Genomic DNA, 57671 nt, shown 5'->3' on the forward strand with positions numbered 1-57671 from the left:
TGCGGCGTTGCAGGATGCCGGGCTCGCCGTGCAGTCCCTGGCTTGCCTGCTGGCGGCTGAAACGGAGATGGCCGATTCGTCATTGCACGAAGCGGCGTTGGAGCTGGGCGTGCCATTGCGCTTCGCCGATCTGGCGCCTCAGGCGGACATCGCGATCACGGTGGCCGAGGCTCCTCTGGACCCGTCCCTGATCGGTCGTCCCCGTGGCCGCCTCGCGGTGATCGGTCTGGGCCCCGGCGCTGCCGAACTGATGGTACCGGCAGTAAAAGCCGAGCTGGCCCGCTGCACCGACGTGCTGGGTTACGAAACCTATGTGCGCATGGCCGGGCCGTTCCGCGCGGACCAGATCCAGCATTGCACCGACAATCGCGAAGAGATGCAGCGCGCGCGTCATGCCTTTGAGCTGGCGGCGCAGGGGCGTTCGGTGGTGGTGGTGTCTTCGGGTGACCCCGGTGTATTTGCCATGGCCGCTGCGGTGATCGAAGCCTTGCACGAGTCCGGCGACCCGGCCTGGCATCAGGTCGACCTGGAGATTTTGCCGGGCGTGTCGGCATCCCTCGCCACGGCGGCCCAGGCAGGTGCACCGCTGGGGCATGACTTCTGTGTGATGTCACTGTCGGACAACCTCAAACCCTGGTCGATCATCGAGAAGCGCCTGGACCTGGCGTCCCAGGCCGACCTGGCGCTGGCGTTCTATAACCCGATTTCCCGTGCGCGGCCCTGGCAGTTGGGACGCGCCCTGGAAATCGTCGCGCAGCACCGCACGCCTGAAACACCGGTGGTATTGGGCCGTGACATCGGTCGCCCGGGCCAGACCCTGCGAGTCACCACCCTGGGGCAACTGACGCCGGAGCAGGTGGACATGCGCACCATGGTGCTGATCGGTTCGTCCACCACCTGCGTCTTTGCGCGGGCAGGTGGTGGCGAGTGGGTCTACACGCCACGTTGGTACGGCGAGAAACCCGCCTCCTGAAAACAACGGCGGCCCCGCCATGGGGCCGCCTTGAAACGTCAGTCATTGATGCCGGAAAGGTCTGCTTGCCGAGGTTTTTTTGCATCGGCTCAAGTCATACCTTTCTCTACGGCTTGAAGAAAAGCACGGCGCTTTTGTGTGCCGCCGCCTCATCCCCAGCGTTTACTCAGCTGCGCCGCCTGCAGTGATTTTTCCTGCGGGTCGTGGCGCGTCCCGTGGTCAATTTCCAGCAGCTCAAAATCCCCGGCAAGTCGACTAGTGTTGGCGTTGAGCCCCATGTTGGGGGTTATGGAGAAATGGCTATGGAGCGAAACAACAAACGGATCAACAGCGCAAAAAGGAGGAAGCTGATTGCCGCTTACCGGCTTCCGGGCGCGCCCGGCCTGGCGTCGGGGTTGAGCGCGCCGGTGAAGCCCGAGGCGGATGATGAGCTGGACGCGGCGGTGGTGAACAACAGCGTCATGTCGTTTGTGCAAGGCATGACCAGCCTCAACAAGGAGTACACCCGCAAAAGCTATTTGCTGGCGAGCAGCTACGTCAGCGATGTGCTGCGGGTCGCCCGGGGCACAGAGGCCTGGTACAACGAATTCATCAAGGTCATGAGCAGCCTCGGCTGGATGCCGGTCAGGAGCAGTTTCGAGCGGGTGTACACCTCTCGCAAGGGGCTGTCGGTACAGCTGGCGGCGCTGAACCTGATGGCGGCCACCGTGGCCTCGACGTTTCTGTCGGGGCCGCTGATCAGTGTATTGCCCAAACGGGTGGCGGAGGCGGTTGAAGCCTTGAAGCAGCTCCCGGCCTCATTTGAGTTATTCAAGCGAAATACCACCACGCGTGACGGTGGCGATTTCGGCTTGGCGTCCTGCTCGGAAATCGCCGGGGAAGTTTCGATGGTGCTGGTGACGTACAGCTCCCACGGCGTCAGCAAGCAACTGGGCATACCGTTTCTGGAGTGGGACAGTGCATCCGTCGAGGCCTTCAGTGGCCGCACGTGCCTGGTGCTGAACAGCTCGGTGGTCAACGAAGACACGATTCAACTGCTGCGGGACAGCGCAGGGGACAAGGTCCGCCTGGCTATCGCCAACTACAGGATTTGATCTACGGCACCAGGTAACCGCGTACACCGGTGAAGATGATTTGTGCGGCCAGGGCGCACACGAACAGCCCCATCAACCGGCTGACAATCTGCAAGCCCTGGTCGCCGAGGATGCGTTCGATACGGTTGGACAGGTACAGCACCACGCCCACCGTCAGGCTGGCCAGGGCGATACTGAGGATCGCGGTAATCTTGTCGTCCCAGTGCGGCTGGCTGACGCCCATCACCAGCAGCGCACCGATGGTGCCGGGGCCGACGGTCAGGGGAATGGTCAGCGGCACGATGGTCACGTCCTGCTGCACGTTGTCGGTCTGCACCGCTGACTTGCCCTGGGCCATGCCCAGGGCCGAGATGAACAGCACACTGCCGGCGCCGATGCGGAAGGCGTCGACGGTGATGCCGAACACACTGAAAATCACCCGGCCGAACAGGTAGAGCAACACGCTCGATACCAGGGTGGCGAGGGCCACTTTCCAGGCCAGGCGCCGCCGCTCCTTGCTGGAGTAACCGCGAGTCAGGCTGATAAAGCAGGAGAGCACGAAGAAGGGGCTGTAGAGCACCAGCATCTTCAGGTAAACGCTGAATAGCACATGGAGCATGGGCGCGGCTCGCGGCGGGGACGAGTGGGGAGTCTATCAGGCGCCACGGAACAAATGTGGGAGCTGGCTTGCCTGCGATAGCGGTGTATCAGCCAAAAAATCAGGTGTCTGATGCACCGCTATCGCAGGCAAGCCAGCTCCCACAGGGAGAGCGTATTTCAGGTCAGGTAGGTGCGTGCTCTGGCCGCTGTTGGCGCTGTGCCACCCAGTACTCCACCAGCTCGCGCAATTGCGACAACTCCACCGGCTTGGCCATGTGCCCGTCCATCCCGGCCTGGCGTGCACGCTCTTTATGTTCCGAAAGAATGTGCGCGGTGAGTGCCACGATTGGCGTACGAATCCGCTGGTTGCTGACCTCCCATGCCCGCAGTTGCTGGGTCGCGGAGAAGCCGTCGAGGATCGGCATTTCACAGTCCATCAACACCAGGTCGTAGCGCTGGGCCTTCATTGCCTGCAGGGCTTCTTCGCCGTTGCTGGCGGTGTCCGGCTGCAGGTTGAGCTTGCCGAGCATGCCGCGAATCACCTTGGTGGAGATGCTGTTGTCCTCCGCCACCAGGATCCGGAAGTCACTCGGCACGGTCACCGGGGCCGGCGCGCTGATCGCCGGCTGGCGTGGTTGCACGGAGCCCTTGCTGCGCTGGGTCAATTCATCGGCAAGGGTGGTCTTGAGGGTATAGCCGGCCACGGGTTTGGCGAGGATGCGCTTGATCCCGCAGTTGCGCGCGATGATCTTGCTCGGCGCATTGCTGATGCCGGTGAGCATGATCAGCAGGATGTCGTGGTTCAGGCTCGGGTCTTCCTTGATCTTCGCCGCCAGTTGCATGCCGGTCATGCCGGGCATGTTCTGGTCCAGCAGCACCACGTCGAAATAGTCCCGCAGGTGCGCCTTGGTGCGCAGCAGCGCCAGGGCTTCCTTGCCCGAAGGCACGGCGCTCACGTTCAGGCCCCAGGCCGTGCATTGCTGCACCAGCACTTTGCGGCAGGTGTCGTTGTCGTCCACCACCAGCACGCGCGCGCCCTTGAGCGGGCCGTCGAGGTCGGAGGTCGGGTGCTCCAGGCGTTCCGGGTCCAGCGGCAAGGTCAGCCACAGGGTGCTGCCTTGCTGGCTGCCACTCTTGATGCCGAATTCGCCGTTCATCAACAGGATCAGCTGGCGGGCAATGACCAGGCCCAGATGGCCGCTCAGGCGGGTGGCAGAGAGGAAGTTCTTGCTGTGCAACTCGCTGTGCAGCAGGGCGTCGCGCTCGGCGGGTTCCATCGGCAGGCCGCTGTCTTGCACGGCAATGCGCAGGCGCGGTTTGCTGCTGCGCTCGTCCAGTGCGACGACGATCAGTACTTCGCCTTCATCGGTTTTTTGCAGGGCATTTTCCAGCAGGCTCAACAGTGCCTGGCGCAGCCGCGTCGGGTCGCCGCTGATCACCCGGGGTACCTGGGGCTGGATAAAGCTGATCAGCTCGACGTTCTGCTGCTCGGCCTTGGCGCGGAAAATACTCAGGCAGTCTTCGATCAGCGCGTTGAGGTCGAACTGCACATCGTCCAATTCGATCTGCCCGGATTCCAGCTTGGAGATGTCGAGAATCTCGTTGATCAGGGTGAGCAGTTCGTTGCCGGCGCTGTGGATGGTTTGCACGTAGTCGCGTTGCTTGACTGAAAGCGGGGTGCCCAGCAGCAGTTCGGTCATGCCCAGCACGCCGTTCATGGGGGTGCGGATTTCGTGGCTGATCTTCGCCAGGAATTCGGCCTTGGCGGCGATTTCGGCGTTGCTGGCCGCCAGGTCGCGGCTGAGGCTGAAGTTGTCTTCGGTGATGGCGCGCTGGCGTTCGCCCAGGGCCAGGCTCATCAACAGGCCACTGAGGCAGATAAAGCCGAGCAGGGTGATGATCAAGCCTTGTGGCGGCACCAGCGTCAGGCCCAGCAAGGCCGGGAGAATAATCAGCGTGCCGATGTTGAAGATCACCATCGCCAGCATGAACAGGCGCGCCGGGCGGTAGCCCTTTTGCCAGTGATAGGCCGAGACGAACAACATGCTCAGGCCGGCCAGCGCCACCAGGGCGTAGGTGATGATGTTCAGGGGCAAGGTGTTGACGAACAGCAGCAACAGGCCGGTCAGGACGATCAGCAGGATATCGGCCATCAACAGCTTGTTCAGCGGATGCGGGCCCAGTGGCGCAAAGAAGCGGTAGGCAAACATCAGCCCGCACGGCGCGGTCAGCAGCAGGGCGAGGTAGGCACCGGGGGTTTGTACCGCGTGCCAGTTCGGCAACCACGGGCCCAGCACGTTGAGCAGCAGCGCAAGGCTCAGCAGCAACAGCAATTCGCAGGCGGCGAGCCACAGGCTGCTGCGGGAGCGATGGTAGGCGTAGCGGGTGAGGTTGTGCAGGATCAGCATCACCAGGCAACCGAACAGCAGCCCGTAGATCAGCGTCTGGTTCTGGTTGGCCGCAGCCAGCACGGCCGGCTCAAGGGTGATGTAGGGGCGCAGCTCGTGTTCCGAGACCATGCGCAGGTACACGTCCAGCGGCTTCTGGCTTTGCGGCATCGGCAGCATGAAGTCGCTGCTGGGCAGCGGGCGCTCGGCCTGGGGCTGGCGGGTGCCGGTAGCTTCCTGCTCCACCAGGGTGTCGCCGTCGAGTACATACAGGTTCAGGTGTGACAGGTCAGGGGCGAATACCCGCAGCACTTGCTCGTGTTTGCCGGGTTGCAGCCTGAAGCGTACCCACAACGCACCGTCCGGTTGCGCGGCGGTAATCCGGTCCAGTTCGATGGGGCTGAATTGATTGATGTAGCGGGGCGAGCGGATGTCGCTCAGTTGCAGATCGGCCTGTTCATCAAGCAATACTGCCCAGCCACTGCCTTGTGCGGCGGCCTGGGCCGGGAGCAAGCAGAGCAAGGTCAGCAGACTGACAGTGAAACCTATGGCGATCCTGAGCCAGCGCACGGCGAAATCCCTTCGTAGGTTGATGCATGGGTATAACTATGCGCGGGGCCACAAGCGTAGGGCAAGGGCCGGAGGCCCCTGCCTAACCGAACGGATAGCTGTTTACTGACTTTCGCCACGCTCACGGGCAATGGCGCGGTAGCCAATGTCGGTGCGGTAGAAGCAGCCTTTCCAGTCGATCTTCGCCGCCAGCTTGTAAGCCTGTTGCTGGGCGGCATCTACGCTGCTGCCCATGGCGGTTGCGCACAGTACGCGACCACCGGCGGTGACGACCTTGCCATCCTTGAGCGCGGTGCCCGCGTGGAACACCTTGCCTTCCAGCGTAGCAGCCGCGTCCAGACCTTCAATCACATCGCCCTTGGCGTAGTCGGCCGGGTAGCCGCCGGCGGCCAGCACGATGCCGACGCTCGGGCGCGGGTCCCACTGGGCTTCGACCTTGTCCAGGGCCTGGGCCAGCGCAGCTTCAACCAACAGCACCAGGCTCGATTGCAGGCGCAGCATCACCGGTTGGGTTTCCGGGTCGCCGAAGCGGCAGTTGAACTCGATGACTTTCGGATTGCCGGCCTTGTCGATCATCAAGCCGGCGTACAGGAAACCGGTGTACACATTGCCTTCGTCGGCCATGCCGCGCACGGTTGGCCAGATGACCAGGTCCATCACGCGCTTGTGCACTTCGGCAGTCACTACCGGAGCAGGGGAGTAAGCGCCCATGCCGCCCGTGTTCGGGCCGCTGTCGCCGTCACCCACACGTTTGTGGTCCTGGCTGGTGGCCATCGGCAGTACGTTCTTGCCGTCGACCATCACGATGAAGCTGGCTTCTTCGCCGTCGAGGAACTCTTCGATCACCACGCGCGAACCGGCTTCACCGAAAGCGTTGCCGGCGAGCATGTCGCGCACGGCGTCTTCGGCTTCAGCCAGGGTCATTGCGACGATCACGCCTTTACCGGCGGCCAGGCCGTCGGCCTTGATCACGATCGGTGCACCGACTTCACGCAGGTAGGCCAGGGCCGGCTCGATCTCGGTGAAGTTCTGGTAGTCGGCGGTCGGGATCTTGTGGCGCGCCAGGAAATCCTTGGTGAAGGCTTTCGAGCCTTCCAGCTGGGCAGCGCCGGCGGTTGGGCCGAAGCAGTCCAGGCCGCGGCTGCGGAACAGGTCCACAACGCCAGCTACCAAGGGCACTTCCGGGCCGACGATGGTCAGGGAAACGTTTTTCTCGGCAAAGTCCGCCAGTTGCTCAAGGGCCAACACGTCGATGGCGACGTTTTCGCACTTGGCTTCAATGGCGGTACCGGCGTTGCCGGGGGCGACGAAAACTTTCTGGACACGTGGGTCCTGGGCAACTTTCCAGGCCAGGGCGTGTTCACGGCCACCGCTGCCAATGATCAAAACATTCATTTCAAAAACCTCGGATGACGCTGAATTCTGACCGTTCCCACGCTCTGCGTGGGAATGCCTCTTGTGACGCTCTGCGTCAAGCTTTGGGACGCGGAGCGTCCCGGGCTGCATTCCCACGCAGAGCGTGGGAACGAGCAATCAGTGACGGAAGTGGCGCATGCCGGTGAAGACCATGGCAATGCCGGCTTCATCAGCCGCTGCAATCACTTCTGCGTCACGCATCGAGCCGCCCGGTTGGATCACGGCGGTAACACCGGCTTTCGCGGCGTTGTCCAGGCCATCACGGAACGGGAAGAATGCGTCGGACGCCATCACCGAACCGGCGACCTGCAAGCCGGCATGTTCTGCCTTGATCGCAGCGATGCGTGCCGAATTCACGCGGCTCATCTGGCCCGCGCCGACACCGATGGTCTGGCGGTTCTTGGCGTAGACGATGGCGTTGGATTTAACGTACTTGGCGACTTTCCAGGCGAAGATCAGGTCGTTGATTTCCTGTTCGGTCGGGGCGCGCTTGGTCACCACTTTCAGATCGGCGCTGCCGATCATGCCGATGTCGCGGCTCTGTACCAGCAAGCCGCCGTTGACGCGCTTGTAGTCCCAGGCAGCGGCACGCTCGGCCGACCACTCGCCGCACGCCAGCAGGCGCACATTGGCCTTGGCGGCAACGATGGCGCGAGCCTCTTCACTGACGGATGGCGCGATGATCACTTCAACGAACTGACGCTCGACGATCGCCTTGGCGGTCTCGGCGTCCAGCTCACGGTTGAAGGCGATGATGCCGCCGAAGGCCGACTCGGTGTCGGTGGCGTAGGCCAGTTCGTAGGCCTGGCGGATACCGCCTTCAGCGTCCGGGCTCACGGCCACGCCGCACGGGTTGGCGTGCTTGACGATCACGCAGGCTGGCTTGACGAAGCTCTTCACACATTCCAGCGCGGCGTCGGTGTCGGCCACGTTGTTGTACGACAGCTCTTTGCCTTGCAGTTGGGTCGCGGTGGCGATGCCGACTTCAGCAGGCTTGGCCTCAACGTAGAACGCCGCGCTCTGGTGCGGGTTCTCGCCGTAGCGCATTTCCTGGGCCTTGATGAACTGGCTGTTGAAGGTGCGCGGGAACTGGCTGCGACCTTCTGTGCTCAGGGTTTCAGCGGCCTGGTTCACGGTGCCCATGTAGTTGGCGATCATGCCGTCGTAGGCAGCGGTGTGTTCGAAGGCCTTGAGCATCAGGTCGAAGCGCTGGGCGTAGGTCAGGCCGCCGGCTTTCAGGCTTTCCAGTACGTTGGCGTAGTCGCTGGCGTTCACCACGATGGCCACGTCTTTGTGATTCTTGGCTGCCGAGCGAACCATGGTCGGGCCGCCGATATCGATGTTTTCGATGGCGGTCGGCAGGTCGCAGCCTGGCTTGTTGATGGTGGCTTCGAACGGGTACAGGTTAACGGCCACCAGGTCGATCGGCTTGATGCCGTGCTCGCTCATGATGGCGTCGTCGATACCGCGACGACCGAGGATCCCGCCGTGGATTTTCGGGTGCAGGGTCTTGACCCGACCGTCCATCATTTCTGCGAAACCGGTGTAGTCCGCCACTTCCACTGCGGCCACGCCGTTGTCCAGCAGCAGTTTGAAGGTCCCGCCGGTGGAGAGAATCTCCACGCCCAGGGCTTCCAGCTCCCGGGCAAATTCGAGGATCCCGGTCTTGTCGGAGACACTGATCAAGGCACGGCGGATCGGCAGGCGGGTAGTCTGGTCGGTCATTTCAATTTCCATCAAAAGCAAAGGAGTCAGCAAAAAAGGCGTCCGTTTTTACGCGGGCGCCTTTCTGGTTTGATTGAATGCTTACAGCAAATCGTACTGCTTGAGTTTCTTGCGCAGCGTGCCACGGTTCAGACCGAGCAGCTCACTGGCCTTGGTCTGGTTGCCCTTGACGTAGTTCATCACGCTTTCGAGCAACGGCGCTTCGACTTCGGAGAGCACCAGGTTGTACACGTCCGTGACGGCAGCGCCCTCAAGGTGGGCGAAATAATTGTGCAGCGCCTTCTCGACACTCCCGCGAAGGGTCTGGCCTTCTTCGCTCGGCGTGTTGAGGTGCTGTTTCAAATTGACGTTGTCGCTCACGGGTGTTGTTCCACTCACTAAAGTCTCGGTCATCATCGTCATGCGGCCACCCCTTCTCCGTCCCCTGTCACCAGGCTCTTGTAACGCTCGGAGAAGAACTCACGAACGTTGGCGCACTGTGCTTCCGTATCATCCAAACGATTGAAGTGGGCGCGAAACTCCCTGGCGCCCGGCAAGGTTGCGAGATACCAGCCCACATGCTTGCGAGCAATGCGTACTCCCATCACGTCTCCGTAGAAGGCGTGCAGGGCGGCCAGATGCTCTAGCAGAATACGTTCCACCTCGATCAGCTCCGGTGCCGGCAAGGTTTCGCCGGTACGCAGAAAATGCTCGATCTCACGAAAAATCCACGGCCGCCCCTGGGCAGCCCGGCCAATCAACAGGCCATCGGCGCCGGTCGCGTGCAGCACGCGCCGGGCTTTCTCGGCTGAGTCGATGTCGCCGTTGGCAAAGACGGGAATCGACACCGCCTGCTTGATCGCGGCAATGGTGTCGTACTCGGCTTCACCGGTGTAAAGGTCGGCGCGGGTGCGGCCATGCACCGCCAGCGCTGTAATGCCCGCCTGCTCGGCGATCTTCGCCACCGTCAGGCCATTCTTGTTGTCCCGGTCCCAACCGGTGCGGATCTTCAGGGTGACCGGCACATCCACTGCAGCGACAACGGCATGCAGGATCTCGCTCACCAACTGCTCATCCTTCAACAGGGCAGAACCTGCGGCCTTGTTGCAGACCTTCTTGGCCGGGCAACCCATGTTGATATCAATAATCTGCGCCCCCAACTCCACGTTGGCCCGGGCCGCATCCGCCAGCATCTGCGCATCACCGCCGGCGATCTGTACCGAGCGGGGCTCGGGATCACCTTCGTGGATCATGCGCATCCGCGATTTGCGGGTGTTCCACAGGCTCATGTCGCTGGTGACCATTTCCGAGACTACAAGCCCTGCGCCCAAACGCTTGCAAAGCTGACGAAAGGGCTGGTCGGTGACGCCCGCCATCGGGGCGAGGATCAAGCCGTTGTGCAATGTGTATGGGCCGATGCGTACCGCCGACATAGGACTTCCCTGTTGTGGGGCCGGATCATTAGAGTTCGAAAAAGGGTTGGCATGATACCCGCTCTCGATGACTGGATAAAGGCTGAATTGGATAAAATCTGAGCAGTTATTTTCTTATCGCCGCAGGTTTGGTCAAAGGCGATGCAGTCAATAATCTGCCGTCAAGCACCGGCCAGGCAGCCGTTTCACTCGGGGGAGTGGAAGCTCAGGCTGTAATTCACCGCTTTGTTGCCCGGGTCGAGGATGTCCAGGGCAATGTGGATCGGCGTCTGGGAGGGCATCTCGGTCACGCCAGCCAACTCGCCGCTGAGGTATTCGGCGGGTTTGAAGCGACGACTGGCGATCATATTCCCGTTCATGTCGGCAAAGCGTAGCTCCAGCAGCGGGAACGGTTGGGAGAATGTCGCGCGGTTATAGATGATCGCGTCCACCACCAGGGCACCGGCAAACTCCGGGTGGCTGCGCACCACCAGGTTGCTGCTCTTGATGTGGGCGATATCGACCCGGGATGGCACGGTGCAGCCCAGTTTCGGGCACAGTTCCTGGAACCATGGGCGGTAGGCGTCCTGGCGTGCCAGGTCGTCGAATTGGTAGGCGACGTATTGTCCCGCCAGGCCGGCGGCGGCCAGCAGCACCAGCAAGCCCCAGAACAGGCGGCGGCCCCAGCCGGAGGAACGCTTCCGGGAATACAGGTGCAGCGGGTCGTCTTCCAGGTCCGAAAGCAGGTCGTCGTGGGCGCCAGCCTCGGGGCGAGGGCGCTTGCGTTTGGGCTGCGGGCGTTCCGGTTGTTCGGGTTCCGGCTCGTCTGCTACGGCGGTTACCGGTGGGTCGAGTTCGTCATCGGTGGTGCTTGTGTGTAGCGGTGGTTCGTCGTCCGGCTCGACCGCTTCAAACGACATCGACGGTTCGGTGCGCTTGGGTTTGCCTGGGCTTGCCTTGGCCGGTTGCGGTTCCTCGTCGGCCGTTTGCGGGGCTTGGGCCCGTTCATCCCGGGGTTCGCTGAACAGGCTGGAGGCCCATTGCTCTTCCTCGGCCTTGGCCGTATCACGGCTGGCGCTGAGGGCATCTTCCTTTTGCCGACGATCGGCGCCGGGCTGGCGACGGTCGGCACCCACGGGTTGGGTGTGCTGGATCTCGCGGCGTTCCAGCTTGGCCAGTTCTACGTCGAGGTCCAGGTTATCCAGGTCCAGCTCTTCGGCGGTCCATTGCTTCTGGCTGATGGCTCGCGGCGCTTGGGGTGGCGGTTCTACGGCTGCCGGCGGCTCTGCCGCAGGTGGTGCCTGGGGCGCGGGCGCATTGGCGCGCTGCTCCAGCAGTTGGCGAGCGGCATTGAACACTTGCAGGCACGACCCACAGCGCACCACGCCACGGGCCACGCTCAATTGAGCGTGGTTGACGCGAAAGCGTGCTTGGCAGTGTGGGCACTGGGTGACGAAACTGTCGGTCATGCGGCCATCCGATTCATGCAGGCGCTCATTCTAGCGCCGACGACCACTGATGCGTACCCAGCCATCGCGGTTGGCGATCGGATCCAGCTCAAAATCCTGGGCGTAGGCGGCGGCAACGTCTTCGCCCTGTTCGGCGAGGATGCCCGACAGCGCCAGGCGGCCGCCCGGCTTGACCAGGCTCGACAGCTGCGGCGCCAGGGAAACCAGTGGCCCGGCGAGGATATTGGCCACCAGCACGTCGGCCTGCACCTGGGGCAATTGCTCCGGCAGGTACAGCGGGAATTTCTCTTCAGCGATGTTATTGCGCCCGGCGTTATCGCGGGAGGCTTCCAGGGCTTGCACGTCGATATCGGTACCGACCGCTTCCTTGGCGCCCAGCAGCAGGGCAGCGATCGCCAGGATCCCCGAGCCACAGCCGAAGTCCAGCACGTTGCAGTCTTTCAGGTCCTGGCCATCGAGCCATTCCAGGCACAGCGCGGTGGTGGGGTGGGTGCCGGTGCCGAACGCCAGGCCCGGGTCCAGCAGCAGGTTCACGGCGTCTGGCTCGGGGGCGGCATGCCAGCTCGGCACGATCCACAGGCGCTGGCCAAAACGCATTGGTTGGAAGTTGTCCATCCAGCTGCGTTCCCAGTCCTGGTCTTCGATGATTTCGCTGTGATGCTCCGGCAGCGGGCCGCCGGTGAGCAGTTCCATGTGGGCCAGGACGCTGGCGGCATCGGTGCCGTCTTCGAACAGGGCCAGCAGATGGGTGTGGGACCACAGCGGGGTGGTGTTGAGCTCGGGTTCGAAGATCGGCTGGTCTTCGGCGTCCATGAAGGTCACCGACACGGCGCCCACTTCGAGGAACGCGTCTTCGTAGGTTTCGGCTTGTTCTGGGCTGATGGCGAGACGGACTTGCAGCCAAGGCATGGCGGGCACCTTTGAAAAAATGAGTGTGCAGCGGGGTAGGGCTGCGAAAGACGCGCAAGTTTACGCGAGCGAACAGCAGAAGACGACTGTACTGCTGGTGTACACAGAACAAAATGTGGGAGCGGGCTTGCTCGCGAATGCGGTGTGTCAGTAATGGATGTGTTGACTGGCACACCGCATTCGCGAGCAAGCCCGCTCCCACAAGGGGAATGTATCCATCCAGAAAAATCGGGTGGGCAGAAACAACAAAACCGCCCGAAGGCGGCTTTGTTGGGTGGAGCACTTCGCTTACTGATTAGCCAGCTTGTGTTCCAGGTAGTGAATGTTCACACCACCTTCGCAGAAGCCTTCATCGCGAACCAGGTCCCGATGCAGCGGGATGTTGGTCTTGATGCCGTCTACCACGATTTCGTCCAGGGCATTACGCATACGGGCCATGGCCTCGTCGCGGGTGGCGCCCCAGGTGATCAGCTTGCCGATCAGCGAGTCGTAGTTGGACGGAACCTTGTAGCCGCTGTACAGGTGCGAATCCACACGTACGCCGTTGCCGCCGGGCGCGTGGAAATGCTTGACCAGGCCAGGGCTTGGGATAAAGGTTTTCGGGTCTTCGGCGTTGATCCGGCACTCCAGGGAGTGGCCGTGGATCTTCACATCATCCTGGGTAAACGACAGCTTGTTGCCAGCGGCGATGCTCAGCATCTCCTTGACGATGTCGATACCGGTGACCATCTCCGAAACCGGATGCTCTACCTGCACACGAGTGTTCATCTCGATGAAGTAGAAACGGCCGTTCTCGTACAGGAACTCGAAAGTGCCCGCGCCACGGTAGTTGATGTCGATGCACGCCTTGACGCAGCGAGCCAGTACTTCCTGGCGAGCTGTTTCGTCCAGGCCCGGTGCCGGCGCCTCTTCCAGTACCTTCTGGTGACGGCGTTGCAGCGAGCAATCGCGGTCGCCCAGATGGATGGCGTGGCCCTGGCCGTCGGACAGTACCTGTACTTCCACGTGACGTGGGTTGGTCAGGTACTTTTCCAGGTAGACCATCGGGTTGCCGAACCAGGCGGCAGCTTCCGAGCGAGTCTGCTTGGCGGCTTCGATCAGTTCTTCTTCCTTGTGCACCACGCGCATGCCGCGACCACCACCGCCACCGGCGGCCTTGATGATCACCGGGTAACCGACTTCGCGACCAATGCGCAGGGCGGTTGCCTCGTCTTCAGGCAGCGGGCCGTCGGAACCTGGAACGGTAGGTACGCCGGCCGCGATCATGGCGTCCTTGGCCGATACCTTGTCGCCCATCAGGCGAATGGTTTCGGCTTTCGGGCCGATGAAGGCAAACCCGGATTTCTCCACCTGTTCGGCGAAATCGGCGTTTTCCGCGAGGAAGCCGTAGCCGGGGTGGATGCCATCAGCGCCGGTCACTTCAGCGGCGGCGATGATGTTCGAGACTTTCAGGTACGAGTTCGTGGCCAGTGGTGGGCCGATGCAGATGCTTTCGTCCGCCAGTTTCACGTGCATCAATTCGGTATCGGCCGTCGAGTAAACAGCGACGGTCTTGATGCCCTCTTCCTTACAGGCGCGCAGGATACGCAGCGCGATCTCGCCGCGGTTGGCGATCAGGACTTTTTGCAGTTTCTTCGCAGGTTTCAACATCGAAGGCGCTCCGCGGTTCAAACGATGGTGAACAGCGGCTGGTCGTACTCAACCGGCTGACCGTTTTCTACCAGGATGGATTCGATGACGCCGGCTTTTTCAGCCGTGATGTGGTTCATCATCTTCATCGCTTCAACGATGCAGATGGTGTCGCCCACTTTCACGGTTGCGCCGACTTCAACGAAGGCTGGCGAGGTCGGTGCCGGGGTGCGGTAGAAGGTACCGACCATTGGCGACTTGACCACGAAACCGTTCAGTTTTGGAGCCGCAGGGGCTTCGGCAGCCGCCGCGACCGGAGCAGCCGCCACGGGTGCAGCGGCCGGAGCCGGCGCTTGCATCTGTGGTGCGTAGAACTGTTGGGCCGGGGTCTTGCTGTGACGGCTGATCCGTACGGATTCCTCGCCTTCCTTGATCTCCAGCTCGTCGATACCGGATTCTTCCAGCAGTTCGATCAGTTTCTTAACTTTACGGATATCCATGAATCATCAACTCCCAAAGGGTCGGTCAGGGGCGCTTGGCCGTGTCTTCAAGCTGTTCCAGGGCGGCCTCCAGGGCCAGTCGGTAACCGCTGGCGCCAAGGCCGCAGATCACTCCTACCGCAACGTCGGAGAAGTAAGAGTGATGGCGGAAAGGTTCGCGTTTGTGCACGTTCGATAAATGCACTTCGATGAATGGGATGCTCACCGCCAGCAGCGCGTCACGTAATGCAACGCTTGTGTGCGTAAAAGCGGCGGGATTGATCAGGATAAAGTCCACGCCTTCGCTGCGCGCGGCATGGATGCGATCAATCAGTTCGTACTCGGCATTGCTTTGCAGGTAGAGCAGATGGTGGCCGGCATCACGTGCCCGTCGTTCCAGATCGAGGTTGATCTGTTCGAGGGTCACTGCCCCGTAGACGCCCGGTTCGCGGGTGCCGAGCAGGTTCAGGTTGGGTCCGTGAAGAACCAGTAAGGTCGCCATCGGCTGTTCCTTGTTATTGATGTGGGCACGGTAGAACCCGGCGACTATGCCGCAAAGCCTTTGTGACTGTCCAGTTCTATGCAGTAGGCAGCACGATTAGCGAGGATTGCGCAAAATATGTGACCGCAAGGCCGAATCCGGTCAGTGTGGGAGCGGGCTTGCTCGCGAAGGCGGTGGTTCAGCCGCCACATGGATTGACTGACACACCGCCTTCGCGAGCAAGCCCGCTCCCACATTTGATCTTCGTCGTCTTATAGAGCGGTGTTCAGGCCGGTAAGCAGGTGCACCACCCCACCCGCCAACACCATCACGCCCGGCACGCCTGCCGCCTTGAGCGCCTGCGCATCCAACCGCCCCGCATCCTGCAACTGCACCCGCACCCGGGTCAGTGCTACCCGCTGCTGCGACTTGAGATTCTCCGCGCCTCCCAGCGCATTCAGCACTGCCGGGGCCAACAGTGTTTCGCTCACTGGAGCTGCCTGCGGCGTTTCAAGCACCAGATCCGGCGTCAGGGCCTTCCAGAACGCCCGCTGAAATTTCTCGAACATGTCAGTTCTCCACAACCAATGAAGTTTCAACGGTAGCCGCGTGATACAGGCGCAAGGCCTCGCGAACCTGCGACGCTTCTTCCAGGCCCAGCACCTGGCGGGCGATGGATTGGCAATCCGCCAGGTCCAGCTCGCGCACGGTAGCCTTGATGGTCGGGATCAGCGGCACGCTGACCGACAACTCATCCACCCCCAGCCCGATCAGCACCGGCACCGCCAGCGCTTCAGACGCCAACGCCCCACACACGCCGACCCACTTGCCATGGGCATGGGCCGCCTTGACGGTGGCGGCGATCAGGCGCAGCACCGCCGGGTGAAAGCTGTCGGCCTGGCTGGCGAGGCGCGGGTGATCGCGGTCCATGGCCAGGGTGTATTGGGTCAGGTCGTTGGTGCCGATGGAGAAGAAATCCACCTCCGGCGCAAACAGATCGGCCATCAATGCCGCCGATGGCACTTCGATCATGATTCCCAGCTTCGGCAGTTCCGTCAGCCCCAGGGCCAGCGCTTCCTCTTCAAGAATCTGCCGCGCCAGGCGCAGCTCCGAGAGCAGGCTGACCATCGGCAACATGATGTGCAAACGGGCGAAACCGGCACTGGCGAGAATTGCACGGAATTGTTCACGCAACAGTTCCGGGCGCTCCAGGCACAGGCGAATCCCGCGCAGGCCAAGGAACGGGTTGGTCTCGCTGTCCATCGGCACATAGGCCAACGGCTTGTCGCCACCAACGTCGAGGGTGCGCACCACCAGATTGCGCTGCGGGCCCAATGCACGGGCGATGGCGCTGTAGGTGCCCGCCTGCTCTTCGGGGCTCGGCGCGCGGTTGCGGTCCAGGTAGAGGAACTCGGAACGCAGCAAACCAACGCCTTCGCCCCCCAGGGACAATGCCTGCTCCACCTCCTGCAACGATGCGACGTTGGCCGTCACTTCGACGTGATGACCGTCGCGGGTCGTAGCGGGCAACGACGCCTGCTCCACTTCCCGCTGGCGGCGCAGCACTTGTTGTTGGCGGCTGGCTTGCAAGTGTTCGATCTCGGCCAGGTCCGGGTCCAGGTGCAACTCGCCCTTGTCGGCATCCAGCAGCACTTGCTTGCCGTTGGCCAGTTCCAGCACCTGCGCCGGCACCCCGCAGATGGCCGGCAAGCCAAGGGCGCGGGCGAGAATGGCGACGTGGCTGGTAGCGCCGCCGCCCACCGTCACAAAACCCAGCACCTTGCGCGTGTCGAGGCTGGCGGTTTGCGAGGGAGTCAGTTGTTCGGCAATCAGGATTGCCTGCTCCGGCAAATCCCAGGCGCTGTCCTGAACCCCGAGGATCAATTTCAGCACCCGCTGGCCAACGTCTGCCAGGTCGGCAGCGCGCTCGGCAAGCAAGGCGTTGCCCAGGCCCTGGAAGAGCGTGGCGGTGGCCTCGGTGGCGCTGTTCCAGGCGAAGGCCGCGCTCTTGCCCTGGTCCAGCAGGTCGCGGGTTTGTTCCAGCAGGGCCGGATCGTCCAGCAACTCCTGATGGGCGCGGAAGATCTCGGACTGGGCAGTGCCGACGGCCTTTTCCTGCAGGGCTTGCAGCGCCTGATTGGCGTTGTTCAGGGCATGGGTCAGGGCCGCACGTTCCAGCGCTTCACCTTTGCCGGTCTCTACGAACGTCAGTGCCGGCTCCTTGACCTGCACCACCTGGCCAAACGCCGAACCGGGCGAGGCGCACACGCCGCGCAGCAAGGTCGCCGATGAATCAGGCGCCACGGGTGCAGCGCCAGGTTGAGGAGCCGCGACGGTTTCGCCGCAGCCTTCGGCCAGCAAGGTCACCAGCGCCTGGATCGCCGCTTCGGCATCCTCGCCGGCCGCGCTGACTTGCAAGGTGTCACCCTGCACCGTCTGCAATGCCATGATCCGTACCAGCGACTTGGCGTTGGCGCTCTCGGTTTGCTTGTGCAGGTAAATACTCGCCTTGAAGCCTTTGGCCGCCTGCGCCAGCACCGCCGCCGGGCGCGCATGCAGGCCGTTGGCGTTGGGCAAGGTCAATGGCCTGGAGAACAGGGCGTCACCCTCCTCGTCTTTCACCTCGTCGGCAACGGCTTGCGGCGTGACTCGCAGCAGTGGCTGCCCCACGTCTACCAGGCCCTGCTCGGGCGTCAGCAGCTTGAAGGGCTCGCCACTGACCACCAGCATCAGGGTCAGCAAACTACGGGCATTGAGCGCCACGTAGTCGGCATCGAATTCAATCAGCGGTTGTCCGGCTTCCACCCGCTGGCCTTCCTCGACCAATCGGGTGAAACCCTTGCCCGCCAGGTTCACGGTGTCCAGGCCGATGTGCATCAGCACCTGGACGCCGTTGTCATCGGTGATGCTCACCGCATGACCACTGTCCTGGATATTGCTGATCACCCCGGCCAGTGGCGCGCAGAGGGTCTGCGAGGTCGGATCGATGCACAGGCCATCGCCGATCAGGCGACTGGAGAACACCGGATCAGGCACCTGGTCCAGGGCGAGCAGCACCCCGGACAATGGCGCCAGCAATTCCAGGGATTGGGTTGTGGTCATGACTTCACCTGCTGTTTGGTTCTGTAAAAATCATTGGGCATCGACGGCTTTATTTCCACCAGTACTCAACCTGCACACCAAAGTTGGAGCCATGCAACGCCGAGCCATAACTGCCGGTGTCGGACAACGCCGAACCTGCCGCCAGTTCATTGGCCGCACGCTTGGCCGCTTCGTTCCAGGTCGCGTAGGTGTAATACAAGCGCACTTCCGGTCGTGCCCAGAAATCCGGGCCTTTGGGCGACCAGGTCGGGGCGAACGTAAATTTGCTCAGCTTGCGCGTGCCACCGGTAGCCTCGACCTGATCATGACCGAGTTCGGTGACCAGCTTGAACTGTTCGGAAATCGCATAGGCCGGGCGCACGCCCAGCGACATCCAGGTCTGATCCTGGTTGCCCGGGCGAATATCCTTCTGGTACACGGCCTCGATCTGCCCGCCAAACCGTGGCGTCACTTGCCAGTCGAAGAACTCCACTGCGCGGTAGCTCTTGCTGCTTTTATCGAGGAACGTATCGCCGGTGTAGCCGAGGCCGGTGCCGGGGCCTTCGCCGTACTGCAGGGCAAATTTGTTGCGCCCGCCGAGGAAGGGTTTCTGCACATGCTGAGCGGTAATGGCCCAGCCGCTGTTGGTGTCACGGCCACCGGCTTTTTCGATGTAGCTCAAGCCCAGTTCCAGCTCGCCGCCGGGATTGGTCTTGAAGCCGGCCACGTTAAAGTCGTGACGGGTGGCGTATTCCTTCTGGTACAGGTTGTCCTTGCGGGAAAGCGCGTAGCTGTATTTCAGGTCGCCGATTTTCGCGTCCTCGATACCGCCGCCCGTGGCGCTCTGGTTCCAGTAGTAGAAGTCGGAGATATGGATGTCGTTTCGTTTGTAGTAGCGCCGGCCGGCCCACAGCGAACCGCCGTTGAGGCTGGGGATGTTCGACCACTGCGCATACATCTGCGGCATGCGTGCCGAGCCGTTGTCTTCGCCCTGGAACTTCAGCGCCCGGTCGTACTTGTTGTACAGCGAAGCCATGGCGTCGACGCTGAACACCGAGCCGTCGTCGAGGGTCAGCAGGTCCTGGCGCAATTCGAGTTCGGCGTACTGCTCGCACTCGTTGCCCAGGCGGTATTTGGATTGTGCACCCGGCAACTGGAAGCACTGCTGCTTGCCACTGCCGGTTGAAGTCCCCGCACCGCTACGCAAGTAGCCGGCAAATTCCAACGCCTGGGCTGCCATCGGCAAGGTCAGGCAGGATGCAACGAGGCCCAGCTTTATTGTTGTTTTCATGAAGCACTCCGATATTTTTATTATGTTTTTTAAGCGCCCCGGCTCTCCCACGCCGGGGGTAAAGCGGGTCTCAGTCCTTGAGATGCAGCACAAACGATTCATACGGGCGCAGCGAGACCTGGCTCGAGCGCTGTGGGCAGTCGTCGTAGTTGCTGATCAGCAGGCGTTGCTCACTCGCCGCCGTCAGCAGGCCATCGGGCAGTTCGATCTGGCATGGCGTGCCGTAGAAGTTGTTCAGCACCAGCAGGCGTTCGCCGTGGCCTTCGCGCAGGTACGCCCAGACCTGGGTGTGCTGTGGCAGCAGTTGGCGGTAAACGCCTTCCTGAATCAGCGGCTCATGCCGACGCAGCTTGATCAGCGCACGGTAGTGATGCAGTACCGATTGCGGGTCATCCAGCTCGCTTTGCACGTTGATCTGCGCGGCGTTGGCCGGGATGCCGATCCACGGTTCGCCGCGGCTGAAGCCAGCGTTTTGCTCGGCATTCCATTGCATCGGTGTGCGGCTGTTATCGCGGGACTTCTGCATGATCGCCGCCATGCTCGATGCCTCGGACTCACCGGCCTCACGCTTGAGCCGATAGATGTTCAGCGTCTCGACATCCCGGTATTGGTCGATGGTGTCGAAGCCCGGATTGGTCATGCCCAACTCTTCGCCCTGGTACACGAAAGGCGTGCCCTGGAGGAAGTGCAGCGCAGTGGCGAGCATCTTCGCCGAGACCACGCGGTGCTCGCCGTCGTCACCAAAACGCGAGACCACCCGCGGCTGGTCGTGGTTACACCAGAACAGCGCATTCCAGCCGCCACCGGCCTGCATGCCGAGTTGCCAGTCGGACAGAATCTGCTTGAGTTGCAGGAAGTCGAAGTCGGCCGCGACCCACTTCTGCAGGTTCGGATAATCGACTTTCAGGTGGTGAAAGTTGAAGGTCATCGACAGCTCTTTCGACTCTGGATTCGAATAACGAATGCAGTGCTCAAGGCTGGTGGACGACATCTCGCCGACGTTGATCAGGTCATGCCCCTCGAACACTTCACGGTGCATTTCCTTCAGGTATTCATGCACGTTCGGGCCGTCGGTGTAGAAGCGCCGACCGTCGCTGTTGTCTTCCGGAAAATCCGCCGGCTTGGAGATCAGGTTGATCACGTCCAGGCGGAAACCGCCCACGCCCTTGTCGCGCCAGAAGCGCATCAACTTGAACACTTCGGCGCGCACCTTGGGGTTGTCCCAGTTCAGGTCGGCCTGGGTGTGGTCGAACAGGTGCAGGAAGTACTGGCCGGTCTGCGCCTCGTATTCCCAGGCCGAGCCGCCGAACTTGGATTCCCAGTTGTTCGGCTGGTCGCGCCAGATGTAGAAGTCGCGGTACGGGTTGTCGAGGCTGCTGCGGGCCTGCTGGAACCACTCGTGTTCGATGGAAGTGTGGTTGACCACGATGTCGAGCATCAGCGTGATGCCGCGCTTGGCGGCTTCGCTGATCAGCAAGTCGCAATCGGCCATGGTCCCGTAGCTCGGGTCGATGGCGTAGTAGTCGCTGATGTCGTAGCCGTTGTCGCGCTGGGGCGAGCGCAGGAACGGGGTGATCCACAGGCAATCGACGCCCAGCCACTTCAGGTAATCGAGCTTGTCCACGATGCCCAGCAGGTCACCGGTGGCGTTACCCGCGTGGCTGTGGAAGCTTTTTGGGTAGATCTGGTAGATCACCGAGTGTTGCCAGTTTTGCATGACGGGTTCCTTCAATCTGGAAATGCGATCAACTGTGGGAGCTGGCTTGCCTGCGATAGCGGTAGATCAGGCGACCCGGTATCCGGGCCGAACAATCTTCATGCTCAACACACAGGTCAAAACAAACGGCACGACAATCGCGACGACCATGCCGATGACAAAACTTGGGATGTACTGCGGGATGATCGAGATGAACCCGGGCAAGCCACCCACGCCAATCGCCGAGGCCTGGACCTTGTTCAATGACAGGAAAATACTGCCCAGCGCCGAGCCGGTCAGCGCCGCGTAGAACGGAAACTTGAAGCGCAGGTTGACCCCGAACATCGCCGGCTCGGTGATGCCGAAGTAGGCGGAAATCGCCGAGGTGGACGCCATGCTCTTGTCCCGCGCATTGCGGCTCATGTAGAACACGCCGAGCGCCGCGCTGCCCTGGGCCAGGTTGGACATGACGATCATCGGCCAGATAAAGGTGCCGCCCTGGGTGGAGATCAGTTGCAGGTCCACGGCGAGAAACATGTGGTGCATGCCGGTGATCACCAGCGGTGCATACAGCAGACCGAAGATTGCGCCGCCGACCATCGGCGCCAGGTCAAACAGGGTGACCACGCCTTCGGTGATCAGGATGCCGAGGTGGCGCGTCACCGGGCCGATGATCGCCAGCGCCAGTACGCCGGTGACGACGATGGTAGTGATCGGCACCACCAGCAACTGAATGGCATTCGGCACCCGTGCCCGCAGCCATTTCTCAATCACGCTCATCACGTAGGCGGCCAGCAGGATCGGCAGGATCTGGCCCTGGTAGCCGACCTTCTCGATCTTGAACCAGCCGAAAATATCGAAGTACGGCAGGCTCTGGCCGTCGAGGCCGGCGACCGCCTTGCCGTAGTTCCAGGCGTTGAGCAGATCGGGGTGCACCAGCATCAGGCCGAGGACAATGCCGAGGATTTCACTGCCACCAAAGCGCTTGGCCGCCGACCAGCCCACCAGTGCCGGCAGGAACACGAACGAGGTGTTGGCCATCAGGTTGATCAGGCTCCACAGGCCATCCAGGTTCGGATAGGCGTCGAGCAAGGTCTTGTCCGCGATGAACATGCCCTTGGCGCCCATCAGGTTGTTCACCCCCATGAGCAAACCGGCAATGATCAGCGCCGGCAAAATCGGCATGAACACATCGGAGAACACCCGCACCAGGCGCTGCATCGGGTTTATTTTGTCGGCGCTTTTCTGTTTCACGTCCGCGATGGTCGACGCGGCGAGGCCCGTTTGCTCGCGCAGGGCGGCGTAGACCTTTTCCACTTCGCCGGGGCCGATCACGATCTGGAACAGGCCGCCGGTGAAGAACGAACCCTTGACCAGGTCGACCTGGTTCAGCTCGCTGCTGTTGGCCAGGCTCGGGTCCTTGAGGGCCAGGCGCAAGCGGGTCACGCAGTGGGCAGCTTGCTCAAGGTTGTCGCTGCCGCCAAGGTTCTTGAGAATCTCGCGGGCAATATTCGGATAGTCGTGGCTCATGCTTGGTATCCACTCTGGTTTTTTTTATTGGGCGGTCATAGGCAGCACGCCGAAGCCAAAAGTACTCGTCTGTACGAGTTAAAGCAATAACTCGTATGTACGAGTTTGAAAATGATTAATTTTCTGTTTTTTGAGTCAGAAATTTCCGAGTTCTACAATGGGTTGCATGGACAAACCCCATCGCTGCCACTAAGGTTCCTGCCTTGAACGCCAACGCGGCACAGAGCCCTTCCCCATGAGTAAATACAACCAGATCTATACCGATCTGCTTGCCAGCATCACCACCGAACGCCTGCAACGCGGCACGCGCCTGCCCTCCGAAACCGAACTGATGGACGCCTACCAGGCCAGCCGTGGCACGGTACGCCGGGCGATCGAGCAATTGCAGGAGCGCGGCTTCGCGCAAAAGATCCACGGCAAGGGCACCTTCGTGCTGTCACCCAACCCCATCGAGTTCCAGCTCGGCGGTATCGTCAGCTTTCGCGAGACCCACGCCGCCCTCGGCGACGACGTCAGTACCGAAGTGGTGGAGTTCAGCCAGTTCCCGCTGGAAGGCCCGTTGATGCAGCACATTGAGGCCGAACCTGGCAGCCTGATCACCCGGGTCAAACGGGTGCGGCGGATCGACGGCAAGCGGGTGATCCTCGACATCAACCACTTCGTCGCCGACCTGATACCGGGGCTGGATCGGGAGATTGCCGAGCAGTCGATCTATGCGTTTATCGAACAGACCTTGCAGCTGCAGATCAGCTATGCCCAGCGCACTATCGAAGCGCTGCCGCGGGGAAAGGACGACCAGACACACCTGGACCTCGAAGGTCAGAGCCATGTGATCGTGGTGAGCAACCAGACGTTTTTGCAGGATGGACGGCAGTTCGAGTACACCGAGTCGCGGCATACGCTGGATAAGTTTTACTTTTCGGATATTGCGCGGCGGTAGACAAACGCCAGAAACACAAAACCCCGGCACCAGGCCGGGGTTTTGTTATTCAGCGCTCACCTGCTACGGCAGGATCATTCCCACTCAATGGTCGCCGGCGGCTTGCTCGACACGTCATAAGTCACGCGCGAAATACCTTCGATCTCATTGATGATACGGCCGCTGACCGTCTCCAGCAGTTCGTACGGCAGGTGTGCCCAACGGGCGGTCATGAAGTCGATGGTTTCCACCGCACGCAGGGCAACAACCCAGGCGTAACGACGGCCATCGCCGACCACGCCAACCGATTTCACCGGCTGGAACACTACGAACGCCTGGCTGACCTTGTGATACCAGTCGGCCTTGCGCAGTTCTTCGATGAAGATGTGGTCGGCGCGACGCAGCAGGTCGGCGTATTCCTTCTTCACTTCACCGAGGATCCGCACGCCCAGGCCCGGGCCCGGGAATGGGTGGCGGTAGACCATGTCGTACGGCAGGCCGAGTTCGAGGCCCAGACGACGGACTTCGTCCTTGAACAGTTCGCGCAGTGGTTCGACCAGCTTGAGGTTCATTTCCTCAGGCAGGCCGCCCACGTTGTGGTGGGACTTGATCACGTGAGCCTTGCCGCTCTTGGCGCCGGCCGATTCGATCACGTCCGGGTAGATGGTGCCCTGGGCGAGGTACTTGATGTTGTCCAGTTTGTTGGACTGGGCATCGAATACGTCGATGAAGGTGCGACCGATGATCTTGCGCTTCTTCTCCGGGTCGGACTCGCCGGCCAGGTTGTTCAGGAACTGATCTTCAGCGTTGGCGCGGATCACCTTGACGCCCATGTTCTCGGCGAACATGGCCATCACTTGCTCGCCTTCGTGCAAGCGCAGCAGGCCGTTGTCGACGAAGACGCAGGTCAGTTGGTCGCCGATGGCCTTGTGCAGCAGCGCCGCAACCACGGAGGAGTCAACGCCGCCGGACAGGCCCAGCAGGACGTTGTCGGTGCCGACCTGGGCACGTACGTTGGCGATGGCGTCTTCAGCGATCTTCGACGGGGTCCACAGGGCTTCGCACTGGCAGATGTCGAGGATAAAGCGCGACAGGATGCGACCGCCTTGCTTGGTGTGGGTCACTTCCGGGTGGAACTGCACGCCGTAGTAGCCCCGCTCGTCGTTGAACATGCCGGCAATCGGGCAGCTCGGGGTGCTGGCCAGGATGTGGAAGTCTTCCGGCATCCTGGTGACCTTGTCACCGTGGCTCATCCATACGTCGAGGCCAAACAGGCCGTCGGCGTCGATGTGGTCTTCGATGCCGTCCAGCAGGCGGCTCTTGCCGACCACGTCGACACGGGCGTAACCGAACTCACGCAGCTCGGAACCTTCAACCTTGCCGCCCAGTTGCTCGGCCATGGTCTGCATGCCGTAGCAGATACCGAAGACCGGCACGCCCAGGTCAAACACCGCCTGCGGGCAACGCGGGCTGTTGGCTTCATGCACGGACTCGGGGCCGCCGGCGAGAATGACGCCTTTTGGAGCGAATTCGCGAATCGCTTCGTCGTCCATGTCGAACGGATGCAGTTCGCAGTACACGCCGATTTCACGCACGCGGCGGGCGATCAGCTGAGTGTACTGGGAACCGAAGTCGAGGATCAGGATGCGGTGGGCGTGAATGTCGAGGGCCATGAGATCAGTCTCGTCTAATGAATCAGAAACAACTCGGGGCTGAATAAGACAGCCCCGGTTACTTAACTATTTGCTGGAAGCATCAACCTACGCGGTAGTTTGGCGCTTCCTTGGTGATCTGTACGTCGTGGACGTGGGACTCGGCCATGCCGGCACCGGTGATCCGCACGAACTCAGGCTTGGTGCGCATTTCTTCGATGTCGGCGCTGCCGGTGTAGCCCATCGAGGAACGCAGGCCGCCCATCAGTTGATGGATGATGGCGCTCAGGGTGCCCTTGTACGGAACACGCCCTTCAATGCCTTCCGGTACCAGCTTCTCGGCGCCCGCGGAGGAGTCCTGGAAGTAGCGGTCGGAAGAGCCTTGAGCCTGGGACATGGCGCCCAGGGAACCCATGCCACGGTAAGCCTTGTACGAACGCCCCTGGAACAGTTCGATCTCGCCCGGCGCTTCTTCAGTACCGGCGAACATCGAGCCCATCATCACGCAGGAAGCACCGGCGACGATGGCCTTGGACAGGTCACCGGAGAAACGGATGCCGCCGTCGGCGATCAACGGTACGCCAGTGCCTTCAAGGGCCGCGGCGACGTTGGCGATGGCGCTGATTTGCGGCACGCCTACACCGGCCACGATACGGGTGGTGCAGATCGAGCCAGGGCCGATACCGACCTTGACCGCATCAGCACCGGCTTCGGCCAGGGCCTTGGCGGCAGCGCCGGTGGCAATGTTGCCGCCGATCACTTGCACGTCAGGGAAATTCTGTTTGACCCAGCGAACGCGGTCGATCACGCCTTTGGAGTGACCGTGGGCAGTGTCGACCACCACCACGTCAACACCGGCAGCCACCAGGGCCGCTACACGGTCACCGGTGTCTTTGCCGGTACCGACCGCAGCGCCTACGCGCAGACGACCTTGATCGTCCTTGCTGGCCAGCGGGTAAGCCTTGGCTTTTTCGATGTCGTTGACGGTCATCATGCCCTTGAGGGCGAATTTGTCGTCGACGATCAGTACGCGTTCAATGCGGTGCTTGTGCAGCAGTTCGCGCACATCGTTCTTGTCGGCGCCTTCCTTGACAGTAACGAGGCGCTCTTTAGGCGTCATCACTTCGCGGACGGTGACTTCAAGACGGTTCTCGAAACGCACGTCACGGGAAGTGACGATGCCGACCAGGTCGCCATCGTGCAGTACCGGAACGCCGGAGATGTTGTGCAGGCGGGTCAGGTCGAACAGGTCACGAACGGTGGCATCGGCCTCGATGGTGATCGGGTCCTTGACCACACCGGCTTCGTAACGCTTGACCTTGCGAACTTCGGCAGCTTGCTGCTCGATGGTCATGTTCTTGTGGATGATGCCGATGCCGCCTTCCTGAGCCATGGCGATTGCCAAACGGGCTTCAGTGACGGTGTCCATGGCAGCGGAAACCAGAGGAATATTCAGCTCGATGCCACGGGTTAGGCGGGTCTTGAGACTGACTTCGTTAGGAAGCACCTCGGAATAACCGGGCACTAGGAGAATGTCGTCGAATGTCAGAGCTTCTTGGCTGATACGCAGCATCGCGGGGGCTCCCGAGCGGGAAAATGGAAGCGCGCCATTATAGTCAGACACCCCCTCGGGTTCAATGTAAAACTCTGACAAACTTGGTAATACTGATAGATGGATGATTTTTGCAGCGCTGATCGTTCCCACGCTCTGCGTGGGAACGCCGCTTTGGACGCTCCGCGTCCTGGCCAGGGCGACGCGAAGCGTCACGGGAAGCGTTCCCACGCGGGAGCGTGGGAACGATCACATCGGATTAAAGTTCGACTTTGACCCAACTCATCTTCTGGTCCAGCCAGTCGGCAAATTCGTCGATAAAACTCTGCTTGAACCCCGCCTCCGCCCAGTTATTGAAGATGAATCCCAGGTTGGAAAAGCCGCATTCCTGCAGGAACAGGAAACCGTTGATGTCGTCCTCATGCCCACACAGCGGGCAGGTGAAGTTATCGGTGTGGCCGGGCATCCAGTCTTCCAGGCTTTCGAACAGGGCTTCGCCGACTTCCTTGAGGCACTCGGGACAGCCGGCCTCTTCCAGGAAGCCTTTGGCCGGGGTGTAGATGCAGCGCTTGTAGATGATCTCCAGGCCGTTGATCGGCTCGTTGAACGGCAGCGCGTCGGGGTGCAGCACCACGGCGCGGGCACCGTCGGCCAGGGCATAGCCCATGCGGTTGCCGGTGCGCCCGCAGGTGGTGAGTTCTTCCTTGACGATGTTCTTGCGCACCAGCCAGCGCACGATCGCCCGGGCGCGGGGTTCGTGGACGGGTAGCGTGGAGATTTTCGGGACAAGGATGCTTTGGGAATTCATGGGAGTCCTGCGGCGTGGCTACTGGCGCCTTCGCGAGCAAGCCCGCTCCCACAGGGGGAATGCGTTCCAAATGTGGGAGCGGGCTTGCTCGCGAAGAGGCCCTGAAGGCTGGCAGCTTAATCCCTGAAACAATCAGGTCAAGTACTCAAGTAACGGGCAATCAAGGCAATGCCACTGGCCAGCACCAGCCAGGTCACCAACCGCACAAACGCCTCGCGGGACATGCGCAGGGTCAACCGCCGCCCCGCCCACAGCCCGAGCGCCATGGCCGGCAACAGGCACACCGCCAACATCAACAAGGGTAGCTCGGCATACACGCCCGCGATCAGAAACAGGCTCAGGCGCACCACCGTGCTGCAACTGATCAACGCACTCTGGGTCGCCCGCGCGCCATCCTTGGGCAATCGACTGTTGAGGTAGATCGCATACAGAAAGCCGCCACTGCCGAACAACGCGCCAAACAGCCCGCCGACAACCCCCATGGGAATCGCCCAGCCGGCTGCCATCTGCGTGGGCTTGGCCTTCACCGCCAGGCTGTAGATCGCATAGGCGCTGATAAACAGCCCCATCAACAGCAGCAATAAATCAGAGTGCAGGTTGAGCAGGAAGATCACCCCAAGGGTGCAGCCAATCGCCATGCACGGCAGTAGCCTGAACAACTCCGGTTTCACCACATCCCGGCGCGATTGCAGAAGGTTGCCGAAGGCCGCGACAAAATCCAGCAGCACCAGCAAAGGGATGATCTTCGACAGCGGCATGAACAGAATCAGGATCGGCCCCGCCACCAATGCGGTACCAAAGCCTGCAATGCCGAACACGATATACGCCAGGGCAATCGCCACGCCTATCACCAGCCAGTCCACACCGCCAAACGACCAATGACTCAACAGCTCGACCGGACTCATGACGTATTCCTTATTAGAGATGGCCATCACTTTAGCCATTGGCAAGCGTTGCGACTAATATCTTCAAAGCCCATCACTCATCTCGAAAAGGCATGACTTGTGATTTCCACCCGGCAATTGCGTTACTTCGTCGAAATCGCCGAGAGCGGCAGCTTCAGCGCAGCGGCCGAGCGGCTGTTTGTGGCGCAATCGGCACTGAGTCGGCAGATCAAGGAGCTGGAAAACCTGCTGCAAACGCCATTGTTCGAGCGTACCGCGCGCCAGCCAAGACTGACGGCTGCGGGAGAGGCTTTCTATCCGCGGGCACGCAACCTGCTGGGCGAATTGCTCAAGGCCAGTGAGATGGCGACGCAAGTGGGCAATGGACAGCTCGGCACGCTGCGGATGAGCCATTCGAGCACGGTGCCGATGAGTGGCCGCCTGCTGCGCGGCATCGGTGCCTGGCTGGAACGATGCCCGGGCGTGTCGATGGACATCGCCAAACTGTCCTCCGAAGCCCAGTTGGAAGAAATCGCCGACGGCCGACTGGAGGTCGGGCTGTTGCGCTTACCGGTGTTGCGCCAGCGCGAAGGCGTGCGCATCGTGCCTTTATATAGCGAGCGACTGTTGCTGGCCGTGCCGCCGAACCACCGGTTGGCCGGGCACACATCCGGTATCGATTTGGCGCAACTGAAGAACGAAGCGTTTATCTCGATCCCTCACCCCCAGCGCGGAGGGCTGAGTTACCTGTCAGCCGAGTTGTGCATGCGTGCAGGATTTTTCCCCAAGGCGGCGCGGGTGATGTCGCGCAAGACCACGCAGTTACAGCTGATCCAGGCCGGATTCGGCATCGCCTTGCTGCCGGAGTCGATGCAGGACATTGCGCCGGCCAACATCCATTTTTTACCCCTGGCCGATCCCGATTGCCAAAGCACCGTCGCCCTCGCCTGCCAGCAAACGCCGAACGCGCTGGTGGAGCAGTTCTGTCAAACCCTGCACGAATGCCTATAAACTGCCGCCCATGATTAAAGATCCCTTTGCCCGTCTGGGCCTGGACCGCGAAGTCCTGACTGTCAGCCAGCTCAACGGCCGCGCGCGGGTGTTGCTGGAAGACGTGTTCACCAATATCTGGGTCGAAGGCGAGATCTCCAACCTCGCCCGCCCGGCCTCCGGCCACGTGTATTTCACCCTCAAGGACAGTGGCGCCCAGGTGCGTTGTGCGCTGTTCCGGCAGAACGCCGCACGGGTGCGCCAGGCGTTGAAAGACGGCCTGGCGGTGAAGGTGCGGGGCAAGGTCTCGCTGTTTGAGGGCCGTGGCGACTATCAGCTGATTCTCGACACGGTGGAGCCGGCCGGTGACGGCGCACTGCGCCTGGCCTTCGACGCGCTGAAGGAAAAACTCAGCGCCGAAGGCCTGTTCAGTGCCGAGCGCAAGGTGCCGCTGCCCGCACACCCACGGCGCATCGGGATTATCAGCTCGCCCACCGGTGCGGTGATTCGCGACATCATCAGCGTGTTCCGTCGCCGGGCGCCCAACGTGGAACTGACGTTGATCCCGACAGCCGTACAAGGTCGTGAAGCCGTGGCGCAGATCGTCCGTGCACTGAAGCTGGCCGATGCACGCGGCTTCGACGCGCTGATCCTGGCCCGTGGCGGCGGGTCGCTGGAAGACCTCTGGTGCTTCAACGAAGAAGCCGTGGCGCGTGCGGTGGACGCCTGCGTGACGCCCATCGTCAGCGCCGTTGGCCATGAGACCGATGTGTCGATCAGCGACTTTGTCGCCGACGTACGCGCCCCAACGCCTTCCGCCGCTGCCGAGCTGTTGGCGCCGGACTCCAGCCACCTGACTCGCCAGGTAGAGAACCTGCACCGCCGCCTGGTGATGCTGATGCGCAACCGTCTGACCCACGACCGCCTGCGCCTGGAAGGCATGGCTCGTCGCCTGCGTCACCCGGGCGAGCGCCTGCGCCAACAGGCCCAGCGCCTGGATGACCTGGACATGCGCCTGCGGCGTGCCTTCGAGCGCAGCCTCAACACCCGTCGCGAGCGTTTGATCCGCCTGGAAACCCGCCTCGCCGGCCAACACCCCGGCCGCCAACTGGCGCTGTTGCGCCAACGCCTGGACAGCCTTGCCGAACGCCTGCCCCGCGCCATGCGCGAAGGCCTCAAGGCCCGTCGCCTGCAACTGCAAAGCCAGGTGCAGACGCTGCACGTGGTCAGCCCGCTGGCGACGCTTGGACGCGGCTACAGCATCTTGCTCGACGAACGCGGCCAGGCGATTCGCAACGCCGCGCAAACCCACACCGGGCAGCGCCTGACCGCGCGCCTCGGTGAAGGCCAATTGCAGGTACGGGTGGAAGACAACCACCTGACGCCCGTCACCCTCTCGTTACTGGACTGATTGATGCCACGCTTTTTAAGTTTGCTGATGCTGCTGTGCCTGACCTTTAACGCCCATGCCGACAGCTACATCACCCGGCTGCTGAACAAGCCGGTGCCCGGTGGCGTGGCGGTGGTCGACCTCGGCACTTCGGCCACGGCGCCCAAAGCCACCTACATGAACCGCCCAGTGCTGGTGGTGAAGGAGCAAAACAACTGGCTGGCGATTGTGGGCATCCCGCTGACGGTCAAGCCCGGCACCCAACGCATTACCAGCGGCAGCCAGAACCTGCCGTTTGTCGTGGGCTTCAAGAAATACCCCGAGCAGCACATCACCCTGAAGAACAAGAGCCAGGTGAACCCGGACCCGGCGCAACTCAAGCGCATCGAAGGCGAGCTGGCGGTCCAGCTCAAGGCGTATCGCAGTTTCAGCCCGAACACGCCGAGCAACCTGCTGCTGGACAAGCCGGTGAACGGGCCGCTGTCGAGCAAGTTCGGCGTACGACGTTTCTTCAATGGCGAGGAGCGGAATCCGCATTCCGGCCTGGACTTTGCCGTGGGCGCCGGCACGCCGATCAAGACCCCGGCAGCGGGCAAGGTGATCCTGACCGGCAACTACTTCTTCAACGGCAACACCGTGTTTGTCGACCATGGCCAGGGCTTTATCAGCATGTTCTGCCATATGTCGAAGATTGATGTGAGCGTGGGCCAGCAACTGGCTCGTGGTGCAGTGGTGGGCAAGGTCGGTTCCACCGGCAGGGCGACCGGGCCGCATATGCATTGGAACATCAGCCTGAACGACGCACGGGTGGATCCGGCGATCTTTATCGGCGCGTTTCAGCCCTGACGCTCAATTGCGCACCCGGCAACGGGTGCGCAAACAAAACAACCTCGCGCACAATTCTCAACCATAAAATCTCGTTTTCCTCAGTAATAGCAGAACTTCTCTCAATTTTTTCCGACTGCTTGCCATCTTTCACCCCGGCGGTTAGGGTTGGACCTATGAAAACCTCTCACACCCTCATTCAGCTCCGCCAGCACCGCAGCCTGTGCCTAGTCAGCGCACGACTGCCAGGCTGAATCGATCTGCCTCGTCTTCTGCTTTATCCCCAATAACAGTTTTACGGCAGGCCGCCTTTTCTCGGCCCCTAGACAAAGGATTTCCCGATGAGCATGCTCAAAGACCCGTCTTCGAAGTACCGCGCGTTCCCGACCATTGATATCCCGGACCGCACCTGGCCTTCGAAAACCATCACCACCGCGCCGATCTGGTGCAGTTCCGACCTGCGCGACGGCAACCAGTCGCTGATCGAACCGATGGACGCGGTGAAAAAGCTGCGTTTCTGGAAGACCCTGGTCGCCGTCGGTGTGAAGGAAATCGAAGCCTCCTTCCCGGCCGCATCGCAAACCGATTTCGACTTCGTGCGCACCCTGATCGAAGACAATCACATCCCCGAGGACACTACCATCCAGGTGCTGACCCAGGGCCGTGAAGACTTGATCGCGCGCACCTTCGAATCCCTGCGCGGGGCGAAGAAAGCCATCGTTCACTTGTACAACGCCACCTCGCCGTCGTTCCGCCGCATCGTGTTCAACCAGGACAAGGATGGCATCAAGGCGATCGCGGTCAACGCGGCCAAGCTGTTCGTCAAATACGCCGCCCAGCAGCCGGAAACCCAGTGGACCTTCGAATACTCGCCAGAGACGTTCAGCGCCACTGAGCTTGAGTTCGCCAAGGAAGTCTGTGACGCGGTGATCGAGGTCTGGAACCCGACGCCTGAGCACAAGGTGATCCTCAACCTGCCAGCCACCGTCGAGTGCGCCACCCCGAACATCTATGCCGACCAGATCGAGTGGTTCGGTCGTCATATCAACCGTCGCGACAGCGTGATCATCAGCCTGCACACCCACAACGACCGTGGCACCGGCGTAGCCGCCACCGAGTTGGGCCTGATGGCCGGCGCCGACCGTGTCGAAGGCTGCCTGTTCGGCAACGGCGAGCGTACCGGTAACGTCGACCTGGTCACCGTGGCCTTGAACATGTACACCCAGGGCCTCGACCCTCAGCTGGACTTCTCCGACATCGACGGTATTCGCAAAGTCGTCGAAGAGTGCAACCAGATCCCGGTGCACCCGCGTCACCCGTACGTCGGCGACCTGGTTCACACCGCCTTCTCCGGCTCCCACCAGGACGCGATCCGCAAGGGCTTCACCCAGCAGAAAGACGACGCCTTGTGGGAAGTGCCGTACTTGCCGATCGACCCGGCCGACATCGGCCGCAGCTACGAGGCGGTGATCCGCGTCAACAGCCAGTCGGGCAAAGGCGGCATCGCCTACCTGCTGGAGCAGGAATACGGCATCAGCTTGCCGCGCCGCATGCAGATCGAGTTCAGCCAGGTGGTACAGGCCGAAACCGACCGCGTGGGCCTGGAGATGACCGCCGCGCAGATCTACAGCTTGTTGCAGCGTGAATACCTGCAAGCCAACATTCCTTACGCGCTGGTCAGCCATCGCTTGCAGGAAGAGAACGGCAACAGCTCGGTGGAAGTTGAAGTCTCCGGCAAGGGCCAGGGCGAAACCAACCTGCGCTGGCACGGCAAAGGCAACGGCGCCCTGGAAGCGCTGGTGGCCGGGCTGCCGATTGGTGTGGAGATCATGGATTACAACGAACACGCGATTGGCGCCGGCACCAATGCCAAGGCGGCGGCCTACATCGAGCTGCGAGTGAACGGTGAGCGTCCGGTGCATGGCGTGGGCATTGATGAAAACATCACCACGGCGAGCTTCAAGGCGGTGTTCAGCGCGCTGAACCGCTCGTTGAGCCAGCTGGAAGCGAAAGCGGCATAAACACTGACCGCTGAAATGCAAAAGGCCCCGGGATGAGAATCCAGGGGCCTTTTTTATGATCGTTCCCACGCTCCGCGTGGGAATGCAGCTCGGACGCTCCGCGTCCCGAAGCGTGACGCGGAGCGTCACAAGAGGCGTGCCCACGCAGAGCGTGGGAACGATTTATAAATCCTTCAGGTGAACTCGAAGCTGTCCGCATCCAGGTTCGCCGGGAAGCGCGTGCGGTACTCCGCCAATTCCGCTGCGTCCAGGCACACCTGGAACACCCCGTCCGCCTCCCCTGCGCTCAGCAGGCTTTCGCCCTGGAAGTCCACGACCTGGCTGTCGCCGGTGTAGGCAAAGCCCTTGCCGTCCGTGCCCACCCGATTCACCGCCGCCACGTAGCACAGGTTTTCAATGGCCCGTGCCGGCAGCAGACGGTTCCAGTGCTGGCGACGTGCGCCCGGCCAGTTGGCGGTGTACAGCAGCAAGTCAGTGTCCTGGGCGTCACGACTCCACACCGGGAATCGCAGGTCGTAGCAGATCAACGGACGAATCCGCCACCCCTTGAGTTCGAACTGCACCTGGCGCTCGCCGGGGGTGTAGTGGTCGTGTTCACCGGCCATACGGAACAGGTGACGCTTGTCGTAGTGCAACACCTCACCATCCGGTCGCGCCCACAGCAGGCGGTTGCGGTGGCTGCCATCGGCGGCCTGGATGATCACGCTGCCGGTGATCACCGCGTTGTACTTCTTCGCCTGGGCCTGCAGCCATTGATGGGTGGGGCCGTTTTCAGGCTCGGCGAGGGTTTCCGATTCCATCGAGAAACCGGTGGTGAACATCTCCGGTAGCACGATCAGGTCGGCACCCTTGGCCTGTTCCAGCAGCAGTTCAAAATGCTCCAGGTTGGCCTGGCGGTCGTGCCAGGCCAGGGTGGTTTGCACCAGGGCGATGTTCAGGTTGGGCAGTGCACTCAGATCACGCATAGTTTCTCGGCTGCTTGACGCAGCGTCTCCTCGCGTTTGGCAAAGCACAGTCGCACCAGGCGCTGGCCTTGCGGTGGGTTCCGGTAGAACACCGAGACCGGGATGGTTGCTACGCCATGCTCGCGGGTCATCCATAGCGACATGGCGACGTCATCCAGGTCCGGGCGAATCTGTGAGTAATCCACCAATTGAAAGTAGGTACCGGCCACCCGGGTAAAGCTGAAACGCGACGGTTCCAGCAGGTCGCAGAACAGGTCGCGCTTGGCTTGATAAAAAGCCGGCAGCTCCTCGACGTGTTCCGGGTGTTCGGCCATGAAGTCTGCCAAAGCGTACTGCAACGGGGTCACGCCGCAAAAGTTGACATATTGATGCACCTTGCGCAGCTCGGCGCTGAGGGCTGGCGGCGCGACCACGTAGCCGGTTTTCCAGCCGGTGACGTGGTAGGTCTTGCCGAACGAACTGACCACAAACGCACGCTGATACAGCTCTTCGTGAGCCAGCACGCTGACGTGGGGCACACCGTCGAACACCAGGTGCTCGTAGACCTCGTCGCTGACCAGGTAGATGTCGCGGTCGCGGATCAACTCGGCCAACTGGTCCAGCTCGGCACGGCTGATCAGGGCACCGGTGGGGTTATGCGGGCTGTTGAGGATGATCATGCGGGTGCGCGGCGACAGCGCAGCGCGCAGTTGCTCGAAGTCCAGGGCGAAATCATCCAGACCCAGTTGCACGTGTACGCAGCGACCGCCTGCCAGTTCCACAGAAGGCTCGTAGCTGTCGTAGGCCGGATCGAACACGATGACTTCATCACCGCTGCGGATCACCGCCTGGATCGCACAGAAGATCGCTTCAGTGGCGCCTGGGGTGATGGTCACTTCGCTGTCGGCATTCACCGTTGCGCCATAGCTGCGGGCGATCTTGGCCGCCACTTGCTGGCGCAGTACCGGCAGGCCGGTCATCGGGGCGTATTGGTTATGGCCCAGGGCAATGTGTCTGCCCACTCCATCGAGCAACTCCTGGGGCCCGTTAAAGTCGGGAAAGCCCTGGGACAGGTTGAGCGCACCGGTTTCGGCAGCGAGTTGCGACATGGTGGTGAAGATGGTGGTGCCGACATTCGGCAGCTTGCTGGTGATCATCGGTGCGCCCCTTGCGGTGAGCCCCAAGTTTTAAGCTGCATGCCGCGAAGGGTCAACCGCCAGGCACAAAAAAAGGGCTCCGAAAGAGCCCTTTTTCAACCGATCAGGATCAGCGCTTGTCGCGGCGCTTTTTGTCGGCCTTCTTGTGGTGCGTCATCATCCGGCGCTTTTTGTTTACCTGGCGGTCGGTGAGGCTGTTCTTGTTACCTTCGTACGGGTTCTCGCCACCCTTGAACTCGATACGGATCGGCGTACCGACCAGTTTCAAGACGCGGCGGTAGGTATTTTCCAGGTAACGCACGTAGGACTTCGGCACCTTCTCCAGCTGGTTACCGTGAATCACGATAATCGGCGGGTTGGCACCACCCAAGTGAGCGTAGCGCAGCTTGATCCGACGGTTGTTGACCATCGGCGGCGCGTGCTCGCTGACCGCATCTTCAAGAATCTGGGTCAGGCGGTTGGTCGGCCAGCGGGTAACCGCGGACTTGAACGAGTTCTGCACCGAGGCGTAGAGGTTACCCACGCCGGTACCGTGCAGTGCCGATATAAAGTGGATATCGGCAAACTCGACGAAGAACAGGCGACGCTGCAGCTCGACCTTGACGTAGTCGCGCTCGCTCGGCGTCATGCCGTCCCACTTGTTGATCGCAATCACCAGGGCGCGACCGGCTTCCAGGGCAAAGCCCAGCAAGTTCAGGTCGTGGTCTACCACGCCTTCGCGGGCGTCCATGACGAAGATCACCACGTTGGCGTCTTTGATCGCCTGCAGGGTTTTCACCACGGAGAACTTTTCAACTTCTTCGTGGATCTTGCCGCGCTTGCGCACACCGGCAGTGTCGATCAGCGTGTACTTCTCGTCGTTACGCTCGAACGGGATGTAGATGCTGTCGCGGGTGGTGCCCGGCTCGTCATAGACGATTACCCGGTCTTCACCGAGCATGCGGTTGACCAGGGTCGACTTGCCGACGTTCGGACGGCCGATGATCGCGATCTTGATACCGTCTTTTTCGCTTGGGCCAGGAATGCGCTTGGCTTCCTCGCCTTCGGCAACGATTTCTTCTTCGCCTTCGACTTCATCCACGTCATCACGCGGGAAGTCGCGCAGGGCGATTTCCAGCATCTGGGTGATGCCGCGACCGTGGGCACCGGCGATCGGGATCGCATCGCCCAGGCCCATCGGGCTGAACTCGGCGCGGGCCATTTCAGGATCGATATTGTCGATCTTGTTGGCCACCACGTAGGAACGCTTGTTGCGCTTGCGCAGGTGCTCGCCAATCATCTGGTCTGCAGCGGTGTAGCCCGCGCGGGCGTCCACCAGGAACAACACGACATCAGCTTCTTCAATGGCCAGCAGCGACTGCTCGGCCATCTTTTCGTCCATGCCATGCTCGTCACCGGAGATACCACCGGTGTCGACAATAATGTAGGAGCGCCCTTGCCACTTTGCCTCACCGTATTGGCGATCACGGGTCAGACCGGACAAGTCGCCGACGATGGCGTCGCGAGTCCTGGTCAGGCGGTTGAACAAGGTGGACTTGCCGACGTTCGGTCGGCCCACCAGGGCGATTACGGGAACCATGCGGCTCTCCACTTCGTTATTTCAGAAAATACAAAAGCCGCTGCAAGGCAGCGGCTGGTGCTCGGGGCAGCGCTCGAAAGCGCCGCATGCCCTGCCGAAGCAGGGCCGCCTGGGAATTACCCCAAGCATAGTCAAACCATTACTTGATGGTCAGCGCTTCCAGTTTGCCGCTGTTGCCATACACGTAAAGCATGTTACCTACCACCAGCGGACGGGCACGCAGGCCGTCGCTGTCGATACGTTCGCGACCCACGAAGCGACCGTCCACCTGGCTCAGCAGGTGCAGGTAACCTTCAAAGTCGCCTACCGCCACGTAGCTGGAGAACACTTCCGGTGCCGACAACTGACGGCGGGCCAGGGAGTCGTTGCTCCACAACGCAGTGGTGGAACGCTCGTCGACACTTTCAACGGTGCCGGACGCCAGGCTTACGTAGACGCTGCCAAACCCTTGGGCGACACCGGCGTAGCTGGAAGCATCACGCTGCCAGTTGATCCGGCCGCTCTGCACGTCCAGCGCCGCAACACGGCCCTGATAAGTAGCGACGTAAAGGGTATCACCCGACAGCAGCAAGCCACCGTCGATGTCCACTACGCGGTCCAGTTCCGAACGACCTTGAGGAATCGCGACCCGGGTTTCCCAGGCCGGCACGCCGTTCTGGGTGTCCAGGGCGACCACTTTACCGGTCGACAGGCCTGCCAGTGCCAGGTTGCTGGTCACAACCGGACCGCTGGTACCGCGCAAGGTCAGGACCGCCGGCGTGCTGTCATACAACCAGCGCTGGTTACCGGTGGCGGCGTCGAGGCCGATCACACGGTCATCCTGGGTCTGCACGACAACCACGTCACCGTTGGTAGCCGGTGGCGAGAGCACTTCACTGGTCACGCGAGCGCGCCATTTCTCTTCACCGGTGCTCGAATCCAGTGCCACGACGTCGCCTTTCAGCGTGCCGAGCATCACCAGGCCAGAACCCACGCCAACGGCGCCGGACACAGGCAGTTCGAGGTCTTTCTTCCACTTGACGTCGCCGTTCATGCGATCCATGGAGACCACAACACCGGTGGAATCAGCGGCGTAGATAGTGTCACCGTCGATCGCCGGGACCATCAGGTTGTACAGATCGCCCTGACCGTCACCAATGGAGCGGCTCCACTGCTTTTGCAGGACCACTTCTTCCTTGAAGCTGGTCAGCTCGGCCGGAGGCAGTTCTTTTTTGCTGTTGCTGCTGCAACCCGCGGCCAAAACGGCCAGAGCCAGCAATGCTGCATGTTTCCAACGGATCACGTCACGCATCCCCTTTGGCCAAGTCGTCGAGCTTGATTTGTAAGCCACCGACCGCCGCTTCATCAGACAGCGCCGCCTTGGCTTTTTGGTACGCAGCATTGGCTTCGTCGGTACGACCCAATTGGACCAGGAGGTCGCCCTTGAGCTCTTCACGAGTGGCCAGGAATGCCTTGTCAGCATCGCCGTCGAGCAGTTTCAGTGCTTCGTCGGCCTTGTTCTGTGCCGCCAGTACCTGAGCCAGACGCTGACGTGCGATTTCACCCAGTGTCGGGTTGGCCGGCTTGTCGGTGATGGCTTTCAGCTCGGAGGCGGCGTCATCCAGCTTGCCGTTGTCGACCGCAACTTTTGCGACGAACAGGCTGCCGTATTGCGCGTAGGTGCTACCGCCGAATTCGCTCTTCAGCTTGCCGGCCAGGTCTGCAACCTGGGCCAGGTCAGGCTTGCCGTTTGGCGTCAGCGTGGTTTCCAGCAGTTGCTGATAGATAATCGAGGCGCCTTGCGACTGGTTAGCCTGATACTTGTGCCAGGCTTGCCAGCCGAACACCACTACTAAAGCCAGCAAGCCGCCAGTGACCAGGGGCTTGCCGTTGCGCTGCCACCAGTCTTTGAACTCGGCCAGCTGGTCATCATCAGTACTCGACACCCCAATACTCCTTAATCGCTAAATCGGCTGTTTGACAGCTTCAACCCTGCACGATGCAGGTGGCCAGGTGCGCTGCAAGCGCATCAAAGGCAATGCTTTGTTGTTCACCCTGACCACGCAGGGGTTTGAAACTTACCGCTTGCTGGGCCAATTCATCATCACCCAGGATCAGTGCATACAACGCACCGCTCTTGTCGGCTTTCTTGAACTGGCTTTTGAAGCTGCCGGCGCCGGCATTGACTTGCAGGCGCAGGTTCGGCAGTTGGTCGCGCAGTTTCTCGCTCAGGGCCAGGGCAGCCAGTTCGGCCGCCTCGCCAAAGGCACAGAAGTACACGTCCACCTGACGGGAGATTTCTTCGGGAACCTGCTCCAGGGTTTCCAGCAGCAGGATCAGCCGCTCGATGCCCATGGCAAAACCTACGCCGGTGGTCGGCTTGCCGCCCATCTGCTCGACCAGGCCGTCGTAACGACCACCGGCACACACCGTGCCCTGGGCGCCGAGCTTGTCGGTGACCCACTCGAACACGGTCTTGCTGTAGTAATCGAGGCCACGTACCAGTTTCGGGTTGATGACGTAAGGAATACCGGCTGCATCCAGGCGAGCCTTGAGGCCCTCGAAGTGGATACGGGACTCGTCGTCCAGGTAGTCGGCCATTTTCGGCGCATCCACCAGTACGGCCTGGGTCTCGGCGTTCTTGGTGTCCAGTACCCGCAGCGGGTTGGTTTTCAGGCGGCGCTGGCTGTCTTCGTCCAGCTTGTCCAGGTGGGCCGACAGGAATTCCACCAGGGCTTCGCGGTAGCGGCCCCGGGATTCGCTGGTGCCCAGGCTGTTGAGTTCAAGCTTGACCGCATCACGGATGCCCAGCATGCCCCACAGGCGCCAGGTCAGCACGATCAGCTCGGCGTCGATGTCCGGACCGTCTAGGTTGAAGACTTCCAGGCCGATCTGGTGAAACTGGCGATAACGGCCTTTCTGCGGACGCTCGTGGCGGAACATCGGGCCGATGTACCAGAGCTTCTGCGGCTGGCCACCGCCGGTGAGGCCATGTTCGAGCACCGCACGCACACACGCGGCAGTACCTTCCGGACGCAGGGTCAGGGAGTCACCGTTGCGGTCTTCGAAGGTGTACATCTCTTTTTCGACGATGTCGGTCACTTCACCGATGGAGCGCTTGAACAGCTCGGTGAACTCGACGATCGGCATGCGGATCTGCTTGTAACCGTAGTTATCCAGCAGGCGCGCGACTGTGCCCTCGAAGTAGCGCCACAGGGGCGTCTGCTCAGGCAGGATGTCGTTCATGCCACGAATGGCTTGCAGAGACTTGCTCACATCAAATCCTTAAATTCGTTCGATCAGCCGCGCGCGATAACCGCTGCGTCAGCTTCGACCTTTTCGGCCGCTTTCTGGCGGATCAGCCGTTCCAGCTCATCCACCAGATTGTCATTCGTCAATTTCTGCGACGGCTTGCCGTCGATGTAAATCAGGTTTGGCGTACCACCGGTCAGGCCCACATGGGCCTCTTTGGCCTCACCCGGCCCGTTGACCACACAGCCGATCACCGCGACATCCAGCGGCACCAGCAGGTCTTCGAGGCGTACTTCCAGTTCGTTCATGGTTTTCACCACGTCGAAGTTCTGCCGCGAGCAGCTCGGGCAGGCAATGAAGTTGATGCCACGGGAACGCAAATGCAGGGATTTGAGAATGTCGTAACCGACTTTCACTTCCTCTACCGGGTCTGCCGCGAGGGAGATGCGAATAGTATCGCCAATCCCGTCGGCCAGCAGCATACCGAGACCCACCGCAGATTTCACTGTGCCTGAGCGTAAACCGCCGGCTTCGGTGATACCCAGGTGCAGCGGCTGGACGATTTCCTTGGCCAGCAGGCGGTACGCTTCTACCGCCATGAACACGTCGGAAGCCTTTACGCTGACCTTGAAGTCCTGGAAATTCAGGCGTTCGAGGTGTTCAACGTGGCGCAGCGCGGACTCGACCAGTGCGGCCGGCGTCGGCTCGCCGTACTTCTTTTGCAGGTCTTTTTCCAGCGAGCCGGCGTTGACGCCGATGCGAATTGGAATCCCGCGATCACGGGCGGCATCCACCACGGCGCGAACCCGGTCTTCACGGCCGATGTTGCCCGGGTTGATCCGCAGGCAATCGACGCCCAACTCGGCCACGCGCAACGCGATCTTGTAGTCGAAGTGAATATCGGCGACCAGCGGCACCTTGACCAGTTGCTTGATGCGGCCAAAGGCTTCGGCAGCGTCCATATCCGGTACGGAAACCCGCACGATGTCGACGCCCGCCGCTTCCAGGCGGTTGATCTGGGCGACAGTGGCCGCCACATCATTGGTGTCGCTGTTGGTCATGCTTTGTACTGCGATGGGGGCATCGCCGCCCACCGGCACCGAGCCGACCCAGATCTTGCGCGATACGCGACGTTTGATTGGAGATTCGCCGTGCATGACTTTATTGTCCCAACTTGAGGCGAGCAGTCTCGCCACTGGTGAACGGCGCCACGTCCACAGGCTGGCCGTTGTAGGCCACTTGCGCGCCACGGGCAAAGCCCAGACGCAGCGTCAAAGGAGGCTTGCCGCCCTGGTCAAGTGTATCTCCCTTACGCTTCAGACCACTGAACAGCACCTTGCCGTTGCCATCGGAGACTTGCGTCCAGCAGTCAGCGACGTAGGTAATTTGTACTCGGCCATCACCGGCGATCAGTACCGGGGTGGTTGGCGCGGAAATCGCCGGGGCGACGGGAGCCGTTGTTGCCGGAGCCTGCGCCGGTACTGCTGGCGTTGCTGGCGTATGAGCTGGAGCAGCAGGCGTCACTGCAACCGCTGGAGCGGGTGCGACGGGTGCCACTGCGGCGGCAGTACCTGCTTCGGGCGCAGGCTGCTCGGCGCTTGGTTCTGCCTCGGGCACCGCCTGCCCCTGGGCCACGGCCTGGTCTTCCGGCTCATCCAACGGATGAATCTGGGTGGTGCCGTCGGCGCTTTCGACTTCGACGTGCTCCATGGCGTTGCTGGACAAGTCCTTGCCACGCTGGGCGGTCTGATCCTGCCACCATACAAAACCACCGCCGATCACGGCGATGAGCAGCAACAGGCTGACAATGCGCAAAATGGTGTGGGAAACCCGCACAGGCTCTTCAATGCGGCCAAGACCATGGACATTGCTGCCCTGGGAATCGGTACCGGTGATTTGGTCGAATTCCTGGACCAATGCAGCCTGGTCGATACCCAGCAACTTCGCGTAGGCGCGGATATAGCCGCGGGCAAAGGTATGCCCTGGCAGCTTGTCGAATGCGCCAGCTTCAAGGTTGCCCAATGAAGTCGTGGTCAAATTGAGCTTGAGGGCCACTTCTGCCAGCGACCAACCATTGCTTTCGCGGGCCTGACGCAAGGTCTCGCCTGGGTTTCCACGATTAGCTGCTACAACTTCCGGGTGCGCCGCTTTCATCATTGCTCCGACAGGTATTGCTGATATTCCGGCGTACCGGGATAGAGTCGTTCGAGTTGCTGGCCAAAACGTGCGGCCTTGTCGCGTTCTTCATGAACCGTCGCCAGGCGCACACCGAGCAATAGACTACGTGCATTTTGCCCGCTCAGCAGGCTAAAACGCTCGTAATAGTCACGTGCCGGCACATAATGCCTGTCTTCGAAGGACAACTCAGCCATTTCGAGCAAGGCCCGTGGCTGGCGCTGGTTCAGGTGCAGGGCTTTTTCCAGTTGCTGGCGTGCGGTGTCGCGCTGGCCGAGAAGCATTGAGGTCACCCCCAGGTTCTCGAAAACCCGCGAACGCTCAGGATAGAGGGTATCGGCCGCAGCCTGCTGGAAATATTCGGATGCCTGGGCATAACGTTTCTGCGCAAACAAAAAACTGCCGTAGTTATTCAGCAGTCTTGGGTCGCCAGGGCGTGTGGCCAGGGCCTTTTGGAAATATTGATCGGCCAATTCGGGCTCGGCCTGGGCCTGGAACACCAAGGCCAACGCAGCATTGGCGTCGGCGTCGCTGCCATCCAGCTCGAGGGCTTTTTTCAGCGGCACCTTGGCCTGTTCGGTCATCCCTTGCTGCAAGTACCCCAAGCCCAGCTGCACATAGGCAGCTCGCGCTTCGTCACGGCCCTTGCCGGTTTGCAACGGGCTGTCATGGCCCGATGAAACACAGCCAGCCGCGAGGCTGGCAACAAGCAAAAGCAGCGCAAGGCGCAAGGGCATAGAGATCCTCTCTCAGGTTCGAGTCGCGGCGCTTTGCGGCATATCGTCGGCGGCACTCAATTCACGCACGGCGATATAACGTTCGCTGCGACGGGTGCGATCCAGCACCTGTCCTACCAATTGGCCACATGCCGCATCGATGTCTTCGCCGCGGGTGGTGCGCACGGTGACATTGAAGCCTGCATGGTGCAGTTGATCCTGGAAACGGCGGATGGCGTTGTTGCTCGGCCGCTCATAGCCAGAATGGGGAAACGGGTTAAACGGAATCAGGTTGATCTTGCACGGTACGTTCTTGAGCAACTCGATCATCTCGACCGCGTGCTCGACCTTGTCGTTGATGTCCTTGAGCATGGTGTACTCAATGGTCAACACACGCTTTTCGCCCAAGGTCGCCATGTAGCGCTGGCAAGATTCGAGCAGCATCTTAAGCGGATACTTCTTGTTGATCGGCACCAATTGGTTACGCAATGCGTCATTCGGTGCGTGCAGCGACAACGCCAGGGAGACGTCGATGTGCTTGGCCAGCTCATCGATCATCGGTACCACGCCGGAGGTCGACAGGGTCACGCGGCGCTTGGAGATACCGTAGCCCAGGTCGTCCATCATCAGGTGCATGGCCGCGACAACGTTGTCGAAGTTCAGCAGCGGCTCGCCCATGCCCATCATCACCACGTTGGTGATGGCACGGTCGGCGGTCGCCGGGATGCTGCCGAACGATTTATTGGCAATCCACACCTGGCCGATGACTTCGGCGGCGGTGAGGTTGCTGTTGAAACCTTGCTTGCCGGTGGAGCAGAAACTGCAGTCCAGGGCACAGCCTGCCTGGGACGAAACGCACAGAGTGCCGCGCTTGCCCTGGGGAATGTACACGGTCTCGACGCAGCTGCCGGACGCCACGCGCACCACCCACTTACGGGTGCCGTCGGTGGAAATGTCCTCGCTGACCACTTCGGGGCCGCGAACTTCGGCAATGGCCTTGAGCTTGTCGCGCAGGGCCTTGCTGACGTTCGTCATGGCGTCGAAATCATCGACGCCAAGATGGTGAATCCACTTCATTACCTGAGCGGCACGAAAACGCTTCTCCCCGATTGAGTCGAAGAATTTTTCCATTTCCTGTTGAGTCAGACCCAGCAGGTTGGTTTTTGCAGTCAATGTAGTCATGGATTCACCTTCGCTCTTTTAAGCCAATGCTTAGCGAGCGGTTACTTCAGTAGCAGCGAAAAAGTACGAGATTTCGCGGGCAGCAGCGGCTTCGGAGTCCGAACCGTGAACGGCGTTGGCGTCGATCGATTCAGCGAAGTCAGCACGGATGGTGCCGGCCGCAGCTTCTTTAGGGTTGGTAGCGCCCATCAGCTCACGGTTCAGAGCGATAGCGTTTTCGCCTTCCAGAACCTGAACAACAACAGGACCGGAGATCATGAAGGCAACCAGGTCGCCGAAGAAACCACGAGCGCTGTGCTCAGCGTAGAAGCCTTCAGCTTCGGCTTTGGACAGTTGCTTGAGTTTCGAAGCTACAACCTTCAGGCCGGCTTTTTCGAAACGAGTGGTGATCTCGCCGATGACGTTTTTTGCAACAGCGTCAGGCTTGATGATGGAGAAAGTACGTTGAACAGCCATGGTGTAACTCCAGAAACGGTAATTTGCGAAAAATTAAACCCGCGAATTATACGCGGGTTCTTGGGTATTGCCTAACTGCGTAAAAAGGCGATTCAGTCTGCTTCTTCGATCCACAGGCCTTGTATCGCCTCAAGAACCTTTTCGCCACCCCGATCCGGGATGTCGTCAAATTCCGGCAGCTGCATCACCAGGTTGCGCAACTTGACGAAGTTCACCGACAGAGGATCGACATCCGGGTGAGCTTCAGCAAGTTGTATAGCGATTTCTTGTACATCAACCCATTTCAGGCTCATGACATTTCCTTGAATCAATGCGGCGCTTCGGCGGCATGGTTAAGCGAATATTTCGGAATTTCAACAGTGAGATCTTCTGTTCCCACTTTTGCCTGGCAGCTCAAGCGTGATGTCGGCTCCAGACCCCACGCCCTATCAAGATAGTCCTCTTCCAGCTCATCAGCCTCTTCCAGGCTATTGAAACCTTCGCGGATGATGCAATGGCAAGTGGTACAGGCGTTAACGCCGCCGCAGGCGCTTTCGATCTCGATGTGGTTATCGTGAGCGACTTCGAGAATGGACTTGCCGGTCTCAGCCTCCACAACCATACCATCCGGGCAATGCTCGGCGTGTGGCAGAAAAATGATCTGCGGCATCAGTTAATCCTCAAGTTCATTCAAGTTGCGGCCCGCCAGGGCGGCTTTTACCGTCTGGTCCATACGACGGGCGGCAAAGGCATCGGTCACTTGCGACAGGCGCTTGGTCTGTTGCTCGATGGCGTAACCATCGGTGCCTTTCATCAATTCAGCCAGTTCCTGCATTTGCAGGTCGATAACCATGCGCTCTTCGGCATCCAGCAGACGCTCGCCGTCAGCTTCAAGGGCGCCCTGCACCGCTTCGAGCAGGCGCTGGGCGTCGACTTGCTGCTCACGCAGCACGCGGGCGACCTTGTCGTCCCCGGCGTACTGGAACGAATCCTTGAGCATCTTGGCGATTTCGCCGTCGGTCAGGCCGTAGGACGGCTTGACCTGGATGCTGGCTTCAACGCCAGAGGCCAATTCGCGAGCGGCAACACTAAGCAAGCCGTCGGCGTCGACCTGGAAGGTCACGCGAATCTTCGCCGCACCAGCCACCATCGCCGGAATGCCGCGCAATTCGAAGCGCGCCAGGGAACGGCAGTCGCTGATCAGCTCACGCTCGCCCTGCAGCACATGAATCATCATGGCCGTCTGGCCATCTTTGTACGTGGTGAAGTCCTGGGCGCGGGCAACGGGGATGGTGGTGTTGCGTGGAATCACCTTCTCCATCAGGCCGCCCATGGTTTCCAGCCCCAGGGACAACGGGATTACGTCGAGCAGAAGCAGTTCGCCACCATCACGCTTGTTACCGGCGAGGGTATCGGCCTGGATCGCGGCACCAATGGCCACCACTTGATCCGGGTCGATTTCAGTCAGCGGCTGACGGCCGAAGGCTTCAGCGACCGCCTCACGAACACGCGGCACGCGGGTCGACCCGCCCACCATGACCACGGCGACCACGTCTTCCAGCTCGACACCGGAATCACGCACGGCGCGGCGGCAGGCTTTCAGGCTGCGGGCGACCATCGGTTCGATCAACGAATCGAACGCTTCGCGGGTCAGTTGAGCCGACCAGCTACCGTAGGAAACTTCAACCGACGCAGCGTCAGTCAGCGCTTCTTTGGCGGCACAGGCAGTTTGCAGCAAATTACGTTGCGCACCCGGGTCCAGGTCGGCAGACAAGCCGGCGCTGGTGATGATCCAGCCAGCAATGGCGTGATCGAAGTCATCGCCACCCAGGGCGGTATCGCCACCGGTAGCCAGCACTTCGAAGACACCGCCGGTCAGGCGCAGGATCGAAATATCAAAGGTACCGCCGCCCAGGTCGTAAATAGCCACCAGGCCTTCGGCGTGCTGATCCAGGCCGTAAGCCACAGCGGCTGCGGTCGGCTCGTTGAGCAGGCGCAGCACGTTCAGGCCGGCAAGTTTCGCCGCATCCTTGGTGGCCTGGCGCTGAGCGTCATCGAAATATGCAGGAACAGTAATCACCGCACCTACCAGTTCGCCACCCAAGGTGGTCTCGGCGCGCTGGCGCAAGACCTTGAGGATATCGGCCGACACTTCCACCGGGCTTTTCGGGCCCTGGATCGTGTCGATGAACGGCATATGTGATTCGCCGCCGACAAAGCGGTATGGAAGCTGGTCGCCCAGCTGCTTGACGTCGGACAAACCACGACCCATCAAGCGCTTGACCGACAGCACGGTATTCAAAGGATCGGTAGACGCCGCCAGCTTGGCCGACTCGCCCACTTCGGTGCGGTCAGCGTGATAACGCACGGCAGACGGCAGGATGACCTGGCCATCCGCGTCGGGCAGCGGCTCGGAAAGACCGCTGCGCAATGCAGCGACCAGCGAATTGGTAGTGCCCAAGTCAATCCCGACCGCCAGACGACGCTGGTGCGGTTGAGGACTTTGACCGGGTTCGGCGATCTGCAGTAGGGCCATGGTAATCAGGACTTATCTGTATATCAGGCGTGCAACCTGGGCGGCACTGGGTTAATCGTCGAGGCGCTCTTCTAACTGGCGCACTTCGTAGGTGAGCTTGTCGAGGAACTGCATGCGCCGCATCAGGCGTTCGGCCTGTTCACGTTGCGCTGCATCATCCCAACAGGCTGCGAAGCTTTCGTTGAGTTCATCCTGGGCCACTTTCAGACGGCGCTTGAACACTGCGACTCCGGCCAGATCAGCCTCGTCCTGCAGTTCTTCAAGCTCCTCGCGCCATTGCATCTGCTGCATCAGGAAATCAGGGTCCTGGACCGTGACTTCAAGCGGCAGCTCGCGACCGCCCATCGCGAGCAGGTAGCGCGCGCGTTTGGGAGGGTTCTTGAGCGTCTGATAGGCTTCGTTGAGGCTGGCTGATTGCTCCAGCGCCAGGCGTTGCTCACGCTCGGAAGCGTCAGCGAAGCGGTCCGGATGCACCCCACGCGCCAATTCACGGTAGCGCGTGGCAAGCTGTTCAAGGTCCAGTCGAAAACTCGGCTGCAGCTCGAACAAAGCGAAATGACAAGGAGTACCCACGATCAGCCTCAGATGTTGAAGCTTTCGCCGCAGCCACATTCACCGCGTACGTTGGGGTTGTTGAACTTGAAGCCTTCGTTCAACCCTTCCTTGACGAAATCGAGTTCGGTGCCGTCCAGGTAGGTCAGGCTTTTCGGGTCGATGATCACTTTTTCGCCGTGACTCTCGAACACCTGATCTTCCTCGACCACCTCGTCGACAAACTCCAGCACGTAGGCAAGGCCGGAACAGCCCGTGGTGCGAACACCCAGACGAATCCCCTCACCTTTACCGCGCCCATTCAGGGAGCGGCGAATGTGCTGCGCAGCCGCTTCTGTCATGCTGATAGCCATCGTGACTCCTTACTCGTCGCCAAATTGCTTAGATCAAGCCTTTCTTCTGCTTGTAGTCGCGAACGGCCGCCTTGATGGCGTCTTCTGCGAGTACCGAGCAGTGGATTTTCACTGGCGGCAAGGCCAGCTCTTCGGCCAGCTGGGTGTTGCTGATAGTCACAGCCTCATCCAGGGTCTTGCCTTTCATCCATTCGGTCGCCAGGGAGCTGGAGGCGATGGCCGAACCGCAACCGTAGGTCTTGAACTTGGCGTCTTCGATAACGCCAGCTTCGTTGACTTTGATCTGCAGGCGCATAACGTCGCCGCACGCCGGAGCGCCGACCATGCCGGTGCCGACATCAGGGTCTTCCGCGTTCATCTTGCCGACGTTGCGCGGGTTTTCGTAGTGGTCGATGACCTTTTCGCTGTAAGCCATGGTACTGAATCCTCACTCATCAGGGCCGCTCTGGAGCCCTGTAAACACGCCTGCGTTTTCCGCCACGTCTTTACAGAGCCTTTTGGGTGGCGGCTTCTATATTTAGTGTGCCGCCCACTCGATCTTGGAAATGTCGACACCGTCCTTGTACATGTCCCACAGCGGGGACAAGGTACGCAGCTTGGTGACGGCCTCGCAGACTTTCTGCGCGGCGTAGTCGACTTCTTCTTCGGTGGTGAAACGGCCGAATGTAAAGCGGATCGAGCTGTGAGCCAGTTCGTCGTTGCGGCCCAGGGCGCGCAGGACGTAAGACGGCTCAAGGGAAGCCGAGGTGCAGGCCGAACCGGACGAAACCGCCAGGTCCTTGAGCGCCATGATCAGCGACTCGCCTTCGACGTAGTTGAAGCTCAAATTCAGGTTGTGCGGTACACGGGCGGTCATGCTGCCGTTGATGTACAGCTCTTCAAGGTGCTCGACCTGCTTGTAGAAGCGATCGCTCAGGGCCTTGATGCGCACGTTTTCGGCAGCCATGTCTTCCTTGGCCACACGGAACGCTTCGCCGATGCCGACGATCTGGTGGGTCGCCAGGGTGCCCGAACGCATGCCGCGCTCGTGACCGCCGCCGTGCATGGTGGCTTCGATACGTACGCGAGGCTTGCGGCTCACGTAGAGCGCGCCAATGCCTTTAGGGCCGTAGGTCTTGTGGGCAGAGAACGACATCAGGTCGACTTTCAGTTTCGACAGGTCAATATCGACCTTGCCGGTGGACTGCGCAGCGTCGACGTGCAGCAACACGCCCTTGGAGCGGGTCAGCTCGCCGATGGCGGCGATGTCGTTGATGGTGCCGATTTCGTTGTTCACGTGGATCACGGAAACCAGGATGGTGTCTTCACGCATCGCGGCTTCGATCATCGCAGGGGTCACGATACCGTCGGTGGTTGGCTCAAGGTAGGTAACCTCAAAACCTTCACGCTCCAGTTGGCGCATGGTGTCGAGGACAGCCTTGTGCTCAATCTTGGTGGTGATCAGGTGTTTGCCTTTGGTCGCGTAGAAATGCGCCGCACCCTTGATTGCCAGGTTGTCGGACTCGGTGGCACCGGAGGTCCAGACGATTTCACGTGGGTCGGCATTCACCAGGTCAGCGACCTGGCGACGAGCGTTTTCCACTGCTTCTTCGGCTTTCCAGCCGAAAACGTGGGAACGGGACGCCGGGTTACCGAAGTTTCCGTCAACCAGCAGGCATTCGCTCATCTTTTGCGCGACACGCGGATCAACCGGGGTGGTCGCTGAGTAATCAAGGTAAATCGGCAATTTCATGGACTTTCTCCTAAATCAGGCTGGCTGGCGTGCCGTTAGCTCTTCGGCTGTCACTCGACGGCGGACGCTTCAATCTTGTCCAGACGCGGCGCCTTGGTGTTGCAACGGCGCTGGTCCTGACGCTGGGCTACTTCTTGCACCTCACGGCGAGTCACAAGATCAGCCAAGCTGATACCACTCAAAAACTCATGGATCTGCAGGCTCAGGTCACACCACAAGTGGTGCGTAAGGCAGGTGTCGCCTGCGTGGCAATCACCCAGGCCCTGGCATTTGGTGGCATCGACGGATTCGTTCACCGCGTCGATCACCTGGGCGACCTGGATGCCCTGCATGTCGCGGGACAATTGATAGCCGCCGCCTGGACCACGAACGCTGGAAACCAGATTGCTGCGGCGCAACTTGGCGAACAACTGCTCGAGGTAGGACAGGGAAATGCCTTGGCGCTCGGAGATATCGGCCAGGGACACCGGCCCATTTTGCGCGTGCAAGGCCAGGTCAAGCATGGCGGTCACCGCGTATCGGCCTTTTGTAGTCAGTCTCATGGACAAGTACCAAGGTGTTTCAGAATGGGAGCAAGTATGCGATTCCCGAGTATTTAAGTCAACTATAAGACCTAGTACTTTAGTCAGGAATACCCGTAAAAAGGGCGCGCGAATCATAGCAGGGCGGGACGGGATGGACCAGCGGGAACAGGGCCAAGCGGGAATTCGGGACTAATGAAGGTCAAAATGTGGGAGCGGGCTTGCTCGCGAATGCGGTGATTCAGTCAATATATTCGGTGACTGACGCGCAGCTTTCGCGAGCAAGCCCGCTCCCACATGGGTTTTGCAGTGATTGCGAGACTTCAGCCAGCCTTGGTGGCGGCACTTTCGTCCTTGATCTCGGCAAAGTCTTCCTTGCGCAGCTCAGGCAGATCCTTGGCGCAGTAGCTGCTGCCGAGGTCTTTCAGGGCGCCGCACATACCGTCCAGCTTGCCGTCCACCGCTTGCAGGTGATCCAGCAACTGACCGATGGCACGCGCTACCGGGTCAGGCATGTCTTCGCTGACGCCATAGGCATCGAAGCCGATCTTCTCGGCCATGGCCTTGCGCTTGGCTTCCTGCTCATCACCCACTTCCGGCTTGACGATGATCCGCCCGGGAATGCCGACAACCGTTGCGCCAGGCGGTACAGCCTTGGTCACCACAGCATTGGAGCCGACCTTGGCGCCCGCACCGACGGTAAACGGACCGAGCACCTTCGCGCCCGCCCCGACTACAACGCCATCTTCCAGCGTAGGGTGGCGCTTGCCTTTGTTCCAGGTTGTGCCACCCAGGGTCACGCCCTGGTACAGGGTCACGTCATCACCAATCTCGGCGGTCTCGCCAATAACGATGCCCATGCCGTGGTCGATAAAGAAACGACGGCCGACCTTGGCGCCCGGATGAATCTCAATCCCGGTCAACCAACGGCCGAAGTTCGACACCAGCCGCGCCAGCCATTTCCAGCCCATGCCCCACAAGGCGCCGGACAGGCGATGGATCCAGATCGCGTGCATGCCCGGGTAGCAGGTCAGCACTTCAAAGGCGTTGCGCGCCGCCGGGTCACGGTGGAAAACACTCTGGATATCTTCTCGCAAACGCTCGAACATTTTTAATCCTTCCGCTTAAGAAGCTCGCCACGGGCCGCTTTCTGGGTTTCCGTGAGGATGCCACGCAATATATTCATTTCCGCTCGGCTGACCGAGCTGCGTCCGTACAACCGACGCAGGCGCGCCATCAAGTGCCGCGGTTTTTCCGGATCGAGGAACTCGATGGCCACCAGGGTTTGCTCCAGGTGCTCATAGAATCGCTCCAGCTCGTCCATGGTGGCCAGTTCGCCACTCTTGGTCGATGCAACCTCATCCTTTTCAACCTTGCTTGGCTGGCCTTCAGCGGCCAGCCAGGCCATGCGCACTTCATAGCTCAACACCTGCACCGCTGCCCCGAGGTTCAGCGAACTGAACTCGGGGTCTGATGGGATGTGCACGTGATAATGACATCGCTGCAGCTCTTCATTGGTCAGGCCGGAGTCTTCACGGCCGAATACCAAGGCGATTTCAGCGCCGCCGGCGGCCTCTTCCACGACTTTGGTCCCGCATTCGCGAGGATCCAGCAGCGGCCAGGGGATGCGACGGTCGCGAGCGCTGGTGCCGAGCACGAGGTTGCAGCCGACCAGGGCGTCTTCCAGGGTGGCAACGACCTGGGCTTTTTCGAGGATGTCATTGGCGCCAGACGCGCGCGCATCGGCCTCGTGGTGCGGGAACACCCGCGGCTCCACCAGCACCAGGCGCGTCAGCCCCATGTTCTTCATGGCTCGCGCCACGCCGCCGATATTGCCGGGATGACTGGTATTGACGAGGACGACACGGATGTTTTGCAGCAAGGGAGGCGCTCTCGGACACGGGAAAGGGGAGCAAATCTTACAGAACAGCCTAAGGTTATGCCATGAAAGGTAACGTCGTCCTTCACCTGAAGAAAGTTTCTGCTAGAATGCTCGGCTTTCTTTAACAACCTTAGGTGACACATCCATGCAGCCCATGCTGAATATCGCGCTGCGCGCCGCCCGCAGCGCCAGTGAATTGATCTTCCGCTCCATCGAGCGCCTGGATACCATCAAGGTCGACGAAAAAGACGCCAAGGATTACGTATCCGAGGTGGATCGCGCCGCCGAGCAGAAAATCATCGACGCGCTGCGCAAGGCCTACCCTACCCACGGCATCCTCGGTGAAGAAACCGGTTTGCACAAAGGTAGCGGCGAAGGCGAAGACTACCTGTGGATCATCGACCCACTGGATGGCACCACCAACTTCCTGCGCGGTATCCCGCACTTTGCCGTGAGCATTGCCTGCAAATACCGTGGCCGCCTGGAACACGCCGTTGTGCTGGACCCGGTTCGCCAGGAAGAATTCACCGCCAGCCGTGGCCGTGGCGCCCAGTTGAACGGTCGCCGCCTGCGCGTCAGCGGTCGCACCAGCCTCGACGGCGCCCTGCTGGGTACCGGCTTCCCGTTCCGTGACGACCAGATGGACAACCTGGAAAACTACCTGGGCATGTTCCGCGCCCTGGTTGGCCAGACCGCCGGCATCCGTCGCGCCGGCGCAGCCAGCCTGGACCTGGCGTATGTCGCTGCCGGTCGTTTTGATGCGTTCTGGGAGTCGGGCCTGTCCGAGTGGGACATGGCTGCAGGCGCACTGCTGATTCAAGAAGCGGGCGGCCTGGTGAGCGACTTCACCGGTGGTCACGACTTCCTGGAGAAGGGTCACGTGGTTGCCGGCAACACCAAATGCTTCAAGGCAGTCCTGACGGCGATCCAGCCGCACCTGCCGGCTTCGCTGAAGCGCTAAGCGAGCGAGCACAAAAAAGCACCCCTCGGGGTGCTTTTTTTATACCTGGGATTACTGCTGCGGCTGGTTCTGACCGATAACCAGGCGCCCTTCCTTGTCGACGGGGATCTGGTTGCCTGGATCACGATCCATGCGCACGGAGCCTTCCTTGCCGTCCAGGGTGTAACGTACGTCGTACCCGACAACCTTGTCGCTGATGTCATTAACGGTATTACAACGAGTTTGCGTGGTGGTGTAGGTATCGCGGTTCTGCATGCCTTCCTGAACCTTGTTACCAGCGTAACCGCCACCGACCGCACCGGCCACGGTGGCCAGCTTCTTGCCATTACCGCCGCCGACCTGATTACCCAACAGGCCGCCCGCCAGCGCACCGACCACCGTACCGACGATCTGATGCTGATCCTGCACAGGTTTCTGCCGGGTTACGGCAACATCCTTGCAGACTTCACGCGGGGTTTTAATCTGGGTTTTCACCGGCTGCACCGCCAGCACTTGCGCATACTCAGGGCCGCTTTTTACCAGGCTGTAGGTGGCAACAGCACCCCCGGCAGTCACACCGACAGCACCCAATACCGCACCAACCAGTAACGACTTGTTCACGTGAACCTCCTGACCATCACAAACGGACCGAACGATCCGCGCTATACCCAGCCTTGGAGCAAAAAAAAAGGCGCGAGTTCAATACTCGCGCCTTATTTGTAACAGCAGATCAACAATCACCCATCAAGGGCGGTCGTCGACCTCCTTGCCGGTGCTGGCAGGAGGGATCAAGTCTTCGCTGTTGAGGTTCAGCCAGATCAGTACCACGTTGGCGATGTAGATCGACGAGTAGGTACCCGCCAGCACGCCGATGAACAGCGACAGCGAGAAGCCCCACAGGTTGTCGCCACCGAACACCATCAGTGCGGCAATCGCCAGCAAGGTGGAGATCGAAGTCGCCATGGTGCGCAGCAGGGTCTGGGTGGTGGAGATGTTGATGTTCTCGATCAACGTCGCCTTGCGCAGCACCCGGAAGTTCTCACGAACCCGGTCGAATACCACGATGGTGTCGTTGAGGGAGTAGCCAATGATTGCCAGCACCGCCGCCAATACCGTCAGGTCGAAGGTGATCTGGAAGTAGGCCAGGATACCCACGGTCACGATCACGTCGTGGATCAGCGACACAATGGCGCCGACACCGAACTTCCACTGAAAGCGGAAAGCCAGGTAGATCATGATGCCGACCAGCGCCATCAGCATGCCGAGGCCGCCTTGGTCACGCAGCTCTTCACCTACCTGCGGGCCCACGAACTCGACGCGCTTGACCGACGCCGGGTTGTCGCCGCCGACCTTCTGCAAGGCCTCGGCTACCTGGTGACCCAGTTGCGGGTCTTCGCCCGGCATACGCACCAGCAGGTCAGTGGTTGCACCAAAGCTCTGGACGATGGCTTCGTGATAGCCGGCCTTGACCAGCTCGTTGCGCACCAGGCTAACGTCGGCCGGCTTCTCGTAGGTCAGCTCGATGAGCGTACCGCCGGTGAAGTCCAGACCGTAGTTCAGGCCCTTATGGAACCAGCTGAACAACGCCAGAACGGTAAGGAGCATGGTGAAGCCGAACGCAACGTTGCGAACGCCCATGAAGTTGATTGTACGTAACATGGCAGCCCCTTAAATCCACAACTTCTTGAAGTCACGTCCGCCAAAGATCAGGTTGACCATTGCGCGGGTCACCATGATGGCCGTGAACATCGAGGTAAAGATACCGAGGGACATGGTCACCGCAAAACCTTTGACCGGGCCGGTGCCCATGGCAAAGAGAATCCCGCCGACCAACAGGGTGGTCAGGTTGGAGTCGAGAATTGCAGTAAATGCCCGGCCGAAGCCTTCGTTGATTGCCCGTTGCACGGTCATGCCCGCAGCAATCTCTTCACGAATCCGCGAGAAGATCAGTACGTTGGCGTCAACCGCCATACCCATGGTGAGTACGATACCGGCGATACCTGGCAGGGTCAGCGTTGCACCCAGCAGCGACATCAGGGCCAGCAGCATCACCATGTTGCCCGCCAGCGCGACGGTGGCGATGACGCCGAAGAAGCGATAGATGGCGATGATGAACAGGGAGACGAACAGCATGCCCCACAGTGCAGCGTCGATACCCTTGGTGATGTTATCAGCACCCAGGCTCGGGCCGATGGTACGTTCTTCAGCGAAGTACATCGGGGCGGCCAGGCCACCGGCACGCAGCAGCAGCGCCAGTTCGGATGACTCACCCTGGCCGTTCAGGCCGGTGATGCGGAATTGAGCACCCAGCGGCGACTGGATGGTCGCCAGGCTGATGATCTTCTTCTCTTCTTTAAAGGTCTGTACCGGTACGTCTTTCTCGACGCCGTCGACCACTTGCTTGGTGTAGGTGGTGACAGGACGCTGCTCGATGAAGATCACCGCCATGCTGCGACCGACGTTGCTGCGGGTTGCGCGGCTCATCAGTTCGCCGCCGTGGCCATCCAGGCGGATGTTCACTTCAGGCGTACCGTGCTCGCCGAAACCAGCCTTGGCGTCGGTCACCTGGTCACCCGTAATGATCAAGCCACGCTCGATCAGTGCAGGTGGACGATTGCCTTCACGGAACTCGAACTCTTCTGCAGTAGCACGGGTAGCACCCGGCTCAGCCGCCAGGCGGAATTCCAGGTTGGCTGTTTTACCCAGGATACGCTTGGCTTCAGCGGTGTCCTGCACGCCCGGCAGTTCAACCACGATGCGGTTGGCACCCTGGCGCTGAACGATCGGCTCGGCCACACCCAGTTCGTTGACGCGGTTACGTACCGTGGTCAAGTTCTGCTTGATCGAGTATTCACGGATTTCCGCCAGCTTGGCCGGGGTCATCGCCAGACGCAGTACCGCCTGACCATTGAGGTCGGCCGGAACAATGTCGAAATCGTTGAAGTTCTTGCGGATCAGCGCACGGGCCTGTTCGCGGGTTGCTTCGTCAGCAAAGCCCAGCTGGATGGCACCGTTGAGCTGCGGCAGGCTGCGATAACGCAGGCGCTCTTTACGCAGCAGGCTCTTCACATCGCCTTCGTAGACTTTCAGGCGAGCGTCGAGGGCCTTGTCCATGTCCACTTCCAGCAGGAAGTGCACACCACCGGACAAGTCCAGACCCAGCTTCATCGGGTGTGCGCCGATCGCGCGCAGCCATTTTGGCGTGGTCTGTGCCAGGTTCAGTGCGACGACGTAGTCATCACCCATGACCTTGCGCACAACGTCTTTTGCCGGCAATTGGTCTTCTTGCTTGGTCAGGCGCAACAAGCCGCCCTTCGCATCAGCAGCCAAACTTGCCGCTTTAACCTGGATACCCGCGTCGGTGAGCGCTTTGCTCGCACGGTCCAGATCAGCCTGATTGACCTGCAGCGCAGTGCTGGCGCCAGTGATCTGGATAGCCGGGTCATCAGGATAGAGATTGGGAGCGGAATAAATAAAACCGATCGCCAGCACCGCCAGGATCAGTACGTATTTCCACAGAGGGTATTTGTTCAGCATCACGCCGCCCGCTTATAACGCGGGGCGCCTTGCGCGCCCCGTCGATTGGTAAAGGTTGTTACTTAGATCGCTTTGAGCGTGCCTTTTGGCAGCGTGGCAGCGATGGCGCCCTTCTGGAACTTCATTTCTACGGTGTCAGAGACTTCCAGAACCACGAAAGCGTCGGACACTTTAGTGATCTTGCCGGCGATGCCGCCAGTGGTCACGACTTCGTCGCCTTTCTGCAAGCTGCCCAGCAGGTTCTTCTGCTCTTTGGCGCGCTTGGCCTGTGGACGCCAGATCATCAGGTAGAAGATGACCAGGAAGCCGACCAGGAAAATCCACTCAAAACCACCGCCCATAGGACCGGCAGCGGCCGGTGCAGCGGCATCAGCCATGGCATTAGAGATAAAAAAGCTCATTTAGCACTCCAGTTGCAAATAGTGAATCTTAGGGTCGGAAAACTCAGTCCAAGGGCG

Annotated in this window: 54 protein-coding genes (1 of these 54 running past the window's edge); 8 read left to right on the top strand and 46 right to left on the bottom strand. The window is 60.8% G+C overall.

All coding sequences use genetic code 11. The features are described 5' to 3' along the window. Both cobJ and HX869_RS14885 read left to right on the top strand, forming a co-directional pair. Positions 1-973: precorrin-3B C(17)-methyltransferase (gene cobJ / locus HX869_RS14880; protein WP_178903271.1), on the top strand; the 973-nt coding region annotated here is incomplete at its 5' end. Positions 974-1275: 302 nt separating this feature from the next. Then, a complete protein-coding gene (locus HX869_RS14885) occupies positions 1276-2067 on the top strand; it encodes a hypothetical protein (protein ID WP_102606174.1) in 792 nt (263 codons plus the stop codon). Between the two features lies 1 nt (position 2068). Here the strand turns inward: HX869_RS14885 and HX869_RS14890 are convergent, their stop codons facing one another. The 16 genes from HX869_RS14890 to treP form a co-directional block, all read right to left on the bottom strand. Next, complete coding sequence (locus HX869_RS14890; protein WP_003217330.1) at positions 2069-2665, bottom strand: MarC family protein; 597 nt, start codon at positions 2663-2665, stop codon at positions 2069-2071. Positions 2666-2828: 163 nt separating this feature from the next. Beyond that, positions 2829-5603, bottom strand: a complete 2775-nt coding sequence (locus HX869_RS14895; protein ID WP_003217328.1) for a hybrid sensor histidine kinase/response regulator — start codon at positions 5601-5603, stop codon at positions 2829-2831. Positions 5604-5705: 102 nt separating this feature from the next. After that, entirely contained in the window at positions 5706-6998 is a 1293-nt protein-coding gene (gene purD / locus HX869_RS14900; RefSeq protein WP_003217326.1) for a phosphoribosylamine--glycine ligase, read from the bottom strand. 138 nt (positions 6999-7136) lie between these two features. Beyond that, on the bottom strand, positions 7137-8744 hold the full coding sequence (purH, locus tag HX869_RS14905) for a bifunctional phosphoribosylaminoimidazolecarboxamide formyltransferase/IMP cyclohydrolase (protein ID WP_178903272.1): 1608 nt from the start codon (positions 8742-8744) through the stop codon (positions 7137-7139). A gap of 81 nt (positions 8745-8825) precedes the next feature. Next, complete coding sequence (fis, locus tag HX869_RS14910; protein ID WP_003186237.1) at positions 8826-9146, bottom strand: DNA-binding transcriptional regulator Fis; 321 nt, start codon at positions 9144-9146, stop codon at positions 8826-8828. Beyond that, complete coding sequence (gene dusB, locus HX869_RS14915) at positions 9143-10156, bottom strand: tRNA dihydrouridine synthase DusB (RefSeq protein WP_003217321.1); 1014 nt, start codon at positions 10154-10156, stop codon at positions 9143-9145. Before dusB ends, fis begins: the two co-directional genes overlap by 4 nt. Positions 10157-10341: 185 nt before the next feature. Then, on the bottom strand, positions 10342-11604 hold the full coding sequence (locus tag HX869_RS14920; protein WP_178903273.1) for a DUF3426 domain-containing protein: 1263 nt from the start codon (positions 11602-11604) through the stop codon (positions 10342-10344). Positions 11605-11634: 30 nt separating this feature from the next. Next, a complete protein-coding gene (gene prmA, locus HX869_RS14925; protein WP_003217316.1) occupies positions 11635-12513 on the bottom strand; it encodes a 50S ribosomal protein L11 methyltransferase in 879 nt (292 codons plus the stop codon). A 288-nt stretch (positions 12514-12801) separates the two neighbouring features. Beyond that, positions 12802-14163 carry an acetyl-CoA carboxylase biotin carboxylase subunit gene (accC, locus tag HX869_RS14930; RefSeq protein ID WP_003217312.1) on the bottom strand — a complete coding sequence of 454 codons (1362 nt, stop codon included), beginning with the start codon at positions 14161-14163 and terminating at the stop codon, positions 12802-12804. Positions 14164-14180: 17 nt separating this feature from the next. Continuing rightward, entirely contained in the window at positions 14181-14642 is a 462-nt protein-coding gene (gene accB / locus HX869_RS14935) for an acetyl-CoA carboxylase biotin carboxyl carrier protein (protein ID WP_003217309.1), read from the bottom strand. Positions 14643-14667: 25 nt separating this feature from the next. Then, positions 14668-15123 carry a type II 3-dehydroquinate dehydratase gene (gene aroQ, locus HX869_RS14940; RefSeq protein WP_003217307.1) on the bottom strand — a complete coding sequence of 152 codons (456 nt, stop codon included), beginning with the start codon at positions 15121-15123 and terminating at the stop codon, positions 14668-14670. A gap of 251 nt (positions 15124-15374) precedes the next feature. Beyond that, positions 15375-15671, bottom strand: a complete 297-nt coding sequence (locus HX869_RS14945; protein WP_003209625.1) for a PTS transporter subunit EIIB — start codon at positions 15669-15671, stop codon at positions 15375-15377. A gap of 1 nt (position 15672) precedes the next feature. Beyond that, entirely contained in the window at positions 15673-18204 is a 2532-nt protein-coding gene (gene ptsP, locus HX869_RS14950; RefSeq protein ID WP_177116665.1) for a phosphoenolpyruvate--protein phosphotransferase, read from the bottom strand. A 49-nt stretch (positions 18205-18253) separates the two neighbouring features. Then, on the bottom strand, positions 18254-19474 hold the full coding sequence (locus HX869_RS14955) for a carbohydrate porin (protein ID WP_178903274.1): 1221 nt from the start codon (positions 19472-19474) through the stop codon (positions 18254-18256). A gap of 70 nt (positions 19475-19544) precedes the next feature. Next, positions 19545-21191, bottom strand: coding sequence for an alpha,alpha-phosphotrehalase (gene treC / locus HX869_RS14960; protein ID WP_178903275.1), 1647 nt, complete (start codon positions 21189-21191; stop codon positions 19545-19547). 66 nt (positions 21192-21257) lie between these two features. After that, positions 21258-22700, bottom strand: coding sequence for a PTS system trehalose-specific EIIBC component (gene treP, locus HX869_RS14965; RefSeq protein ID WP_177021404.1), 1443 nt, complete (start codon positions 22698-22700; stop codon positions 21258-21260). A gap of 235 nt (positions 22701-22935) precedes the next feature. Here treP and treR point away from each other — a divergent pair, with 235 nt between their 5' ends. After that, positions 22936-23640, top strand: coding sequence for a trehalose operon repressor (gene treR, locus HX869_RS14970; RefSeq protein WP_177040145.1), 705 nt, complete (start codon positions 22936-22938; stop codon positions 23638-23640). A gap of 74 nt (positions 23641-23714) precedes the next feature. Here treR and guaA read toward each other — a convergent pair whose 3' ends face one another. From guaA to HX869_RS14990, 4 genes are all read right to left on the bottom strand, one after another. Beyond that, positions 23715-25292 (bottom strand): glutamine-hydrolyzing GMP synthase, encoded by a 1578-nt coding sequence (guaA, locus tag HX869_RS14975; RefSeq protein WP_003209644.1) that lies wholly within the window; start codon positions 25290-25292, stop codon positions 23715-23717. An 82-nt stretch (positions 25293-25374) separates the two neighbouring features. Then, on the bottom strand, positions 25375-26844 hold the full coding sequence (guaB, locus tag HX869_RS14980; RefSeq protein WP_003209646.1) for an IMP dehydrogenase: 1470 nt from the start codon (positions 26842-26844) through the stop codon (positions 25375-25377). A 238-nt stretch (positions 26845-27082) separates the two neighbouring features. Then, complete coding sequence (locus HX869_RS14985; RefSeq protein WP_003209647.1) at positions 27083-27631, bottom strand: hypothetical protein; 549 nt, start codon at positions 27629-27631, stop codon at positions 27083-27085. 137 nt (positions 27632-27768) lie between these two features. After that, positions 27769-28536, bottom strand: a complete 768-nt coding sequence (locus tag HX869_RS14990; protein ID WP_003209649.1) for a sulfite exporter TauE/SafE family protein — start codon at positions 28534-28536, stop codon at positions 27769-27771. A gap of 99 nt (positions 28537-28635) precedes the next feature. Between HX869_RS14990 and HX869_RS14995 the strand changes: the two genes are divergently transcribed. From HX869_RS14995 to leuA, 4 genes are all read left to right on the top strand, one after another. Continuing rightward, positions 28636-29526 (top strand): LysR family transcriptional regulator, encoded by an 891-nt coding sequence (locus HX869_RS14995; protein WP_087695128.1) that lies wholly within the window; start codon positions 28636-28638, stop codon positions 29524-29526. Between the two features lie 10 nt (positions 29527-29536). Further along, positions 29537-30916 carry an exodeoxyribonuclease VII large subunit gene (gene xseA / locus HX869_RS15000; protein WP_003209653.1) on the top strand — a complete coding sequence of 460 codons (1380 nt, stop codon included), beginning with the start codon at positions 29537-29539 and terminating at the stop codon, positions 30914-30916. Positions 30917-30919: 3 nt separating this feature from the next. Next, complete coding sequence (locus tag HX869_RS15005) at positions 30920-31741, top strand: peptidoglycan DD-metalloendopeptidase family protein (RefSeq protein WP_008438272.1); 822 nt, start codon at positions 30920-30922, stop codon at positions 31739-31741. 320 nt (positions 31742-32061) lie between these two features. After that, positions 32062-33741, top strand: coding sequence for a 2-isopropylmalate synthase (gene leuA / locus HX869_RS15010; protein WP_003209657.1), 1680 nt, complete (start codon positions 32062-32064; stop codon positions 33739-33741). A gap of 173 nt (positions 33742-33914) precedes the next feature. Here the strand turns inward: leuA and HX869_RS15015 are convergent, their stop codons facing one another. The 21 genes from HX869_RS15015 to trmJ form a co-directional block, all read right to left on the bottom strand. After that, on the bottom strand, positions 33915-34706 hold the full coding sequence (locus tag HX869_RS15015) for an amidohydrolase (RefSeq protein WP_102368191.1): 792 nt from the start codon (positions 34704-34706) through the stop codon (positions 33915-33917). Then, entirely contained in the window at positions 34694-35842 is a 1149-nt protein-coding gene (locus HX869_RS15020; protein WP_003209660.1) for a pyridoxal phosphate-dependent aminotransferase, read from the bottom strand. The genes HX869_RS15015 and HX869_RS15020 overlap by 13 nt, the downstream gene beginning before the upstream one ends. A 109-nt stretch (positions 35843-35951) precedes the next feature. Further along, the gene (der, locus tag HX869_RS15025) at positions 35952-37421 is read right to left on the bottom strand and encodes a ribosome biogenesis GTPase Der (protein WP_003209661.1); all 1470 of its coding nucleotides are present in this window, start codon (positions 37419-37421) and stop codon (positions 35952-35954) included. 139 nt (positions 37422-37560) lie between these two features. After that, positions 37561-38712, bottom strand: coding sequence for an outer membrane protein assembly factor BamB (gene bamB / locus HX869_RS15030; RefSeq protein ID WP_003209662.1), 1152 nt, complete (start codon positions 38710-38712; stop codon positions 37561-37563). Beyond that, positions 38705-39346, bottom strand: a complete 642-nt coding sequence (locus HX869_RS15035) for a tetratricopeptide repeat protein (RefSeq protein ID WP_003209663.1) — start codon at positions 39344-39346, stop codon at positions 38705-38707. The genes bamB and HX869_RS15035 overlap by 8 nt, the downstream gene beginning before the upstream one ends. 40 nt (positions 39347-39386) lie before the next feature. Continuing rightward, positions 39387-40676: a histidine--tRNA ligase gene (hisS, locus tag HX869_RS15040; RefSeq protein ID WP_178903276.1), complete on the bottom strand. Its 1290-nt coding sequence runs from the start codon at positions 40674-40676 to the stop codon at positions 39387-39389. A 23-nt stretch (positions 40677-40699) separates the two neighbouring features. Next, positions 40700-41809, bottom strand: a complete 1110-nt coding sequence (gene ispG, locus HX869_RS15045; RefSeq protein WP_003209666.1) for a flavodoxin-dependent (E)-4-hydroxy-3-methylbut-2-enyl-diphosphate synthase — start codon at positions 41807-41809, stop codon at positions 40700-40702. Between the two features lie 4 nt (positions 41810-41813). Then, positions 41814-42806: a RodZ family helix-turn-helix domain-containing protein gene (locus tag HX869_RS15050; protein ID WP_178903277.1), complete on the bottom strand. Its 993-nt coding sequence runs from the start codon at positions 42804-42806 to the stop codon at positions 41814-41816. Continuing rightward, a complete protein-coding gene (gene pilW, locus HX869_RS15055) occupies positions 42806-43564 on the bottom strand; it encodes a type IV pilus biogenesis/stability protein PilW (protein ID WP_003209669.1) in 759 nt (252 codons plus the stop codon). Before pilW ends, HX869_RS15050 begins: the two co-directional genes overlap by 1 nt. A 12-nt stretch (positions 43565-43576) precedes the next feature. Further along, positions 43577-44725, bottom strand: a complete 1149-nt coding sequence (rlmN, locus tag HX869_RS15060) for a 23S rRNA (adenine(2503)-C(2))-methyltransferase RlmN (protein ID WP_003209670.1) — start codon at positions 44723-44725, stop codon at positions 43577-43579. A 30-nt stretch (positions 44726-44755) separates the two neighbouring features. Further along, positions 44756-45181, bottom strand: coding sequence for a nucleoside-diphosphate kinase (ndk, locus tag HX869_RS15065; protein ID WP_003175956.1), 426 nt, complete (start codon positions 45179-45181; stop codon positions 44756-44758). Between the two features lie 92 nt (positions 45182-45273). After that, positions 45274-45474: a Fe-S cluster assembly protein IscX gene (iscX, locus tag HX869_RS15070; RefSeq protein WP_003209673.1), complete on the bottom strand. Its 201-nt coding sequence runs from the start codon at positions 45472-45474 to the stop codon at positions 45274-45276. A gap of 14 nt (positions 45475-45488) precedes the next feature. Then, complete coding sequence (fdx, locus tag HX869_RS15075; protein WP_003209674.1) at positions 45489-45830, bottom strand: ISC system 2Fe-2S type ferredoxin; 342 nt, start codon at positions 45828-45830, stop codon at positions 45489-45491. A gap of 3 nt (positions 45831-45833) precedes the next feature. After that, positions 45834-47696, bottom strand: coding sequence for a Fe-S protein assembly chaperone HscA (gene hscA, locus HX869_RS15080; protein WP_087695132.1), 1863 nt, complete (start codon positions 47694-47696; stop codon positions 45834-45836). A gap of 51 nt (positions 47697-47747) precedes the next feature. Beyond that, positions 47748-48269 carry a co-chaperone HscB gene (hscB, locus tag HX869_RS15085; protein ID WP_008438289.1) on the bottom strand — a complete coding sequence of 174 codons (522 nt, stop codon included), beginning with the start codon at positions 48267-48269 and terminating at the stop codon, positions 47748-47750. 8 nt (positions 48270-48277) lie between these two features. Next, positions 48278-48601 (bottom strand): iron-sulfur cluster assembly protein IscA, encoded by a 324-nt coding sequence (gene iscA, locus HX869_RS15090; RefSeq protein WP_003209680.1) that lies wholly within the window; start codon positions 48599-48601, stop codon positions 48278-48280. 28 nt (positions 48602-48629) lie between these two features. Next, complete coding sequence (iscU, locus tag HX869_RS15095) at positions 48630-49016, bottom strand: Fe-S cluster assembly scaffold IscU (RefSeq protein ID WP_003209682.1); 387 nt, start codon at positions 49014-49016, stop codon at positions 48630-48632. Positions 49017-49118: 102 nt separating this feature from the next. After that, a complete protein-coding gene (locus HX869_RS15100; RefSeq protein ID WP_008438290.1) occupies positions 49119-50333 on the bottom strand; it encodes an IscS subfamily cysteine desulfurase in 1215 nt (404 codons plus the stop codon). A gap of 50 nt (positions 50334-50383) precedes the next feature. Beyond that, positions 50384-50875 (bottom strand): Fe-S cluster assembly transcriptional regulator IscR, encoded by a 492-nt coding sequence (iscR, locus tag HX869_RS15105; protein WP_003210305.1) that lies wholly within the window; start codon positions 50873-50875, stop codon positions 50384-50386. Positions 50876-51177: 302 nt separating this feature from the next. After that, complete coding sequence (cysE, locus tag HX869_RS15110; RefSeq protein ID WP_008438291.1) at positions 51178-51963, bottom strand: serine O-acetyltransferase; 786 nt, start codon at positions 51961-51963, stop codon at positions 51178-51180. A 2-nt stretch (positions 51964-51965) separates the two neighbouring features. After that, positions 51966-52736 (bottom strand): tRNA (cytosine(32)/uridine(32)-2'-O)-methyltransferase TrmJ, encoded by a 771-nt coding sequence (gene trmJ / locus HX869_RS15115; protein ID WP_003210307.1) that lies wholly within the window; start codon positions 52734-52736, stop codon positions 51966-51968. A 145-nt stretch (positions 52737-52881) separates the two neighbouring features. On the opposite strand from trmJ, the gene suhB reads away from it, so the two are divergent. Continuing rightward, complete coding sequence (gene suhB / locus HX869_RS15120; protein ID WP_003175971.1) at positions 52882-53697, top strand: inositol-phosphate phosphatase; 816 nt, start codon at positions 52882-52884, stop codon at positions 53695-53697. Positions 53698-53748: 51 nt separating this feature from the next. Here the strand turns inward: suhB and HX869_RS15125 are convergent, their stop codons facing one another. The 5 genes from HX869_RS15125 to tgt form a co-directional block, all read right to left on the bottom strand. After that, a complete protein-coding gene (locus tag HX869_RS15125) occupies positions 53749-54297 on the bottom strand; it encodes a glycine zipper 2TM domain-containing protein (protein WP_003210309.1) in 549 nt (182 codons plus the stop codon). Between the two features lie 123 nt (positions 54298-54420). Next, entirely contained in the window at positions 54421-55335 is a 915-nt protein-coding gene (gene secF / locus HX869_RS15130; protein ID WP_003210311.1) for a protein translocase subunit SecF, read from the bottom strand. Between the two features lie 9 nt (positions 55336-55344). Beyond that, positions 55345-57213, bottom strand: coding sequence for a protein translocase subunit SecD (secD, locus tag HX869_RS15135; RefSeq protein WP_003210312.1), 1869 nt, complete (start codon positions 57211-57213; stop codon positions 55345-55347). Between the two features lie 62 nt (positions 57214-57275). After that, the gene (yajC, locus tag HX869_RS15140; protein ID WP_003175975.1) at positions 57276-57614 is read right to left on the bottom strand and encodes a preprotein translocase subunit YajC; all 339 of its coding nucleotides are present in this window, start codon (positions 57612-57614) and stop codon (positions 57276-57278) included. 43 nt (positions 57615-57657) lie between these two features. Further along, positions 57658-57671: the 3' end of a tRNA guanosine(34) transglycosylase Tgt gene (gene tgt, locus HX869_RS15145; protein WP_166742186.1), read on the bottom strand. It continues 1102 nt past the right edge of the window; the window shows 14 of its 1116 coding nt (coding positions 1103-1116); its start codon lies beyond the right edge, outside the window — the gene reads right to left on this strand; its stop codon occupies positions 57658-57660.

The sequence above is a fragment of the Pseudomonas sp. P7779 genome, from assembly GCF_013386315.1.
Classification (GTDB): Bacteria; Pseudomonadota; Gammaproteobacteria; order Pseudomonadales; family Pseudomonadaceae; genus Aquipseudomonas.

Excerpts from the sequence above, each read along its gene's own strand:
- suhB (WP_003175971.1), top strand. The coding sequence starts at position 52,882 with ATGCAGCCCATGCTGAATATCGCGCTGCGCGCCGCCCGCAGCGCCAGT.
- HX869_RS15020 (WP_003209660.1), bottom strand. The coding sequence starts at position 35,842 with ATGATCACCAGCAAGCTGCCGAATGTCGGCACCACCATCTTCACCACC.
- aroQ (WP_003217307.1), bottom strand. The coding sequence starts at position 15,123 with ATGGCGACCTTACTGGTTCTTCACGGACCCAACCTGAACCTGCTCGGC.
- xseA (WP_003209653.1), top strand. The coding sequence starts at position 29,537 with ATGATTAAAGATCCCTTTGCCCGTCTGGGCCTGGACCGCGAAGTCCTG.
- HX869_RS15015 (WP_102368191.1), bottom strand. The coding sequence starts at position 34,706 with ATGCGTGATCTGAGTGCACTGCCCAACCTGAACATCGCCCTGGTGCAA.
- HX869_RS14985 (WP_003209647.1), bottom strand. The coding sequence starts at position 27,631 with ATGAATTCCCAAAGCATCCTTGTCCCGAAAATCTCCACGCTACCCGTC.
- purD (WP_003217326.1), bottom strand. The coding sequence starts at position 6,998 with ATGAATGTTTTGATCATTGGCAGCGGTGGCCGTGAACACGCCCTGGCC.
- HX869_RS14955 (WP_178903274.1), bottom strand. The coding sequence starts at position 19,474 with ATGAAAACAACAATAAAGCTGGGCCTCGTTGCATCCTGCCTGACCTTG.
- leuA (WP_003209657.1), top strand. The coding sequence starts at position 32,062 with ATGAGCATGCTCAAAGACCCGTCTTCGAAGTACCGCGCGTTCCCGACC.
- accC (WP_003217312.1), bottom strand. The coding sequence starts at position 14,163 with ATGTTGAAACCTGCGAAGAAACTGCAAAAAGTCCTGATCGCCAACCGC.
- fis (WP_003186237.1), bottom strand. The coding sequence starts at position 9,146 with ATGACGATGATGACCGAGACTTTAGTGAGTGGAACAACACCCGTGAGC.
- prmA (WP_003217316.1), bottom strand. The coding sequence starts at position 12,513 with ATGCCTTGGCTGCAAGTCCGTCTCGCCATCAGCCCAGAACAAGCCGAA.
- HX869_RS14945 (WP_003209625.1), bottom strand. The coding sequence starts at position 15,671 with ATGTTCGAGAAATTTCAGCGGGCGTTCTGGAAGGCCCTGACGCCGGAT.
- HX869_RS15100 (WP_008438290.1), bottom strand. The coding sequence starts at position 50,333 with ATGAAATTGCCGATTTACCTTGATTACTCAGCGACCACCCCGGTTGAT.
- treP (WP_177021404.1), bottom strand. The coding sequence starts at position 22,700 with ATGAGCCACGACTATCCGAATATTGCCCGCGAGATTCTCAAGAACCTT.
- rlmN (WP_003209670.1), bottom strand. The coding sequence starts at position 44,725 with ATGACTACATTGACTGCAAAAACCAACCTGCTGGGTCTGACTCAACAG.
- der (WP_003209661.1), bottom strand. The coding sequence starts at position 37,421 with ATGGTTCCCGTAATCGCCCTGGTGGGCCGACCGAACGTCGGCAAGTCC.
- ispG (WP_003209666.1), bottom strand. The coding sequence starts at position 41,809 with ATGCACGGCGAATCTCCAATCAAACGTCGCGTATCGCGCAAGATCTGG.
- HX869_RS14885 (WP_102606174.1), top strand. The coding sequence starts at position 1,276 with ATGGAGCGAAACAACAAACGGATCAACAGCGCAAAAAGGAGGAAGCTG.
- yajC (WP_003175975.1), bottom strand. The coding sequence starts at position 57,614 with ATGAGCTTTTTTATCTCTAATGCCATGGCTGATGCCGCTGCACCGGCC.
- ndk (WP_003175956.1), bottom strand. The coding sequence starts at position 45,181 with ATGGCTGTTCAACGTACTTTCTCCATCATCAAGCCTGACGCTGTTGCA.
- secF (WP_003210311.1), bottom strand. The coding sequence starts at position 55,335 with ATGTTACGTACAATCAACTTCATGGGCGTTCGCAACGTTGCGTTCGGC.
- ptsP (WP_177116665.1), bottom strand. The coding sequence starts at position 18,204 with ATGACCACAACCCAATCCCTGGAATTGCTGGCGCCATTGTCCGGGGTG.
- pilW (WP_003209669.1), bottom strand. The coding sequence starts at position 43,564 with ATGCCCTTGCGCCTTGCGCTGCTTTTGCTTGTTGCCAGCCTCGCGGCT.
- HX869_RS14990 (WP_003209649.1), bottom strand. The coding sequence starts at position 28,536 with ATGAGTCCGGTCGAGCTGTTGAGTCATTGGTCGTTTGGCGGTGTGGAC.
- iscX (WP_003209673.1), bottom strand. The coding sequence starts at position 45,474 with ATGAGCCTGAAATGGGTTGATGTACAAGAAATCGCTATACAACTTGCT.
- bamB (WP_003209662.1), bottom strand. The coding sequence starts at position 38,712 with ATGCGTGACGTGATCCGTTGGAAACATGCAGCATTGCTGGCTCTGGCC.
- HX869_RS14890 (WP_003217330.1), bottom strand. The coding sequence starts at position 2,665 with ATGCTCCATGTGCTATTCAGCGTTTACCTGAAGATGCTGGTGCTCTAC.
- iscR (WP_003210305.1), bottom strand. The coding sequence starts at position 50,875 with ATGAGACTGACTACAAAAGGCCGATACGCGGTGACCGCCATGCTTGAC.
- treC (WP_178903275.1), bottom strand. The coding sequence starts at position 21,191 with ATGCAAAACTGGCAACACTCGGTGATCTACCAGATCTACCCAAAAAGC.
- hscA (WP_087695132.1), bottom strand. The coding sequence starts at position 47,696 with ATGGCCCTACTGCAGATCGCCGAACCCGGTCAAAGTCCTCAACCGCAC.
- accB (WP_003217309.1), bottom strand. The coding sequence starts at position 14,642 with ATGGATATCCGTAAAGTTAAGAAACTGATCGAACTGCTGGAAGAATCC.
- fdx (WP_003209674.1), bottom strand. The coding sequence starts at position 45,830 with ATGCCGCAGATCATTTTTCTGCCACACGCCGAGCATTGCCCGGATGGT.
- dusB (WP_003217321.1), bottom strand. The coding sequence starts at position 10,156 with ATGTCGGCGGTACGCATCGGCCCATACACATTGCACAACGGCTTGATC.
- HX869_RS15050 (WP_178903277.1), bottom strand. The coding sequence starts at position 42,806 with ATGAAAGCGGCGCACCCGGAAGTTGTAGCAGCTAATCGTGGAAACCCA.
- iscU (WP_003209682.1), bottom strand. The coding sequence starts at position 49,016 with ATGGCTTACAGCGAAAAGGTCATCGACCACTACGAAAACCCGCGCAAC.
- cysE (WP_008438291.1), bottom strand. The coding sequence starts at position 51,963 with ATGTTCGAGCGTTTGCGAGAAGATATCCAGAGTGTTTTCCACCGTGAC.
- guaB (WP_003209646.1), bottom strand. The coding sequence starts at position 26,844 with ATGCTGCGTATCAGCCAAGAAGCTCTGACATTCGACGACATTCTCCTA.
- iscA (WP_003209680.1), bottom strand. The coding sequence starts at position 48,601 with ATGGCTATCAGCATGACAGAAGCGGCTGCGCAGCACATTCGCCGCTCC.
- HX869_RS14920 (WP_178903273.1), bottom strand. The coding sequence starts at position 11,604 with ATGACCGACAGTTTCGTCACCCAGTGCCCACACTGCCAAGCACGCTTT.
- secD (WP_003210312.1), bottom strand. The coding sequence starts at position 57,213 with ATGCTGAACAAATACCCTCTGTGGAAATACGTACTGATCCTGGCGGTG.
- HX869_RS15005 (WP_008438272.1), top strand. The coding sequence starts at position 30,920 with ATGCCACGCTTTTTAAGTTTGCTGATGCTGCTGTGCCTGACCTTTAAC.
- treR (WP_177040145.1), top strand. The coding sequence starts at position 22,936 with ATGAGTAAATACAACCAGATCTATACCGATCTGCTTGCCAGCATCACC.
- purH (WP_178903272.1), bottom strand. The coding sequence starts at position 8,744 with ATGACCGACCAGACTACCCGCCTGCCGATCCGCCGTGCCTTGATCAGT.
- guaA (WP_003209644.1), bottom strand. The coding sequence starts at position 25,292 with ATGGCCCTCGACATTCACGCCCACCGCATCCTGATCCTCGACTTCGGT.